General features: G+C 39.5%; 49 protein-coding genes and 1 pseudogene (1 of these 50 running past the window's edge). 11 read left to right on the top strand and 39 right to left on the bottom strand.

The window, feature by feature from the left end; genetic code table 11:
- From GJU39_RS10435 to GJU39_RS10415, 5 genes are all read right to left on the bottom strand, one after another.
- Window positions 1-121, bottom strand: the 5' portion of a protein-coding gene (locus GJU39_RS10435) for a glycosyltransferase (RefSeq protein WP_154280745.1). 929 nt of this gene lie to the left of the window's left edge; the window shows 121 of its 1050 coding nt (coding positions 1-121); it begins with the start codon at window positions 119-121; its stop codon lies beyond the left edge, outside the window.
- A gap of 4 nt (window positions 122-125) precedes the next feature.
- Entirely contained in the window at window positions 126-1451 is a 1326-nt protein-coding gene (locus GJU39_RS10430; RefSeq protein WP_154280743.1) for a bifunctional PIG-L family deacetylase/class I SAM-dependent methyltransferase, read from the bottom strand.
- On the bottom strand, window positions 1441-2586 hold the full coding sequence (locus tag GJU39_RS10425) for an acyl-CoA dehydrogenase family protein (protein ID WP_154280741.1): 1146 nt from the start codon (window positions 2584-2586) through the stop codon (window positions 1441-1443). The genes GJU39_RS10430 and GJU39_RS10425 overlap by 11 nt, the downstream gene beginning before the upstream one ends.
- Window positions 2583-3677: a glycosyltransferase gene (locus GJU39_RS10420; protein WP_154280739.1), complete on the bottom strand. Its 1095-nt coding sequence runs from the start codon at window positions 3675-3677 to the stop codon at window positions 2583-2585. Before GJU39_RS10420 ends, GJU39_RS10425 begins: the two co-directional genes overlap by 4 nt.
- Before the next feature lie 156 nt (window positions 3678-3833).
- Window positions 3834-4733, bottom strand: coding sequence for an SDR family oxidoreductase (locus GJU39_RS10415; protein WP_154280737.1), 900 nt, complete (start codon window positions 4731-4733; stop codon window positions 3834-3836).
- 245 nt (window positions 4734-4978) lie between these two features.
- Here GJU39_RS10415 and GJU39_RS10410 point away from each other — a divergent pair, with 245 nt between their 5' ends.
- The 4 genes from GJU39_RS10410 (at window position 4979) to GJU39_RS10395 (ending at window position 6633) form a co-directional block, all read left to right on the top strand.
- On the top strand, window positions 4979-5167 hold the full coding sequence (locus tag GJU39_RS10410; protein WP_154280735.1) for a DUF3606 domain-containing protein: 189 nt from the start codon (window positions 4979-4981) through the stop codon (window positions 5165-5167).
- A gap of 87 nt (window positions 5168-5254) precedes the next feature.
- Window positions 5255-5707 carry a ferritin-like domain-containing protein gene (locus GJU39_RS10405; protein ID WP_154280733.1) on the top strand — a complete coding sequence of 151 codons (453 nt, stop codon included), beginning with the start codon at window positions 5255-5257 and terminating at the stop codon, window positions 5705-5707.
- Window positions 5708-5865: 158 nt separating this feature from the next.
- Complete coding sequence (locus GJU39_RS10400) at window positions 5866-6126, top strand: hypothetical protein (RefSeq protein ID WP_154280732.1); 261 nt, start codon at window positions 5866-5868, stop codon at window positions 6124-6126.
- Window positions 6127-6633, top strand: coding sequence for a 2'-5' RNA ligase family protein (locus GJU39_RS10395; RefSeq protein ID WP_154280731.1), 507 nt, complete (start codon window positions 6127-6129; stop codon window positions 6631-6633).
- Window positions 6634-6774: 141 nt separating this feature from the next.
- Here GJU39_RS10395 and GJU39_RS10390 read toward each other — a convergent pair whose 3' ends face one another.
- The 5 genes and pseudogenes from GJU39_RS10390 to GJU39_RS10365 form a co-directional block, all read right to left on the bottom strand.
- Entirely contained in the window at window positions 6775-7410 is a 636-nt protein-coding gene (locus GJU39_RS10390) for an NAD(P)H-dependent oxidoreductase (protein WP_154280730.1), read from the bottom strand.
- Between the two features lie 32 nt (window positions 7411-7442).
- Entirely contained in the window at window positions 7443-7865 is a 423-nt protein-coding gene (locus GJU39_RS10385) for an organic hydroperoxide resistance protein (protein ID WP_154280729.1), read from the bottom strand.
- Between the two features lie 37 nt (window positions 7866-7902).
- Window positions 7903-9222: pseudogene (locus tag GJU39_RS10375) on the bottom strand (aldehyde dehydrogenase family protein).
- A gap of 89 nt (window positions 9223-9311) precedes the next feature.
- The gene (locus GJU39_RS10370) at window positions 9312-9731 is read right to left on the bottom strand and encodes a MarR family winged helix-turn-helix transcriptional regulator (RefSeq protein WP_154280726.1); all 420 of its coding nucleotides are present in this window, start codon (window positions 9729-9731) and stop codon (window positions 9312-9314) included.
- 166 nt (window positions 9732-9897) lie between these two features.
- Window positions 9898-14556: a DUF3320 domain-containing protein gene (locus GJU39_RS10365; RefSeq protein ID WP_154280725.1), complete on the bottom strand. Its 4659-nt coding sequence runs from the start codon at window positions 14554-14556 to the stop codon at window positions 9898-9900.
- A gap of 954 nt (window positions 14557-15510) precedes the next feature.
- On the opposite strand from GJU39_RS10365, the gene GJU39_RS10360 reads away from it, so the two are divergent.
- Window positions 15511-15951: an Hsp20/alpha crystallin family protein gene (locus GJU39_RS10360; protein WP_154280724.1), complete on the top strand. Its 441-nt coding sequence runs from the start codon at window positions 15511-15513 to the stop codon at window positions 15949-15951.
- Window positions 15952-16015: 64 nt separating this feature from the next.
- Here the strand turns inward: GJU39_RS10360 and GJU39_RS10355 are convergent, their stop codons facing one another.
- Genes GJU39_RS10355 through spt form a run of 10 tightly spaced genes read right to left on the bottom strand, consistent with a single transcriptional unit; the run spans window position 16016 to window position 26908 of the window.
- Entirely contained in the window at window positions 16016-16954 is a 939-nt protein-coding gene (locus GJU39_RS10355; protein WP_154280723.1) for a phosphatase PAP2 family protein, read from the bottom strand.
- A gap of 1 nt (window position 16955) precedes the next feature.
- Window positions 16956-17576, bottom strand: coding sequence for a sterol desaturase family protein (locus GJU39_RS10350; RefSeq protein ID WP_154280722.1), 621 nt, complete (start codon window positions 17574-17576; stop codon window positions 16956-16958).
- Window positions 17577-17581: 5 nt separating this feature from the next.
- On the bottom strand, window positions 17582-18865 hold the full coding sequence (locus GJU39_RS10345) for a DUF4833 domain-containing protein (protein ID WP_154280721.1): 1284 nt from the start codon (window positions 18863-18865) through the stop codon (window positions 17582-17584).
- An 8-nt stretch (window positions 18866-18873) separates the two neighbouring features.
- Entirely contained in the window at window positions 18874-21426 is a 2553-nt protein-coding gene (locus GJU39_RS10340; protein WP_154280720.1) for a DUF5686 and carboxypeptidase-like regulatory domain-containing protein, read from the bottom strand.
- Entirely contained in the window at window positions 21427-21801 is a 375-nt protein-coding gene (locus tag GJU39_RS10335; protein WP_154280719.1) for a GtrA family protein, read from the bottom strand.
- Window positions 21802-21805: 4 nt separating this feature from the next.
- Window positions 21806-22261, bottom strand: a complete 456-nt coding sequence (locus GJU39_RS10330) for a phosphatidylglycerophosphatase A family protein (protein ID WP_342448195.1) — start codon at window positions 22259-22261, stop codon at window positions 21806-21808.
- Entirely contained in the window at window positions 22261-23586 is a 1326-nt protein-coding gene (locus tag GJU39_RS10325) for an inositol-3-phosphate synthase (RefSeq protein ID WP_154280718.1), read from the bottom strand. Before GJU39_RS10325 ends, GJU39_RS10330 begins: the two co-directional genes overlap by 1 nt.
- Window positions 23587-23610: 24 nt before the next feature.
- A complete protein-coding gene (locus GJU39_RS10320) occupies window positions 23611-24588 on the bottom strand; it encodes an NAD-dependent epimerase/dehydratase family protein (RefSeq protein WP_154280717.1) in 978 nt (325 codons plus the stop codon).
- Window positions 24585-25706, bottom strand: a complete 1122-nt coding sequence (locus GJU39_RS10315; protein WP_154280716.1) for a GNAT family N-acetyltransferase — start codon at window positions 25704-25706, stop codon at window positions 24585-24587. Before GJU39_RS10315 ends, GJU39_RS10320 begins: the two co-directional genes overlap by 4 nt.
- 2 nt (window positions 25707-25708) lie before the next feature.
- On the bottom strand, window positions 25709-26908 hold the full coding sequence (spt, locus tag GJU39_RS10310) for a serine palmitoyltransferase (protein ID WP_154280715.1): 1200 nt from the start codon (window positions 26906-26908) through the stop codon (window positions 25709-25711).
- Between the two features lie 555 nt (window positions 26909-27463).
- Between spt and GJU39_RS10305 the strand changes: the two genes are divergently transcribed.
- From GJU39_RS10305 to GJU39_RS10295, 3 genes are all read left to right on the top strand, one after another.
- The gene (locus tag GJU39_RS10305) at window positions 27464-28372 is read left to right on the top strand and encodes a helix-turn-helix domain-containing protein (protein ID WP_154280714.1); all 909 of its coding nucleotides are present in this window, start codon (window positions 27464-27466) and stop codon (window positions 28370-28372) included.
- A gap of 104 nt (window positions 28373-28476) precedes the next feature.
- Window positions 28477-29226, top strand: coding sequence for a hypothetical protein (locus tag GJU39_RS10300; protein ID WP_154280713.1), 750 nt, complete (start codon window positions 28477-28479; stop codon window positions 29224-29226).
- A gap of 129 nt (window positions 29227-29355) precedes the next feature.
- Window positions 29356-30414, top strand: coding sequence for an alpha/beta fold hydrolase (locus GJU39_RS10295; protein WP_209437626.1), 1059 nt, complete (start codon window positions 29356-29358; stop codon window positions 30412-30414).
- 297 nt (window positions 30415-30711) lie between these two features.
- On the opposite strand, the gene GJU39_RS10290 is transcribed toward GJU39_RS10295, so the two are convergent.
- From GJU39_RS10290 to GJU39_RS10260, 7 genes are all read right to left on the bottom strand, one after another.
- Window positions 30712-31383, bottom strand: coding sequence for a DUF3823 domain-containing protein (locus GJU39_RS10290; protein WP_154280711.1), 672 nt, complete (start codon window positions 31381-31383; stop codon window positions 30712-30714).
- 9 nt (window positions 31384-31392) lie between these two features.
- Window positions 31393-33246 carry a RagB/SusD family nutrient uptake outer membrane protein gene (locus GJU39_RS10285; protein WP_154280710.1) on the bottom strand — a complete coding sequence of 618 codons (1854 nt, stop codon included), beginning with the start codon at window positions 33244-33246 and terminating at the stop codon, window positions 31393-31395.
- Between the two features lie 10 nt (window positions 33247-33256).
- Window positions 33257-36388: a SusC/RagA family TonB-linked outer membrane protein gene (locus GJU39_RS10280; RefSeq protein WP_154280709.1), complete on the bottom strand. Its 3132-nt coding sequence runs from the start codon at window positions 36386-36388 to the stop codon at window positions 33257-33259.
- Between the two features lie 184 nt (window positions 36389-36572).
- Window positions 36573-37580, bottom strand: coding sequence for a glycoside hydrolase family 43 protein (locus GJU39_RS10275; RefSeq protein ID WP_154280708.1), 1008 nt, complete (start codon window positions 37578-37580; stop codon window positions 36573-36575).
- Window positions 37581-37870: 290 nt separating this feature from the next.
- On the bottom strand, window positions 37871-38764 hold the full coding sequence (locus GJU39_RS10270) for a bestrophin family protein (RefSeq protein WP_154280707.1): 894 nt from the start codon (window positions 38762-38764) through the stop codon (window positions 37871-37873).
- 199 nt (window positions 38765-38963) lie between these two features.
- On the bottom strand, window positions 38964-40400 hold the full coding sequence (locus tag GJU39_RS10265; protein ID WP_154280706.1) for a PAS domain-containing sensor histidine kinase: 1437 nt from the start codon (window positions 40398-40400) through the stop codon (window positions 38964-38966).
- Between the two features lie 48 nt (window positions 40401-40448).
- The gene (locus GJU39_RS10260) at window positions 40449-41993 is read right to left on the bottom strand and encodes a PAS domain-containing sensor histidine kinase (RefSeq protein ID WP_154280705.1); all 1545 of its coding nucleotides are present in this window, start codon (window positions 41991-41993) and stop codon (window positions 40449-40451) included.
- A gap of 369 nt (window positions 41994-42362) precedes the next feature.
- On the opposite strand from GJU39_RS10260, the gene GJU39_RS10255 reads away from it, so the two are divergent.
- The gene (locus GJU39_RS10255) at window positions 42363-42548 is read left to right on the top strand and encodes a CsbD family protein (protein WP_154280704.1); all 186 of its coding nucleotides are present in this window, start codon (window positions 42363-42365) and stop codon (window positions 42546-42548) included.
- A 127-nt stretch (window positions 42549-42675) separates the two neighbouring features.
- Here the strand turns inward: GJU39_RS10255 and GJU39_RS10250 are convergent, their stop codons facing one another.
- The 9 genes from GJU39_RS10250 to GJU39_RS10210 form a co-directional block, all read right to left on the bottom strand.
- Window positions 42676-42825: a DUF2256 domain-containing protein gene (locus tag GJU39_RS10250; RefSeq protein WP_154280703.1), complete on the bottom strand. Its 150-nt coding sequence runs from the start codon at window positions 42823-42825 to the stop codon at window positions 42676-42678.
- A gap of 598 nt (window positions 42826-43423) precedes the next feature.
- Window positions 43424-44323, bottom strand: coding sequence for a glycerophosphodiester phosphodiesterase family protein (locus GJU39_RS10245; protein WP_245227781.1), 900 nt, complete (start codon window positions 44321-44323; stop codon window positions 43424-43426).
- 16 nt (window positions 44324-44339) lie between these two features.
- Window positions 44340-45749, bottom strand: a complete 1410-nt coding sequence (locus GJU39_RS10240) for a RagB/SusD family nutrient uptake outer membrane protein (RefSeq protein WP_154280701.1) — start codon at window positions 45747-45749, stop codon at window positions 44340-44342.
- 23 nt (window positions 45750-45772) lie between these two features.
- Window positions 45773-48955: a SusC/RagA family TonB-linked outer membrane protein gene (locus GJU39_RS10235; RefSeq protein WP_154280700.1), complete on the bottom strand. Its 3183-nt coding sequence runs from the start codon at window positions 48953-48955 to the stop codon at window positions 45773-45775.
- 83 nt (window positions 48956-49038) lie between these two features.
- Window positions 49039-50103 (bottom strand): FecR family protein, encoded by a 1065-nt coding sequence (locus tag GJU39_RS10230; RefSeq protein ID WP_154280699.1) that lies wholly within the window; start codon window positions 50101-50103, stop codon window positions 49039-49041.
- 69 nt (window positions 50104-50172) lie between these two features.
- Window positions 50173-50760: an RNA polymerase sigma factor gene (locus GJU39_RS10225; RefSeq protein WP_154280698.1), complete on the bottom strand. Its 588-nt coding sequence runs from the start codon at window positions 50758-50760 to the stop codon at window positions 50173-50175.
- A gap of 998 nt (window positions 50761-51758) precedes the next feature.
- Entirely contained in the window at window positions 51759-52286 is a 528-nt protein-coding gene (locus GJU39_RS10220; RefSeq protein WP_154280697.1) for a hypothetical protein, read from the bottom strand.
- Window positions 52287-52327: 41 nt separating this feature from the next.
- Window positions 52328-52921 carry a hypothetical protein gene (locus GJU39_RS10215; RefSeq protein WP_154280696.1) on the bottom strand — a complete coding sequence of 198 codons (594 nt, stop codon included), beginning with the start codon at window positions 52919-52921 and terminating at the stop codon, window positions 52328-52330.
- A 48-nt stretch (window positions 52922-52969) separates the two neighbouring features.
- Window positions 52970-53479 carry a GNAT family N-acetyltransferase gene (locus GJU39_RS10210; RefSeq protein ID WP_154280695.1) on the bottom strand — a complete coding sequence of 170 codons (510 nt, stop codon included), beginning with the start codon at window positions 53477-53479 and terminating at the stop codon, window positions 52970-52972.
- A gap of 339 nt (window positions 53480-53818) precedes the next feature.
- Between GJU39_RS10210 and GJU39_RS10205 the strand changes: the two genes are divergently transcribed.
- Window positions 53819-54217 carry a response regulator transcription factor gene (locus GJU39_RS10205; protein ID WP_154280694.1) on the top strand — a complete coding sequence of 133 codons (399 nt, stop codon included), beginning with the start codon at window positions 53819-53821 and terminating at the stop codon, window positions 54215-54217.
- 359 nt (window positions 54218-54576) lie between these two features.
- On the opposite strand, the gene GJU39_RS10200 is transcribed toward GJU39_RS10205, so the two are convergent.
- A complete protein-coding gene (locus tag GJU39_RS10200) occupies window positions 54577-55290 on the bottom strand; it encodes a DUF3891 family protein (protein ID WP_154280693.1) in 714 nt (237 codons plus the stop codon).
- 6 nt (window positions 55291-55296) lie between these two features.
- Window positions 55297-56832: a DEAD/DEAH box helicase gene (locus GJU39_RS10195; protein WP_154280692.1), complete on the bottom strand. Its 1536-nt coding sequence runs from the start codon at window positions 56830-56832 to the stop codon at window positions 55297-55299.
- A 213-nt stretch (window positions 56833-57045) separates the two neighbouring features.
- Between GJU39_RS10195 and GJU39_RS10190 the strand changes: the two genes are divergently transcribed.
- Entirely contained in the window at window positions 57046-57390 is a 345-nt protein-coding gene (locus tag GJU39_RS10190) for a hypothetical protein (RefSeq protein ID WP_154280691.1), read from the top strand.
- A gap of 80 nt (window positions 57391-57470) precedes the next feature.
- On the opposite strand, the gene GJU39_RS10185 is transcribed toward GJU39_RS10190, so the two are convergent.
- Window positions 57471-57641 (bottom strand): hypothetical protein, encoded by a 171-nt coding sequence (locus GJU39_RS10185; protein WP_154280690.1) that lies wholly within the window; start codon window positions 57639-57641, stop codon window positions 57471-57473.
- Window positions 57642-57671: the final 30 nt, after the last annotated feature.

Raw genomic sequence — 57671 nt, 5'->3', positions numbered from 1 at the left:
GTTTCAGATTACTACCCAAAAGCGTAATATCAAAACCGGTTAGCTTTTCTACAATTTGTGCTATCCGGGTGATGTGCCCCGAACCATGATGATGGACGTAAAAAGCAATGTTAAATTTCATAGCATCACCTTTGTTTTTGATAAACATCCAGGCGATAATCAGCTGTCCGCGACCCTTTAATATGTGAAAGACCAAGGTTTGCAAAACAATTATGTACCTCATCGCCAGTCAAAGGATAGTCGGCCACGAAATGCGTCCAATGTACCAATGCTAAAATACCATCAACTTCCAGGGTATCAAAAATAAGCTCCCTTGTCCTTAAAAGATCATCTTTAGAAAGATAATAGCCTACTTCACTCATCACTATCAGATTAAAATTTTGCGGGGGATAATCCGTTGGGATTCCTCCATTAATAAAACTTACGCCAGGATCTCCTTCCATCCTATCGCGGGCTTTCTGCAGTGCGGTTTCGCTGATGTCCATCGAAATTAAATGATCGCATTTCTTACTTAACATCTTGGTGAGTACTCCAATAGAGCAACCAATTTCAAGCGCCTGAGCATATCTTCTTTCCGGGATAGCCGCTAAAGTAGCTGCATATTTTGCGCTTTCATATTCACTTGTTTCGAACGACCATGGATCTGAATTTTCGTTATATAGCTTTTCAAAATAATCCTGAGAAAGTGTATTTGTTGGATTTGACTTTTTACGTTCGATAAAATATTCCTTATCCACCAAAAAGTTGCTGATCATCTTTTCAGTAAGGATAAATCCATTAGGATCATCATGAATTAACGGTGTGGTTTGCGTCTGGTGTGCATCAATCGCAGCACGTTTTTGGCCTAAGTGCCTGGTAATATCCAAACATTTGAGTTCGCCACTTTCTAATTGGGGCCAATCATTTTCAACGGCCTTTTCGTACAACCAAATGGGATATTCCCAAATTTTTGGTTTGTAATCTGGTACTTTTTTCAAAGCTGCAAAAAGCAATTGAAAGGTAGCACGGTGGTCGCGATGGGGATCAAGTTCATACGGTACCAGAATTAGTTGTGGAAGAAACGAAGAAAGATCATTGGCTAGCTTTTGAGAAAGTTCATTAAATCCATCTTCGCCCAAGGCAGGCATAGCTGAATCCTTACTTTCATAACAAAAAAGATTATCTGCGCCTAAGCCCAGGTGTTCCAAAGCCACAACCAGTTCAGTCTTACGCAAATCTGCAATTTGTTTTGGCGGATATGCAACAGAACGCGGATGTGACTGGCTGCCATCAGTCGTGAGAATTACCTGTATGGCACAATCCTTTTCAACCAATGTACTGATTAATCCTCCACATCCTAAAGACTCGTCGTCTGGATGTGGGGCTAAAACCAGGCATCGCTTTATGCTATCCATGAAGCCTTCATCAATAGTTGTCGCTGAAGCGCGAAAGGCAGCCTTGTCAAATATCATCGTCAAAAGTAAAATCGTTTTGAATAAAAAATTCGGCAGCCTTTAACCGTGTTGCATCGGGGGCTGGCTGACGTAAATAAAAGGTTAGATCGCGGTGAAGGCGTTCAAGAGCAAAAGGTTCCATCAATCCGCGTGCGCCAACGCAACGGTTGCTCTCATCCATTATTTTTAGACAAATCTCTTCAATTACCGTTCTGGTCATGTTTGAAAAGGCGATTAGTGCCTGATCTTGTGACTCTGCAGCGACCCATTTATCGTAGTATTTTCCTGTACGATTAAGCCAAAGCTGACCGGTAGTGAGTTCGCTCATGATATTGTATATGCGCATTTGTTGAAAAGGATCTTCTGTCCTTCTCAACTCTTTGAGGTAAGAAAGCGTATGTTCTGCAATGGCTTCCGCACCACCGAGGTGTACAGCGGCGAAACGAATTGCTCCGGCATTAAAATATGGTTGCGTCAGGTAAGTTCCTGGCCGGGCCAGTAAATCTTTTTCAGTGATTCGATAACCACTAAAATCAACTTTGTAACTCCCAGAAGCTTTCATTCCAAGCGGTTTCCAGCTTTTCCGGTCAATCCTTCCCTGAGGAAGATCTTCCATATTAATGATCAAAAGTTGCCAGCCTTTTTCGCCATTTCGATCAATATCACCGGAAATTAACGCACGGTTCACGATCGCTGCGCCAGAGCAAAAAGTTTTACTTCCTTTAATGATGAAATCGGAACCATCTGCAAGAAATGAAATGCCATCAGCGGCCTGGGTATTCCAAACGCCAAATAAATAGCCTCTTTCTTCTACCTCTTTATACCATTTTTGCCGCTGTTCTTCTTCAGCATATAGATGAATGAGATAGAGCGTATTAACATGGCCTTCAAAAATTCTTCCTACAGATAGATTTGCCTTTCCAACTGCCTTTAATAAACGCAACAATTCAGGTGTTTTCGGGAGATTAAAGTCTAGAGAGCGGCCTGGCAATACAATGGACAAAGCACCACATTCCCGGAGCCACTTAAATTCTTCAACTGGCCCGTCCGGATGATGTTCAGTAATGGCCGCCCGTTCTGCAATTTTTTTTAAAACAAGGTCAATTGAAGTTTGATCAGTTTCTCTTAACTCATCGGTAATCTCCTGTCTCATATTGCTAAGAAATCCTGTTTAATTTTGCTTTGTGCAACCTCGGTAAGCATTTCTTCATATTTATCCATCATTTTTTCTATACTGAATCTTCCTCTTGCATAATCACTAACGGCTTTTCGATCTAGTTTTAAGCAACCTTTTATAGCTCCTGCCAAATCATGTATATTAGGAAAATCCACCAGGATTCCACTTCCTTCCGCTACTATTTCAGGCAATGCGCCCATTTTAAAACCGGCAACCGGCGTACCACAACTTAAGGCTTCTGCAACCACTAAACCGAAGGGCTCCTGCCAGCATGGACTTACGATACAAACACTGGCACCACAAATCAACGCATTTAATGACTTCTGATCCTGAAGACCTAAAAGTTCTACGTTCTCGTCGATTAGCTCAGCAACCTTATCTTTAAAATACCGCTGATCAGCAATTCCACCCGCTACTTTAAGTGAAATGCCGGCAATTTCTGCGGCCTGAATGGCTAAATGCAGACCTTTGTCCGGGTGAATCCGTCCGAACCAAACAGCGTAAGGTTGCTCACTGGTTTTTGTTTCAGACTTCCACTGATTAAGGTCGATTCCATTTTCAATCACCTCGCAGCCAGAAACAATCTTATCCCAGTTAACCGCGCTCTGTTTCGACACTGTAACGTATCGAATTACCGGATTTTTTCGCTCTGCTTTGATAGCAAGTTTCAACTCGTAAAATGGTGGCGTATGCAAAACCGTGAGCATTGGTGTGCTCAACGTATTCGCCATGGTAATTGGAATGTAGTGTAAGCTGTTGTTGAAAATAATATCTAAATTATAGTCATCAATTTTCGACATCAGGCCAAAATAAGCATGATGTTCGGCAATATATTCTGATGGTAAATCGCGAAGTTTAATGCGCATTCCGGTTTTATTGTCGTAGCCTTCATCCGATAAAATCGGATCAACAGGGAGATTTTCGTCGGAGCTTGAACTGGCAAACAATATTACATCATGGCCCCGGGCAACCAGTCTTCGGGTAATTTCATGGGTAAAAACCTCAAGGCCTCCTGCAAAAGGAGCAGAAATAGGATGCTTCAGGTGGGCGATAATACCTATCCTCATATATATCTTAGCAATTAGTGGTGATTGAATGTCTTTATTTAGACAAATATTTCGATTGATGGTTTTACATTTTTGATCATCATTAAATATAACCCGAAATTAAACACAAAAAAAGCCTCTCCGGTAAGAGAAGCTTTAATAAATTATAATGTCATTTTATGGATGTCCGTTTCCACCGGCAGCACCATAAATCTGACCAGTTGCATAACTTGCGTCGCTATCTGCAAGCTGTACGTAAATTGAAGCCAATTCTGCGGGTTGCCCCGGACGGCCAAGTGGTGTAACCTCGCCAAAATTTACGATCGCATCCTGGGGTTGACCTCCGCTGGTTTGTAAAGGCGTCCAAACCGGGCCCGGGGCCACTCCGTTTACGCGAATTCCTTTTGGACCAAGCTGTTTGGCGAGTGATTTAACAAAGGCTACGTTAGCGGCTTTTGTCTGTGCATAATCGAACAGATTTTCTGATGGATCATAAGCCTGAACGGAACTGGTAGCAATAATTACGGCTCCCTCCGGCAGAATAGGCAATGCGGCTTTGGTGATCCAGAATGGTGCATAAACATTAGTTTTCATTGTCGTATCAAAATCTTCTGCACTGATATCAAGAAGTGAATCAACTGCTTGTTGATGCCCTGCGTTGTTTACCAGGATATCTATTCCTCCCAACTTTTCTGCAGCCTGCTCAACTAAAGATTTACAAAATTCTTCTGTAGTGATGTCGCCGGGAATGCCAAATCCTTTTCTTCCGGCTTCTTCAATAAGCGCAAGCACCTCATCAGCATCCGATTGTTCCTGCGGTAAATAATTAATAACTACATCCGCACCTTCCCTGGCATAAGCAATGGCAGCGGCACGCCCTATTCCTGAATCTCCGCCGGTAATCAAGGCTTTTCGACCTAAAAGTCTTCCTGATCCTTTATAACTTTTTTCTCCATGATCCGGAACCGGATCCATTTTAGATGCTAACCCAGGCACTTCCTGTGGCTGTTTAACGAATGGTGGTTTTGGATATCTATTTAGTGGATTTACTAATGGTTTTTGATCTTGTTCAAGCATGTCTGTGTTTTTTCTTCCGGCCAATTAATTCCCCAAATCAATACCTGGCCAAGTCTATTTATTTGGTAAGCATTTAGCAAAGAAGCCGCATACTTCCTTTTAAAACACCAATAATTTGTTAATTGTTCAGATAATCTGAAAACCAATAGTGCCTGGTTAATTCAGATATCTGGCGATTGAGGTAAATTATTTCTTGGCGATGGATATTTTCTAAACCTTAATACAGGAGATTTTGTTCCTCAATTATGGATAATAAGAAAAAACAAGATGGTCGTGATGATGCTAAAGTAGATCTGAACGATCCAAATGAAGTCTCCTATGCTGCGCAGCAAGCTGGCATCAGTTCTGAGAAATATAAGGAATATGCAAAGGCCGCAGGCACAAACGGCAGACAGGCGATTGCTAAATATATCGAAGACCATGCCGGTGATTAATTAATAGTTCGAACTTAAAGGATCCGAAATATTCAAAACAATTTGCCATGACCTTCCGTTGTTTATGGAAATCTACCTATAAAAAACATGGAAAATAATAACGAGATTATCAGCGACCTTAAAGGTTTAGTATCAATTTTAAATGACGGAAAAGAAGGTTATGAATCGGCTGCCGAAACTACAGAAAGTTTAGATTTAAAAGCAATTTTCTTGAAATATGCTGCTGAACGAAAAGCATATGAATTAGAACTTAAAGCGCATTTAGCTTCACATGGCGGTGAATCTGATAATAGTGAAGGTGGCATTTTAGGTGCAATTCACAGAACATGGATCGACATTAAAGAAGCATTAAGCAGCAAAGAAGATGTAGCCATATTAGGTGCTATTGAAACTGGAGAAAAAGCGGCGATTGAAAAATATGATGCTTTGTTACAGGATACTGCCACTCATGCCGATCATTTAAGTCTTTTAAATAAACAAAGAGATGGCATTCAAAATGCGTTAACAGAGATTACTTCTTTGAAGGCTGCAAAAGCTTAATAAACGGAAGATTTCTGTTTATTTAAACTGTCATATTAAGCCCGTCGAGCGTTTGAACAAATCTTGTTTAAGCCACTATCGATGGGCTTAATTTTATAGTTCTTTTTTGCTTTTAAAAAAGTAACCACTTATCTAAGAACGTCAAAATTCACTTTAACATGGAAAAATATAGTATTAAATATGATGCTGACAATACCACCTATGAGTTTTTAGTTGGCCAGTTTCCTTTTAGAGATGGGGAAACTTGTAAGTACAGCATATTTTATGAAGGTAAAATGGTTGCTTCATTTGAACCTGACCGCAATAATATATTGAACATTTGCAAGAATACAGGAGGATTTGATGAAGGATTACTTGGCCAGCTGGCGGATGAAATAGAGGACCGCCATCCAAATATAATTTCCTGTTCTGACGATTAAATGGAACCCCTTAAAACTTATATTCTAACCCTTAAGCTGGATGCTGAAAATCAGGCTTTTTTTGACGAACAACGTCAGCTTCATTTCCCTCCGGCAATTAATTATCTAAATGCACACCTCACTCTTTTTCATAAATTGCCAGATGAGGATTATGTCATTGAAAGCCTCTCAACATTAGTTCAACAACCTTTTCAACTCGAGGTTACCAAACCAATAAACATTGGCAATGGTGTTGCTTACGCCATAGAGAGCAAAATACTTAGTGAAATGCATCGGCATCTTTCCAATCTTTTCAAGAATGATTTAATTCTACAAGACCGGCAAGGTTACAGACCGCATATTACCATCCAGAACAAAGTAGATTCATCACTGGCCAGGGCGTTGCTGGTAAAAATAAAAGAAAATTTCACCCCGTTTAAGGTTACTGCCACAGGTTTAGACTTGTGGTATTATCTCGGCGGACCATGGGAACATGCTAAAAGCTTTTCTTTCGGTCAGCAGATTTAGATAAAAGTTAAGCCGAGTTGAATTAAAGAAGACGTGCAATAATCAAAGATGTTCTTTTGTAAACGGCTTTGAACGAACTGAAGCTCAGGACGTAGCCGGGTTTAAAGCAAAGGGAGAACTTCCACCCTCCCTTTTAAATAATTAACGATATTCTATCACGAATTCTGATTTCGGATTGCGGACTTTTTTCATTCCAGCCAACCAATCTCCTTCACTATCGCGATATCCAAGATATAATAGCGTAACGCTACGAAGTCCTTTTTCCTTCAAACCAAGTACTTCATCAACCAAGGCACTATCGAAACCTTCAGCAGGTGTACTATCCACCTCTAATTCTGCTGCCATTGCAATAGACATCGCAAAACCAATATAAGACTGGTGCGCTGTGTGTACAAAATTTTTCTCAGCAGCTTCGTTCAAATAAAGGCCCTTGATTTTATCAGTGTAACTGGAGAAGCGTCCTCTAGGCAATTCTCTCTCGTCTGTAGTACGATCATAAATGGCATCTATACGCTCCGCTGTATAATTATCCCATGCGGCAAAAACCAGTACATGAGAGCAGTCTACCATCACCTCCGGATTAAGCGCATTTTCGCTAAGTTTTTTTTTGAGTTCGGGGTTAGACACCACCAAAACCCTGAATTGTTGTAAGCCTGATGAAGTTGGCGCTAATCTCGCAGCCTCTACAATTTTATCTATGTTTTCCTCGCTTACTTTTTTCGACGGATCGTATTTTTTAGCGGCATATCTCCACTGCAATGATTCTAATAATCCCATTTTATTGTTTTTATTTAAACTACTTTTATTAATTAGTGATTGGTAACCGTAATGGTTACCTCAATATTTCCTCGGGTCGCGTTAGAATACGGACAAATCTGGTGTGCCTGATCTGCTAATGCCTGTGCTTCTTCGGCACTTACTTCCGGAATATTTACGGCTAATGCTACTGACAGACCGAAGCCTCCGTTATCAATCTGACCGATGCTTACATTTGCTTTAACACTGGTTTCACCGGTCGATACTTTTCCTTGTTTGATGATTAAATTAAGTGCACTATCGAAACATGCAGCGTAACCCCCTGCAAATAATTGTTCAGGATTTGTATAATTATCATCAGCACCGCCCAATGCTTTTGGCATGCGTACCTCAACATCAAGAATTCCGTTATCGCTTTTAATGTGACCGTTACGGCCACCTGTTGCAGTTGCTTCTGCAGTATATAAAACTTTCATTATGATTTTTATTTATTGGTAATTTGATATTTGTGAATTATTTAAGTTGAAGCACAGCCCTCCGATGGCTGAATGTTTCAAAGCTGAATTTACCGTGATACTTTCCAAAGCCCGAAGCGCCAACACCGCCAAAAGGAAGGAGATGCGTGCCCACATGAATTAAGGTACTGTTGATTTCTGCATCGCCGCTCGAGGTATGATCCAAAACATGATCTGCAAATTCCTGATCTTCAGAAAACACGTATAAGGCCAGTGGTTTTGGTCTGTTATTGATTTCTTTCAAAGCTTCATCAATATCGCTGTAAGTTAGGAAAGGCAGAACCGGACCAAAAATTTCCTGCTGCATCACAGCATCATCCTAGGTTACTTCGTCTAGCAATGTAGCCTCAAAATGGCGGGTTTCTAAATCATAGTTTCCACCGTAAACTAATTTTTCTGGCGCAGCAGCAATATATCCAGCCAGATTTTTAATCTGATTTTGTGATACCACTTTTCCTATTTTTCCCAGCGTTTGATCCTGATAAGTCTCTTTTAAATATTCCTTAAGCTTAACAATTAGCGCATCTTTTACTTCTTCGTGTACATAAACATAATCAGGAGCCACACAGGTTTGTCCGCAATTTGCCCACTTGCCACTAGAGATCCGTTTTGCTGCAAGGTCTAAATTTGCATCATGATGAACAATGCACGGTGACTTCCCGCCCAGCTCCAGTGTTAATGGAATGAGTTGTTTTGCTGCAGCAGCCATCACAATTTTGCCAACATTGGCACTTCCGGTAAAAAAGATATAATCAAATGGAAAAGTAAGAAGCAAAGTATTTTCTTCGATAGCCCCTTGCACTACCGCAACGTATTCCGGCTGGAAGGCTTCAGATATGATTTCAGCAATTACCTTTGCAACTTCAGGTGTATTTTCTGATGGCTTAAGGATTGCTGTATTCCCGGTGATCAGTGCACCAATTAGCGGAATAAACGTTAACTGAACCGGATAATTAAATGGGCCTATAATATAGGTTACGCCAAATGGCTGATGGGTAAGTTTACTTAAAACGGTTTCGCCACCAGGCCGGGGTTTAGATGGAACGCTGACTGGCCGAGCCCATTCTTCAATATTTTCAATGCAGTAATCCAGCTCATCTAAAACAAGCTGAACCTCTGCATATTCTGCTTCTTTTCTATTCTTGCCCAAATCTGCCATTAATGCCTCACAAATCGCATCGGTATGGGCAACGAACACTGATCTGAAATTCTTTAATTGTTCTATTCTGTAGGCAATGGGCTGCGTTTTCCTTGAGGCGAAGAATGCTTTTTGTTTTTTAAATATTTCGGAAATTCGTTGTTCATCTATTAAATTCATCTTATTCTGTTTTCTGAAGACTAAGGAATGTGGTCAATAAAAAACACTCCTCATCTTCTTATTATGGCAGGCTAATTAGCTAGCCTTATTTATCTTAATAGCGCTTTATTCACTATTTTCTTTAACTGTTGCAATTCATCTATAGAGAGCCCCAACGCAGCGACGAGTTGTTCAGGAATGAGTGCCGCCTGTTCCTGCATCTTCTCGCCAATCTCTGTAGTAGCAATCAAAACGACTCTTTCATCTGCTCTGCTGCGGGTTCTCGTTAAAACCCCCTTGTGTTCCATTCTTTTTAAAAGCGGGGTAAGCGTTCCGCTATCCAGATAAAGCTTTTCACCAAGCTGGTTAACCGTTTGCTGTTTCTCTTCCCAGAGAATCAACATCACCAGGTATTGAGGATAGGTTAAATTTAGTTTATCTAAAAATGGCTTATAAAGGTTTGTCACTTCCCTGGAGAAAGCATATACCGGAAAGCAAACTTGATTTTCTAACTTTAAAATGTTGTTCATAATTGATCACTACCATACAAATATAGGTTGTGCACAATATAATTGTGTATAATTTATGTAAAAGCTTTTTTTGAATGGACTTTTCTGGCAGGGTAGATTACTTCACACCACGGCAAGCCTTGCGCTTTAGTTAGAAGCGATGACTTTTGCGTTTAATGGTTGTTATTTAAATTTCTTTCAACACCTCGCCATCTTTTTTTATTTTCCCTAAACTTACGTTCAGATCCAGCAAACGCAATAACTCTTTCTTTATTTCTTCAGTTACCCTACTAAAACCGAACATCTTTACAATTAGGTGCGCTGCTACATCTGGCTGAATGGCAATTGATTCACTTACGATTTTAACAATTGCTAAAGTCATTTCTTCCGGAGCAATATATGCGAGTTTTTTGGATGCGCTACTCAAACCTGATCGATCACGAATAATCGCAAGTTCCATGGCCGGATGCCATAAAAAGTCATCTTTTTTAACAACCAAACCTTCTGTAACGGCAAAATTCACAGCCGCTTCTAGGGTGTAACGGATTCTAGATCCCATTTTAGCAATCCCTACTGCTTCAGCAATCCTTCTAGACATTTCTTCAAAATGCACCGGACTCTCCTCCTCTACTATTGAGGCAATCCAGTTCCCGAGCTTACCAAACGGAATTAGATGCAGTTCATCAACTGGCTGATCTATAATCAAATTTGCCGTTTTATACATAGGAATCCGTAAATCTACTTCTTCCGGTACTTCTCTGATTAGCGCATTGCGTTCTGAATGAATTTCTTCCTCTACCTGATCATCAAGTGAGGTTTGCGCTTTAACTGCCGTGATAAATTCGAGCAACCGCTGAAATTCCCTTTCCGGATCACGGTACCATTCTGTACTCCAAAGATGGAACATTTTCCAGCCGATTCCATGTAAAACCTGTTTACGCAAGCGATCACGATCCCGGGCTGATTTAGATTTTCCATAAGACTCCCCATCACAGTCGATTCCGATTAAATACCTTCCGGGATGATCCGGATCAACAACTGCGAGGTCGATATAAAAACCTTCGGATCCCACTTTGTTTCTTACCGTATATCCTGCTCCAGCTAACCGATCGGCAACCATTTTTTCAAACGGACGTTCAGTCAATACCGGCACATCCTGATCAACATCAAACTTGCCATGTTGAGCAAAATAAAGGAAACTCTTCAGGGCACGAATACCGAATTTGGTAGTGGCGGTGGTGGTAATATCATCCGCAGTAATATTGGCAAAAACCTCACACCTGTATTTTGCCCTGGTAATCAAAACGTTTAACCGTCTTTCTCCGCCTTCATTATTTAAGGGCCCAAAGCTCATCGGCACTTTGCCGTCTTCAATTCGGCCGTAGCCAATGCTGATGAAAATCACATCGCGCTCATCTCCCTGTACATTTTCCAGATTCTTCACAAAGAAAGGCTCATCACTATGGCTTCTGAAGAAGTTTTCAACTTCCGGATTTTTCCGTCGCTTTAACTCCAATGCAGTTTGAATAGCCTGCATTTGCGAAGTGCTAAAGGCAACCACACCAAGACTTTGTTTTGGATTGTGCAGCGCATGCTGAATAACAGCTTCCGCAACCGTCTCCGCTTCTTTTGGATTGCTTCTGGTTTTACCCCGGTCATATACCGCATCCGGCAGGTGATGAAAAGCTAAACCCATTTTATGTTTAGATCCCGGGCTCGGAAATACCACCAGCTTATTTTCGTAAAATTCGTGGTTAGACAAACTGATCAAAGATTCATGCCTGCTTCTATAGTGCCAGCGTAACATCCGTTGCGGTGCACCCTGACTGTCCGTCATGCCCAAAATACTCTGCATATCTGCGGTTACATTGTCTTCATCTTCCGTTTCTGTGTTCAACTTATCGAAGAAACTGGTTGGTGGCAACTGTTTGGTATCGCCCACAACAACTAATTGTTTCCCCCTCAATATTGCACCTAATGCTTCTACCGGGCGCACCTGACTGGCTTCATCGAAAATTACCAGATCAAATTCTATTTCTCCGGGCGGAAGGAAGCTGGCAATTGACATCGGACTCATCATAAACACCGGCTTGATGGCCTGAATGGCCAATCCTGCCTCCTGCATCAATCTTCTAATGGGTAAATGCCTGGCTTTTCGGTTAAACTCCGTTCTTAAAACGCTCATTTGTCCGCCGCCCTCCGGCTTAGGCAATGCTTCATAATGTTTCAATGCAACCCTGGCCCGGTTGTAAACGAGATTGAGCACGTCAAGTGTCTTAAACTTCTCAATACTATCTTCGTGACTCGCACGCTCAAAACCCCGTAAAGGTGGTCTTTCATTCATCACCTGCGTTATTAAATGCTCATACCAGGTTTTCTGTAAAGCCACCTTTAGGTATGAAGCTGCATGCTCCCATATAGTGGCAAATTTAGTTAAGTCGCCAAAACCCTCTGTTTCACTTGTCTCAACTAAATTATTCCATTGAATGGCATGGTGAATCTCTACAAAACGATCAGACCACAATTGCAATAATTCTTGCTGACCCTTAAAATTCAGGAGTAAAAGTTTTTTATTGTCAGTAATCAGGTGATCATCAAAATTAAGTCTTGTTAAAAGCGCATCAAAATCTGCCTGCTGATGGGCTGCAATAGCAGTTAATTTTTCAATCCAATCTGATGCGAGGCCCGGCTGATCGTTTCGGATTAAAACATTTATCAATGTTTCGGGATAAATCCTATTGGAGATGCCTTTTTGAACTTTGGAAACAAAAGATAAAATCTGATTTAGTTCTTGCCAGCGGGTCTTTAATTTTTGCCAGCGGCTTCCAAAAAGTCTTTGTGCAAGCGGCTCATATTCTGCCAGTTCAGCACTTAATCTGTTGGCTTCTAAAATATCATCAATGTATTTTAGTTTTCCATTTAGATCGCCAGGTAAAGCTACTTTAGTAAAAGAGGCCAACTCCTTTACACTTCTTTTATAATCACCAATAATAAACTTATACCATTTTTCTCCGTGTGAAATCAGGTTTTGACGAATTTGAAGCACATTCTGATTCCAGGCTTCCGGCAATAAAATCTCTTCGTAAGATTGCCTTAAATTGGCAAGCCTTTCTCCGGTTTCCAGCATATCACGAATATCTTCATAATTAGTACTCCAGGCCGAATCTGCAACCGCTATTTCTCTTAAATCAGGTCGGGAAGCAACAACTTTTGCTACTTCTACCAGGTTTTTAATTTCTGAGGAAGCACCAGGCTCTGGCATCAACAACCAGGCAGCAGCATCTTTTGCAACCTGATCTATATTTTTTGTCGCAATCAAAGCACTATTAATCAGTGACTGATAAGCTTCTTGTTCATGTGTCAATAAAACTTTAATCTTTGTTCCATAAAATATCAATTCAGCCGGAACGCCGATCTCCTTTAACCTGGCGGAAATTTCTTCAGCTCTTTTTTCTGCACGGCTCATTTGAATCATATCCCAGCCATCCAGATCGGTAATTGGTATGTTTACGATTTTGATATCTTTATAGGCATCGGCAATCTGCAGTAAATAACCAATTACTTTCTGACCCGATAATCCACTTTTACCAATTTCCCGGTTAATTGAATTACAGTAACCATTTAGCTTGCCGCGATAAGCATCCAACTCCACCAGCTCATTTTGAAGATGGGTAAGTGCGGGTTTACCGAGTTCTAAAACCCGTTTTAATTCTGCATGAAGTTCCTTTTTGTTGGATTTGTGACTATGCAGTTCTAAACAAGCTTCGCCCAGGTTAATAGAATCAAGACGACGCTTAACTACCTCTAAAGCAGCCATTTTTTCGGCTACGAAAAGCACTTTTTTCCCCTGGCCTACTGCATTTGCAATAAGATTAGTAATGGTTTGAGATTTTCCCGTTCCCGGAGGCCCCTGAATTACCAAATTCCGGCCTTCATGTACGGCCAGCATTGCCAGTACCTGAGAGCTATCTGCATCTACTACCTGAAAAAGCTCATGAGCATTTGTTTCCTTATCTAAGTTATGGTCATCGTTGGCAGTGGGTTGCGCATCTGTGAAACCGGCACCAAAGAGCGAATTTAAAATAGCATGTGTACCTGGCTTTTCATCTTCCGGCCATTTGTTACTGTCCAGATCGTGGTAGATCATAAATTTACCGAATGAGAAGAATCCTAGTTCAATAGCATCCTGATCTATATTCCATAATGCATGGTGTTTCACTCTCGTTGCTATATCATCCGTATAGGCTTTGAGGTCGAAATCCTCAATATCCCCCAGATCCGGAATGGTGATATTAAAATCTGCCATCATTTTTGCCTGCAGCGATAGATTGGCCCCGATTTCGCCGCCAGTGTACTTTAGCCTGAAACGTTCACTTGCACTTGATCTCTCCAAGGTGACCGGAACTAATAATAATGGTGCCTGGCGTGGCTCTGAAGTGTTCCCCTGCTCATACCAATTGAGCATTCCCAAAGATAAATACAAGATATTTACACCCTGCTCCTCTATGCTGGTACGGGCAAAATAATAAGTATTAAGAATTTTTGTTTGCAGTTTTTGTTCCGTCTCGCTCGTTTGCAGGCGGGTATCCTGATAGGCACTTTCGAGTTCCTCTTTGGTTATCTCGGGCCATTCTATCGCATCGTCGTCATCCTTTCCGGGCCGGCTTAGAAAAGTCATGGCCTTATTTTGGCGGACAATAATTTCAAAGATAGAAACGGCTTTTTCCTGAATGACATGGATGCCTCTTGCTTTTGGCATTTTATAATTCAGGAGCGTGTTACGCATACCTAAATCCAGTAATTCTTTTCTCGAAGCTTCTAATTTTGGAAGGATGGATTCCTGCATGTTTATTTCTTATGTGTAGATCATTCTAATATCTTCAAATATACTGGATATACCAATATATTTTTTGACGTGATAATTAATCAATGCGACCAAGCGGTTTAGGCTTAAAACGTTTCTGACAACAGCTTACCAAGCAAATTTATTCAAACACTCCAGGAATAATTTCCGGTTTTCCGTAACCTATCGTTGGACTTGATAGCGCTTTTTTTATGTCCTTCTAAAATATCATTATTGACAAATATCAATGCATTAATTAACGGAAGGGTAAAAACAGAAACAATCCTGTTCAACATACTGCGGGTTGATTGCCTTTAAAGGTTAAGATACAACACATCCTGTAGAATTTGAATAAATAAATATGCAATTAATTTCAAAATACATATAAATACGCCTAACTATTTTTGTTACACTTACTGTCTTTAAATTAGATTGAGGACACTATCTAATTACAGGCCTGCAGTGGATTTTGCAGGCCTGTGCTATTTACCTTTTAAACATTGTTTTTATATTTGAATATCACTATACTTGTACTAGGCAGTTCAGCCTGAAAGATTAACGATGACGATCTTTCCTCTTTCGGATGAAAGTAAACTAATGAGTATAAACTACAAATCCCTCCTGATCATACCTAGAGGGATTTTGTTTTTCAGACAGGGCTGATCAGCACGCTCGCGACTGGCATGACAAACCAATCAAATCTTCAGATGCAGGCTCTACAAAAACTATTGCTCTGTTTAAATGACAGCGGGTTAAAACCTGAAATATTTGCAGCTTGAAACTGAAAATATTTCACAAAAAATGAAAATTTTTCAGTCGGTTAGCACCAGTTTCACGTAGTAATAGCGGTTGGCATAGGAGTTGATTTAAGCTCACCGTGCTTGCAGAAATGCAGGCAAAATTAAATTAATTAATTTATAGTCCATTTATTAGTAAACCATTAAAAGGAGAAAAACTATGACATTGGTTAAATTCAATCCAGAAAAAAAGAACAATGTATTATTGCCAGGCTTTAATGACATTTTCGAATCGGTTCTTGAAGACACATTCTTTTCAGGCCGACGCACCAGCAACATTCCATCGGTTAACATTTCAGATTCGGCAGAGGCTTACCACATTGAATTGGCTGCGCCCGGACTTAAGAAAGAAGATTTCAAGGTAAGTGTTGAAAGAGATAAGCTAACCATTTCAACTGAGAAAAAAATGGAAAGCAGTGAGCATGAGAAATCTTACACGAGAAGAGAGTTTAGCTATTCTTCTTTTACAAGGGCGTTTACATTGCCAGACAGTGCAGATGTTGACAGAATTGAAGCGAGCTATCAGGAAGGAGTGCTCAAACTTAGTCTTCCGAAAAAGGAAGAAGCGAAAGCAATTTCAAGACAGATTGAAATTCAGTAATAAAAAATGCCGCTTTCGCGGCATTTTTTATTAAATCGGTCAATGAAATTCTATTTTAAAATCTTTAGCTAATTCTGCTAATTAAACGATTCAGGTTGTCTCTGAACCTGGCATTGGTTAAAAAATAATTAAAGCTGGTAACAGCTACCGCTGCACTCCCTATGCCTGCAATTACATCCAATAAATAATGATGGCTGTTATAGATGGCGGCAAACCAGATCCCAAAGGCTAAGGCTGCAAAAAAGATGTTGATTATTCCCAATCTATTTTTCAAACCGTAATACAGTACAATTAAAGGGTAGGATGAATGTAATGATGGCATCGCCGCGAATACATTTGAACCTTTACTATAAATACCTTGAAAAAGGTGAATACCAAAAAAATGATCGAAGCGGGCAAGACCGCCTGTATTTCCAACTGTTCCTGAAATAAACTCAAAACCATGTTCCTGTACATACCATGGTGGTGCCGCAGGGAAAAAGTAATAAATTACAAATCCTAAGAGATTAACCCACAAAAACGTGAGTGAGAAATAAACAAACTGTTTTTTATTTTTAAAGAATAGGTAGCCCGCGAATGCCAAAGGAACAGGTACCCACATCAGGTAAAAGAATCCGGTGATTACATCTAAAAAGTGATTGGTATTCAATTTCCAATATTCGTTAGGTGTAAGCAACTGCCCATTGAAGTTGATACCGAAAAGTGCTTTTTCAGTTCGGTACAAATCCTCAATGTGAACGGTATTATAAAGATAGTTCGGAAAGGCTTTCATGTAATCGAAAATAATCCAATAGATAATAAAAATTGAAAAGCCAATAATAAACTTCCTGGTTCCTGCGGAAATATAAAACAAGGTATTAAAAATAAATATCAGTATGAGCTGATCGGTTTTGAAGCCCACCAGCCAAACTGATAAAAGAAGGTATGCAAGGGAAATAAGTGCTGTTGTGTATACTGTTTTCAGCGCGAAGAAAGGATTTCCTTGAAGGGTGTTTTCTTGCATGTTATTTTTTTTCGAAATTGGATTGGAAAATTTTATCCCAAAAAGTCCAGCTTACGCCATAACCTTTAGTAGAATCTGAGTAATGGTGAAGCATGTGATGTTGTTTCAGGCGTTTCCAAAAAGGACTTTTAAAATTAGCATGGTGTAAGGCATAATGAACCATATCATAAAAAAGATAACCTAATATAAAACCAGAAAAGAATGGATAAACGCTGGTTTCAGGCAGTAACCAATCAAAAAGGAAATAAAAACCTAAGGCCATTGGAATACTTGCCGAAGGTGGCATTACCAAACGGTTCGCATCGTTCGGATAATCGTGATGGACCCCGTGAAAAATGAAGTGGATCTTTTTACCCCATTCGGCATCGGGTTCGAAATGAAATACATAACGGTGTAAAATATATTCTGTAATGGTCCAAATGGCCAAACCACTTAAAAACCATCCAACAAAGCTGGCTGGTGACATTCCTACTTCCCAAAAGGACTTGTAAAACAGGAAGCTAATGACCGGGACGTAAACGATTAATGGTACGTAATATTTAACCTTTGACAGGCTTTCCAGAAAATCGTTCTTAAACATCCTGATGGATGATGATGAATTCGAAACAAAATTCTTTTTCATTTTTTTTAAACTTTTATTCGCTCAATTAAAACTTTTGATGGGTTGCTTGCATCCAGGCCTTTAATTTCTACATATTTAACATTGGGCAACCAAAATGATCCTCCTTCTATTCTTAAAAAAATTCTCTCTATCTGCATTTTTTTGTTGTTGATGGTTGCAAAGACATGGTACTTTTTATCCGCCGCCGACTTGTTCAGATACATGGGAAGATTTTTATGAGCAGTGAAGCGAAGTTCGAATTCGCCTTTCCCCAAACTCTTGGTTAAAATTCCATACGCAAATTTACGTTGAATATAACTCAGGTCTTTTTTTTCGCCCTGATCCCCGTAACGCATCCAAAACACATTAACAGGCTCTTTAACATTCACCTCGCCATTTTTATCTACGTTTAACTGGCAAATAATGGTATTGGTGTTTGGATCGCGTTGCAAATAAAACAGTTGGTTACTGATGTCTTTAGGAACCGGAAAATGAAGTGGCGACGGATCCTGCGCTTGCGCTGAAAAGGCCCCTAAACTCAACAACCCAACTGTAAGACTAAAACCAACAATCAGCGCGGCTTTGTTATTCATTTTCTTCTCTGCCAGTTCTTGTGCTTCTAATCCTTTTTTAGCTTCCTGTAATCTTTTAACTGCAGTGATGTTGGTCAGCAAAGCCATGATGGTTATGGGAATTGTGAAAATAGACATTGTTTCGAAAACGTGGAACGAAATTCCCGGCACATAGATTTTATAATCGCCACCCAAAAACTGGCCTGCTATTCCGCATGCAATTGCAAAAACACCGATGGTAACCACACGCTCCGGACGCTGCATTAAACCACCTTTACATTCCACACCTAAACCCTCTGCCCTGGCCCTGGTATAACTCACCATCATCGAGCCGATTAATGCGATGAAGGCGAACAGCGAACTCAAAAAATAATGGTGGGAAACCAGGTAATAACAGATGCCGAGAAACATAATCATTTCGCTATAACGATCTAATACCGAATCATATAGCGCACCAAACCTTGAGCTCATATTGCCTAAACGGGCAACCTGACCATCCAGCATATCAAAAAGACCAGCGAAGAGTACCAATGCGCCGCCCCAGCCAATGTATGACATATCGCCACGGTTCGTTTTTTCTGCTCCAAGTACGAAAATCACGGCTACGCCAATGTTGAGTATTAAACCAATAGTAGTTACCGCATTTGGTGTTAATCCTATTTTAATCAAGCCTTTAACAAAAGGATTAATTACTTTATATATCCCCAGTTGTAAACTGTCTCTTAAATTTGCTTTCATAATCAATTCTAAAAATCGAATTTTACCCTTGCCCGTATTCCCCACTCCGATACCGATGGGTGGTTTAAATAGTTAAAACGCTTAACCAAATCTACACGAAGCAATTTAAAGATATTTCCGACACCAACACTACCTTCAATGTAAGGATCTTTGCCTAAAGCATAGGTTCGTTTCGAACCATCTTCATAATCTGGCAGGCTATATAGTCCCGGTGTTATTGCCGGATTATTTTCATCACGCAACCCGCCATATAAAGCTTTAAAGGTAACAACTTCCCTAAGCTTTAATTTCTTTAACAAAGGAATTTTATTGAAGAAAAAGCCGTTAAAGTTATGGTCAATATTGATGCTCACATAGTGATCACTCACAAATTCCAAAAAGTTCATCAGGTTATAAGAACTTAGCTGATATGCATAGGTTTGATTCGCCCTGTGGATATCCAATAATGGAAATGGCACCTTCCCGGCAACATATCCACCTTCCAAAGTCACATCACTATAGCCCAATTGAGAAAGGTAGAATCTTTTATCAATGCTTCCCATAATGTTATGGTAGTTATATTCTCCACCTAACACACCTTTCAAGCCAGCGGTATACCTTAGGTTAAATACCGGATAACGGTCTATAATTGGCGAACGGTAGATTTTACCCTGATAAAACTTTTCATTTGGTGCATAACGCAGTTGAAGGGAAACTTCACTGGTGGTTAGCCTGTTCACAAATTGTCCGGCATCATTCTGATAGGATAAACCACCAGCAGGCGTTTGACTCCATTTTTTCAGACCTAATGTATAAGAAAAGTGATTTTCATATTCCTTAACGTAATCAACTTTATAAAAATCGTTATAAAGCAACATGTCGTTTACACCACGTTTGAATGAAAGTAAAAAGTTATCTTCCTGTACAAACTGGAGCTCCTGACCAGGAATTTTGGTATCTCTCTGAAAACTGGCCCTGATGTAATTTTGCGGAAATTCGTAGATCGATTTATTATTAATGGAGTAGGTTCCCGAAAGGAAAAACTTCCATTTTTCATCTTTAAAACCGTAAGCAGCATAGTTTTCAAAATAGAACCGTTTACTTAATTCGGGAGTTGTACGTCCGCCTAAACGAAGGCGAAACCCTTCTACATTGTTAAAGCTATAGAAAGTATTTACAGGTCCGATTTCATAAGGGCCATAATTTTGATAACCAGCGAAAAGCAACGTGACAATTTTCATCGTCCTTTTAAATGAAGGAAGATTTTGCAAAGTATCTATGTTGCCATAAATTTTCAACTGATTGGCAGAAATGGTATCCAATCTGTTTTGCTTCCAATATAAATCATTCCGCTTAGTGGCATCTGCCAGCACCACTTTACTTTTTCCCTCAAAAATGGTATCGGGCAGTTTAGTATCGAACTGATATTTTTTAAAAGTTAGTGTTCGCTCGCCTGTAAACCCAATGCCTTTGGTTTTGCCGATTCCAAAATCTGCCAATAGTTTGCTTTTAGAAAGGCTGTATTTTCCGGCAGCATTTGGCTCGAAATTCAGATCAATTTTCATTGCCCTTACAAAGTTCAGGTTGATTGATTTATTTACGCCGAATGAAGCGCCGGTTACGGCGTATTGACCATCATTGGTTACATAGAGTTTTCCTTCAAACAACATATCACCCGTATTTCTCGGGGTAAATGAAAGTTCGATTACCTCAGGTTTTTGGTTTTTAAGGGTATCGGTGATAAAAAACTTATAAAAAGCCGGTGCTCCATCTGCAATGGGACTCAGAAAATCATTGCTGATAACTGAAATATTATTCTGGTAGATATCGATATCCTGATACATCCTGTCGAAATAAGCTTTCATCCCTTTATTATCGATATAACGGGCATCAAACTCTACCTGTTTCTGTGCAACCACTACTGATTTAGATTTCAGTGGGTCTTTGCTTAAATAGTTATCCGATAAACTTTCCTGAATGTAAACAGGTAACAAATTTTTTCCGCCGATGAGCGTAGAATCCTGTTCCTGAAACAAAAACTGATAGTTCCGGAACATCTTCTTGCCTTTAAATTTCTCAGACACATTGCTTACAGAAAACAGCATTTTTTCGTATTGCTGGTAAGCTACTGTTTGATAGCTTTTAATTCTATTATCATCCTTATGGGCAATTACCTGCCTGATTAACTCTACCGCAGGATTGTCTTTGTTGCGGTACCTGATTTTCTTCCCTCCTACCACAACAACTTCATCCAGCGAATTGGCACTTGGTGCCAGTGATACATCAAGGGTTTGCGTAACTGAAGGCAAAACATTTTTGGTAACTACCTGGTAGCCTACATAATTAAAGGTCAATGCCGTTTGCGGACCCGAAGCACTAATGGTGTATTTTCCATTGATATCGGTTTGCGTGCCGATTTTGGTATCCTTAAAAAATACAGATACATATGGCAAGGTTTCTTTGGTACTGGCATCGCGAACGGTGCCTGAAACCACTGTTGATTGTGCGAAGACATTTCCAATAAACAGCAATATGAATATTGGAATCAGGAGAGTGGAACGGTGACGGGATGGTAGTTTCATTTAACGAGAAAAAATAAACTGTTTTTGCATAATATAATTGTAGCTTATACCTACCGAAATTGATATCAGCACTTTTGAGAGCATGTAATTGAGGTGATAAAAATGTGTTAGCAGGTACACGCCTGCAGTCACGAGCGCTAAATTTCCGAACCATACTAAAATGTATTTCAGAATTTGCCATTTCAATGCTTTGGTATCTGCATTGAAAACCCAGTGTCTATTGATGGAAAAATTAATTATTCCTCCAGCGATTGTTCCTATAATACTTGCCGCCAGGTACCATAAGCCAAATAAATTTACGGCAACAAGGGTTACCAAAAAATCTGCCCCCGAGGCTGTTAATGATGATGCCTGGGCTTTAAGGTACTGAAGCATGGCTTTATAATATCTTGAAAATGATTACCAACTGAAGAATGACATTTGCATACACTCCAGCCAGAACATCATCTGCCATTACCCCTAAACCCCCAGGCAAGTCTTCCATCCTGCGGATATAGAGTGGCTTTAAAATATCAAAAAAACGAAAAAGGATTAAGCCTAAAAGGATATACTCCCACCTTACCGGTACACAGAGCAAGGTGATACACATTCCGGCTACCTCATCTATTACTACTCTTTGGTGATCTTTTCCCCAAATCTCTTCGACTACATCTGCACTCCGAATGCCTTGCAATGTTAACAGGATGGTGATCAGAACAGCATCAAGTCCTGGATAATTATATCCAGTCTGGAAAAAGTACCAGCAAATGCAGGTCGCTATTGCAGCGTAAGTACCTGCTCCTTTACCTATGTAACCAATTCCCAGACTGGTTGATATAATTTTATGAATTAACACTATGCCGTTTCTACCGTTTCCTCTTCATAATCCTGGCCTAAATGCGTGATCAAATCTTCACCCATCATATAGCGCAATGTATTTTGAAGCTTCATTAATTGCTTGAAAATATCATTTTCTGCAGGTACACCCGGAACTGTTTGTGGCGATTTTAAGTAGAATGATAACCATTCCTGAACACCAGACATGTTTGCACGTTTAGCCAAATCGATAAATAAAGCCAGATCCAAAACAATTGGTGCAGCTAAGATCGAATCGCGACATAAGAAGTTAATCTTAATCTGCATTTTGTAACCTAACCAGCCAAAAATATCGATGTTATCCCAACTTTCTTTGTTATCACCGTGAGGCGGGTAATAATTGATTCTGATTTTGTGGTACATATCACCATATAAATCAGGATTAAGCTCTGGCTTGAAAATATCTTCCAATACGCCCAATTTAGAAACTTCTTTGGTTTTGAAGTTATCAGGATCATCCAGAACCAAACCATCACGGTTACCTAAAATGTTATCAGAGAACCAGCCGTTAACACCCAATGAACGGGCTGCTAAACCTGGTGCCAAAATCGTTTTCATTAACGTTTGACCGGTTTTGAAATCTTTACCAGCAATTGGGGTATTGGTTTCTCTTGCCAACTCAATTAACGCCGGGATATCAACTGTTAAATTTGGTGCACCATTAGCGAAAGGAATACCTAATTTTAGAGCTGCGTAAGCATAAATCATACTTGGCGCAATTAGTGGATCGTTGTCTTTTAAGCCTTGCTCGAAAGCAGCAAGTGATCCATGAACGGCAGATGGTTCGAAGTAAATTTCAGTTGAACCACACCATACCAATACGATACGGTCACAATTATTTGTTGCTTTGAAGTTTTTGATATCTTCCATCACTTCAAGCGCTAATTCATGTCTTGTAGCAGCTTCTTTTACGTATGTTCCGGTTAAATTCTTAACATAGTTATGATCAAACGCTGCCCTCATTGGTTTAATGGCCTGAAGTTCTTCACGCACATCACGCAAAAGATTTGCATCTAAAACCCTTGCATTAAGCGCCGCTTCGTATACATTATCTTCATACACATCCCAACCACCGAAAACTAAATTTTCTAAGTTAGCCAAAGGCACAAAGTCTTTAATTTTAGGTTCTTTTTTCTCTGTTCTTTTGCCAATACGAATGGTTCCCATTTGTGTTAATGAGCCAATTGGTTTTGACAGGCCTCTTTTAACTGCAGCTACACCTGCAATCATCGTTGTTGCAACAGCACCAAGTCCGGGCATTAAGATCCCGAGCCTGCCATCGGCCGATTTTACTTCTTCTTTCATTCTATTTTTATTTAAGCTTTTAATTTATAACCATTTATTTTCTTTGTACCAGGCAATGGTTTCATTTAAACCGGTTTCCAGTTGATACTGCGGTACAAAGCCAAGATCTTTTTGTACTTTATCTATATCACAAATCCAGTTTGCGGCAGTGATTTCATTAACTTTATCTATGTTTAGTGCCGGTACCTTGTCAAAAAAACCAAGGGTTTTTTCTAAGGTCCAGGCAAGTCCTCTAATTATCGGCATGGGCACTTCCAGCACAACAGGCTTTTTATTTAGCGCTTTTCTTACATAAGCTGCAAGCGAAAATTTGCTGTAAACATTACCATCAGAGAGGTTATAAGTCTTATTTACCACATCAGATGCGAGCGCCTCAATCATTACTTTTGCCAAATCAGTTACATAGATAAAACTGAGTTGTTGTTCCTGTTTCCCTGCATGCAGTTCAAAGCCCGAATTAATTCCTTTAATCAGGATAAAAATGTCTTTCTCCCGTGGTCCGTACACTGCAGTTGGCCTGAAAACGATTAGCGGCAAATTTAAAATCTGACTCAAATACGTTTCTGCGAGGGCCTTACTCCTGCCATAGTTTGTAACCGGATTCGACAGATTATTGTCGATATTATTTTTCAAAGGTCCACGTGCAGCCAGGCTGCTTAAAAACTCAAACTTTTCAATTTTATGGGTTGATAAAGTTGAGGCTACTGCCAGGTTTCTGGTATAGGTAGCATTGGTATTGAAATATTCTTCCCGGTTTTTCGCTTTTGTTGTTGCGGCTGCGTGAATAATGTAATGATACTTATTTTCTTCTATGTTTTGCTTTAACTGATAAATAGATTCAAAATCCAATTCTACACGAGTCACATCTAAACCCGCCAGGTGTGATACCACACTCGATTTCCGTACATTGATGTAAACTTCCAGATTACTGGTTAAGGCTGCCTGGATCAAATGATATCCAACAAAGCCCGTTGCTCCGGTAATCAAAACCCGCTTTTTCATATCGCTTTTTCAAGAGTTCTGTATTTCCGATACAGCTGTCCGCCTATGTTTTCAATTGGCTTGTTCACCATATCATTGTGATCAAGCGTCCAGCTGGCCTCTGCGTATTTCATGTTTTTAGCGGCGAAACTTTTGATGATATGGCCATATAAGCAGGCTTCGATCCCCATTTTACGGTACCCATCAATCACCCCCAAAAGCAAAATTCTAATTCCGTCTACTTTTTTCTTTCCGGTTAAAAGTTTAATCAACCCCGTTGGAAACAATCGACCGCGTTTAATTTTAATCTGGATCTGGTTAATATCTGGCAGTGCCAGGGCAAAGCCTACAATCCGACCTTTTTGCTCGGCTAAAACGCAGAAATCAGGATCAAGAATTAACTTCATGTCATTCGCCATGTAATCAAACTCCTTATCTGTAAGCGGAACAAAGCCGAGATTTTTATCCCAGGCTTTATTGTATACTGCACGAATGGCTTCACGTTCATTTTTGAAGTCTTTCATGTTGATTTTGCGGATCACGATATCATTACGTTGTAAACGTTCTTCAAGTTTATCAATTAAACCAACAGAGCGATCATTGTAATTACCTGCGGTATAGCGATAAGCACGTAAATCTACATTCTTTACAAAACCGATTTTCTCCAGAAGTGGAAGGTAATACGGCGGGTTATATGGCATCATCAATACCGGCGGACCATCGAAACCTTCAATAAGCAATCCGCAGGTTTCATTGGTAGAGAAATTCACCGGACCTAACACTTTTGTTAATCCTTTCCCGGTTAACCACTCTTCGGCAGCGCTAACTAACAAATTTGCTACTTTCTGGTCTTCGATACAATCAAAGAAGCCAAAAAAACCGTCTTTTGCTTGGTATACTTTATTGTGGTTGGTATTATTAATAGCGGCAATTCGGCCTACAATTTTACCATTTTCATACGCTAAAAAAAGCTGGATCTGCGAATGTTCGTAGAACGGATGTTTGCCTGGTGTGAGCAGATCCCGCTGTGCGATAAAAAGCTCCGGAACATAATTCACATCATTCGCATGTAAATCATGAGGAAAATCTATAAAAGAAGCAAGCTGTTTTTTAGTAGAAACCGTGATTATTTCGCTCATGATTATACGTCAACTAAACTAAGGTCAACAGCCTTGAAAGCGGCTGTAAGCTTTTCGATTGCAATTTCAATCTGTTTAAAACTATGTGTTGCCATCAGGGAAAATCTGATTAACGAAGAATGTGATGGCACGGCAGGAGAAACCACAGGGTTTACAAAAACCCCGTTTTCCTGCAAGATGTTTGTAATCATAAATGTTTTCATATTATCTCTAATGTAAACCGGAATGATTGGGCTATTGCTAGGACCGATATAGAAACCAGATTCGATTAATAATTTTTTTGCATAATTGGTGTTTTCCCATAACTTATCGATACGTTCTGGTTCAGATTCGACAATATCCAGGGCAGCAATTACACTGGCAACAGCTGATGGCGGCATACTTGCACTAAAAATCAGTGATCTGGCGTGGTGCTTAATGTATTCTATGGTCGAGGCATCTCCTGCAATAAAGCCACCCAATGAAGCGAATGATTTACTGAACGTTCCCATAATTAAATCTACGCTATTATTCAGGTTGAAGTGAGAAGCAGTACCAGCGCCGTTAAATCCAATTACTCCTAAACTATGTGCATCATCTATCATTACGTTTGCGCCAAATTCGTCGGCAATCTTTACCAATTCCGGAAGGTTTACCAAATCACCCTCCATACTAAAAATTCCATCCGAAACAATCAGCTTTGCTGCATCTTCGGGTAAACGGCTGAGTTTTTTTCTCAGGTCGTCCATATCGTTATGTGCATACTTGATTATCCTCGAAAAGGATAGTCTGCTACCATCAATAATCGAGGCATGATCGTATTCGTCTAAGATAAGGAAATCATTCCGATCTAACAAACAGGAGATTACACCAAGGTTAGCCTGAAAGCCGGTACTAAATAGCACAGCAGCTTCTTTTGAAACATATTTTGCCAATCTGTTTTCCAGCTGGAGATGAATATCGAGAGATCCGTTAAGGAGCCGGGAGCCTGCGCATCCTGTTCCGTATTTGTCTATGGCTAATTTTGCTGCCTCCTTAATTTTGGGATGATTAGTTAAGCCTAAATAAGAATTGGAGCCGAACATGAGTACTTTCTTTCCACCTATAATTACCTCAGTATCCTGTGCAGACTCTATAGATCTAAAGTATGGATATAGCCCTTTCTTTTTAACCAGGGTAGCATCTTTAAATGCGTCGATTCTATCTATTAATTTTTTGCGCATGCGTGTATTGTAAATGTTTGTCTTCTCAAATTCTGCTAATAAATACGATGTGGGCTATACAGGATTTTTCTTTAAAATGAAATGGTCGAATTCCGTTAATAATTTCGCAACAATTTGATAACGCAATTTTAATTCAGATTACCACCTTAAAAAAGGTTAAAATGTGGGAATTATTGGTCAATAAGTAGGATAGATAGAATTTGACATTCAGATGAATTGACTTTTCGACTTACTGACTTTTATAACAAAAAAGTAAAACGGTTTAAAATTAAATAAAAACCCATAAAACAAGCATTAAAATGCTTTTTATCAGTTATTTACTAATTACATAAGTTAATAAATATTGAAATTTATAATCAGCGAATAGTCATATTTTTCGAAAAAAAATTTAAAAATGTAATGGAATATTAGATTTGCTGAAGTCAATAATGTCAGATATTTAGGGCTAACTTCCATAAATTCAATTAGCACAATTGGGACAAAATCCGGTTGTTTTAAAAATTCGTGAAATAACTTGTTAATGTCTGCAGATGATGTAATGTTAAATTAAGTCTCATGCAAAAACAGTTAAATCTTAATCCTATTAAAAAAAATGGTCTGATACACAGTACACCCGCTAGCGATGGGTTAGAGGTGTCGAGGATTAATCAGATTACCACTAATGTAAACTGCAATCAGCCATTTAGATCAACATTTTACGGATTTGTACTGATGTTGAAGGGCAAGATCAACATAAAGACTAGTGTAAGGAACGAAATTCTCAAAGAGCATGATATCTTTTTCATTTTTCCTGATTCAGTTTATGAGGTTCTTGATCACGCAGATTTTTCATTTATCAAGATTACCATAAGCAAGGACTACCTGTCTAAAGAGGGACTGTTTCTAGGTGCATCACAGCACTACAACCTCTTTCAGGCAAAGGCAATTAATAAGTTTGCATTAACAAAAGATGAATATCATGATATTTATTATAACGTAATCGCTCTTGAAAAGAAGCTGAAAATCGCTAAAGACATGCCTTATCGCAATGATGTGATCAGAAATAGTTTCATTGAGATTTTATATGATTTACTGCTTTCCAATAACAGCCGTAAGGATTTTGAGCCGCCCCGGCGGGATAGCAAGTTTGAGTTAACCACTAAGTTTCTTGATCTGCTTTCTGAATATTTCAGAACCGAAAGACAGGTAATTTTTTATGCTGGCAAGCTGTTTATAACGCCCAGGCACTTGTCTCAAGTGGTTAAAGCAGTAACCGGAAAAACCGCAGGAGAGTTAATAGACGAAATTGTAATTGGTGAAGCGAAGATTTTATTGGCTAACCATTCACTGAATATATCCGGGGTTGCAGAAGCATTAAATTTCTCCAATTCTTCTTTTTTCGGAAAATATTTTAAAAAGAACACCAGTCTGTCTCCTTCTGTTTACCGGATGGCAAACCGACTACCAAAACAAACATTTTTCTAGAAAACATGCAATACCATTTTAGTACAAAAGGACCAATATCGCCTACATACAGACCTTGTTGACACCTGCACTTTTATGGAACTTTAACCCTAAAATTAAACCTAATGATTAGCCAGCTACCCGACGTCTACGCACAACACACCACGCAGCATAAATTTAACTGTGAAACAAAAAATTCTTCCGGCTTAATTGCCATATTCGTAAAATTTATCATTTACGGTTTAGCCATTGTTGCTGTGGCAGAATTTCTTATGCGCCAGGCAGGCAAAGAGCAACAGGAAATGAAATTCTCAGAAGATTCTCCCATAGAAACATTGCAAAGCCTAATGCTTTTATTTTCCGTATTCGCTTTAACCTATGGGATTTTAATTTACAAAAACTGGAGACCTCTACTTTTGTTGATTGCTGAATTTCTATTTGTTTCTGTTGTGCGAGAGCAAGATGCATACCTGGATCTTCATTATTTCGATGGTGCATGGCAAACAATTGTTTTATTGTCGTTACCATTCCCGATCTATTATGCAGTCATAAACCGTAAAATTTTACTGGAAAGCCTGAAGGTTTACACTTCTATGTTTGCCTCTGGATTAATGATGTCTGGCGTTTTTACCACCTACATATTTTCGAGATTATACGGGAGAAGGGTGTTTTGGATGGCGGCAATGGAGAAGGGCTACATGAGAGATGTTAAAAATATTTCTGAAGAATCACTGGAAACTTATGGCTACTTACTCATCTTTATTGCCAGTATAGAAATGATTTTTATGATTCAGCGAATGGAGCGCATGTCTAAGAAATCTTTAAAAACGGTACCTAAAACGAATATTGAAAACCTGCGAATCAGTCAAAAATAATTTTCTGAGAATTTATTTTTCAGGATATACCATTTCCCACACAGAACAACTGCTCAGCCGATTGTAAAAATCAAGCATGGCAGATATTTCGCGATAGACGAGTTGTATTTTTAGAGAATGAACCGAAACATGATTTCTCGCTGTGGAATATTCGTTATTTTTCAATTGCTGTTTTTCAACCTTTGCTGCCTGAGTCAGGAGAAAAAGAATCCGCTTATTAAGCAATATAAGAAGGACAAGGCAACCTATGAAAATTTTGAGCGTCAGCATGGCCATTATGTAAAAACGGACAATGTATTAATGCATTATTTATGTTGGGGTAATCCGAAAGATACACCACTGATTTGGGTTCACGGAAGCTTAATGAATGCTTATGAACTCGCGCCGCTGGCAGACTCCCTAACCAAAGCCGGGTACTATTTAATTGCAGTTGATTATTATGGTCACGGTAAAACGCCTATTCCAAAGCAGGAAGTTTCGCTGTATCATATTGCTGATGACATCATAGTGCTGATGGATTCACTTAAAATTAAAGCAGCAGTTATTGGCGGTTTTTCGAGAGGTGCTTATGTCGCTTCTGCCTTTTACCAGTCATATCCGCAACGAGTTAAAGGTTTGATTTTAGAAGATGGCGGTTCTGTAGCTTTCAATTCTTTCTACCATAGATTGAATGAAGAGGAATTGGATGCAAAGGCGAAAACCATGAATCTATCTGCGGAAATTAACAGATTATATAATTCAAGCTATTCTTCTGAATTTGAAGCTTATTCAGATTTGTATGACCGCGAATTGGGCGGAGATCAGTTTGATCTCTTTGCTTTGATTAAACCCCTGGGTAATAAATGGATTACCTATCAAGGCTTGATGAAAAACTTTTCAATGGCAAATGATAAGCAATTCAGGAATCTGGTTTTGCGTCCCGCTACTGCGCCGTTATATGCGGCTTCTATTACTTATATATCGCCTAAAATTATTTTCAGAAACCTGAGTATTCCAGTGTTGATTTTAGATCCGGTCTCGGATAATGATCCGATGCCATTTACGGCGGATAACATTCAGTTGGCCGCTGCTCACCCTAAATTTATCGCCAGGAAAGAATATGCTGGTGTTGAACATAATATCCACTATGTAAAGCCGCAGCAATTTGTAAATGATCTGACTGATTTTCTCAGCAAGTTGAAAAAATAATTGCTTTTGCCCATGGTTTAGTCCTCATGCGTAACAGCTATAGTCCATTCGATCTGACACACCAAGGCTTATGTTTACTTATATTTTGTAAATATTCTACTATTTAAGGGCATTGAAGACCCGAAGTGATAAAGATTAAAAGTGCCAAACCGTTTCGTTTATAGACTAATGCTTTGTTTTTTAGTTGGTTCAGGGCACTACTTTATAGCTTTATAACAAAAAAAGCTGAGTCGGCGAAAAACCGACTCAGCTTTTGAGTATGGCAACCGGATAGACTATCTCCGAACAGCCAACTTCCTACTTAAATTCTATACGATGTGGTGCAGAGAAGAGCGCTTCACCTACCCCATTTGTTTTAACTGCAACCCTCGCAAACATAAAACTTCTTGAAGCTAATGCTGCCGGAACAGTTACTGAAATAGTTCCAGGCTGCCCGATTACGATATCTGCCGCCACCTTTTCTGCACTGGCATCTTGCCTTGTATTGTCCACAATCATGGTTGTGCCAAGGTAAAGGTTTACACGTTCCAACCCGCTTGCTGCGGTTACTTGCTGAACGGTGAAAGTTGCCGTTATGGTCGTTCCTGATTTGTTAAAGGAAACATTATTCAAATTGAAGTGCGGCACAACCGGAACATCAACCTGAGTATTGCCACTTACTTTAACCGAAATTGAATCGGTATTATCAATCCATGGACCATTTCCGCGCAACCGCACCAACTTGTAATCGCCATCGAAAAGTGTTGCAGAAAACGTTCCATCCTGGGCTACAAAAACCGGGATTTTAGTAAAAAGAGAAAAACCACGTTGCCACAACTCCAGTTGTACACCATCAGAGCGAACTCCAACAGGCTGGTTTTGAAAGATTACCCGACCGGACAGCCGTGATGCTGGTGCTTCGTAATTATCCTTTTTGCAGGAAAAAAGTGCGACCAGGGAAAACAGTATGATATAACTTATATTTTTCATGATGTTTGATTAATGAAATGGATTACGAATGATTTTAGGATTGTTATTGAGAACATTCTGGCTGATCGATGAATAGTAATTCCCGATTTGATAAAAGCGCGGGGCCTTAAATCTAGGGGCCACTTGCTTAATAAAAATATACTTATCATTTCGGGCTGCATCACCAGGACGTACCACGCGATAAGGATATAAGGCATACAGCATTGCGTCAGGACTACTTGTACTTCCATTCCAAACCTTATCAGCAATGCGCCAGCGGGCAAGATCCCAAACGCGGTGATCTTCAAAAGCTAACTCCACCCGGCGTTCGTTTCTTAGCCGATCGATGGTTAATGTATTTAAACTATTGGCACCGAAGCCGGCCCTTTCACGTAAGGTATTGATATACGTTAAGGCACTCGCCGTTTGGCCAAGTTCAAAAGCAGCCTCCGCAGCGTTGAGGTAAATTTCACCCAGTCGAAACCTGATCCAGGCGATATCAGTTCCCCTCGTCCGGGTACTGGCTAAAGGCGTATTATCAATAAACTTACGTAAATAAAAACCCGTATTTGATAAATCAAGCGCAGAACGTTGCGGGCCATCCAAACCGGTTAAAAGTTTTCCATCCGTATATCTTGCACCTAAATCACCTTCAATAATCTGATAGGAACTTCCATTCCATAATGCCACTCCAGCCTGAATATTAACCGGTAAATTTCTGAAACTTGTTCCCGGATAAATCACTGTTCCATATAAACGTGCATCCTTATTTGCAAAAACATCCTGCGTATTTGTGTAATAGATATAATCACTATTATCTGGTGTTCTGGTCTTTAAGGTCCCATCCGTGCCATCAAGATATTCATATTTCTCTACCAGATTTAAGGTTGGCGCAATAGCGGAAGAAGCTAAATTATCTTCCCTCAATGAACGGGCAATGTTATCATAGCTAAAGCCGTGTTTAAAGCCCTTCGACTGTAAGAAATCCTGAATTAAGATAAGCTCCGGATTTCCAGTTTTCTTGGTTAAGGCTTCATAAAAATTCTCACCGAGATTAGAAGAATTTGTTTTATATAGCGAATAAGGACCAGCAATGACCTGCTTTGCCGCATCTAACGCTTTATTATAAAAATCTGGAGCACGTTGCGCCGGAATGCCAACTTCGCCACCTGGTAAAGTGATCGGACTTGCCATTAAGTTGTTGTATTTAGCTAAAGAACCTGCGTACAACATCGCCCTGCATTTTAACGCCAGTACGGTATATTTATTCGCACGGGATGTACTGCCATTGTTGCCAACGGTACTTGCAATCGCATCAAGTTCAGAAGCAATAAAATCGTAAACGTCTACTTCTTTGCTTCTTGGAAGCTGAAGGCTGGTAGCATCACCACTATAATCATAAACAAGTGGCGAGGTAACTAATGGAACCCCACCCATCCGTTTTACCATTTCGAAATAATCGTACGCACGTAAAAAACGGAATTCAGCACTGAACTGGTCTTTCTGCTGGGTTGTTAATTTGGTGCTTTTTTGCACGCCTTCAATTCCCAAATTTACGTCGCGGATAAATCCATAATCCCAAAGACTCCATCGATCTACCGGATAAGAAATGATGTTATTGCGGTATTCATCTCCTGCATTTCCACTTCCAGACCATACTGCATCATCATAAGCCGTGTGTTCCGGCCAGCGGTTAGTTAAAGAAGCATCCGTAGGAATGCGGTTATATAAATTGGCGAGTACGCCTTCTATCAACTTAGGGTCTCCATAAACCTGATCTTCCACCACAATACTTTGCGGCTCGCGTTCCAGGAAATCTTTTTTACAGGCCGAAAACACCGACATGAATGTGATAAGTCCTATATAAATTTTAATATTTTTCATCGTAAAAATCTTAAAGTGTAACGTTAAAACCGAAATTAAACAATCGCTGTTGCGGATATACAATTCCGTTGGTAGAAGAAATTTCCCCGTCAATTTCGAATTTCCTCAAATTGTCAAACGAAATCAGGTTGGTTCCATTGGCATAAACGAATATGTTTTTGAAACCTGCCTTTTCGATCCAGCTTTTTGGAAGTGAATAACCCAGCAACAGATTTTTCAGGCGGAGATAAGTTACATTAGTGATCCAGAAATCGTTGCGGTAAGAGAAATTAGAAAGCCCCGGATTATCTTTACGTAAAGCCGGATAGGTTCCTGGAATCCATTCACTATTCGGATTGAACGGATCTGCACGGTGCCAGCGGTCATTTAACAAATATGCCGGCGAATTTCCGTTATTCTGAAATGGAATCTGCAATTCATATTCACGTTGAAAAGTTTGCATGCTCGCACCTGCAAAGTCAAACTGTAAAGTGATGCCTTTCCAGGTCACACTTCCGTTAATCCCTACGTTTAGATAAGGAAGTCCGCCTTGAGCATATCCAATCGGGCGCTGATCCATCCCGTTAATAATTCCATCACCATTGATATCTTCGAACTTAAGATCGCCCGGCAAAAGGGTACGATTTCCTTGTCCGTCATTATTAACCGGGTAATTATCTATCTCATCCTGTGATTGAAAACGGCCAATAACGTGGTGTCCAAAATTCACATCCGCCCAGCGATCTACACCAGAATTGCGGTATTCCTCCCATGAGTTACCAAAACGGGGTTTGTAGTAATCCAGTGTCCGCAAGCGTGATAATGTAGCATTTACACCAATCGAATAATCAACTTCTCTGATTTTACTGCGATAAGTTACAATCCCTTCCATCCCACGGTTTGCATCAGAGTTGAGGTTATCATTTGGTAATGAGTAACCTACTTCGCTCGGCAGCAAAATGTCATACCTTGGTGCAGGTAATCCGGTTCGTTTACGTTCAAAAAAATCAACTGAACCAGTCAGCTTATTATTAAAGAGCGCGAAGTCGACACCGATATTTTTTGCAATACTGGTAATCCATGATAAATTGGTGATGGGCAAACCCCTCGGTGAAACGCCGGTAACCAATGAACCGTTAAAAACAGCGCCACCGTTCGCATAGTCATAACCTTGCAGGTAGCTGAAAGGAGCAACCAACGGCAAAGTAGTGTCGCCATACGGCTGCCGATCTGTTCCAGTCTGGCCATAAGAAACCCGAAGTTTCAGATTATCTACAAATTTAATGTTGCGAAAGAAGTTTTCCTTTGAAATTATCCAACCCGCCGAAACGCCGGGAAAGAACCCGAACCGGTTTTCTTTTCTAAACAGAAACGAACCATCATAACGGCCTAGCGCCTCTAAAAGATATTTTTGCTTGTAGTTATAGTTTACGCGGCCAATGTAACCTGCTCTTGCAGAAACCCCGTAGGTATTGCCTAAAAAGGTTTGATCTGCAAAATAAATTAACGGTACCGTGTTATTAGGTGGATTACTGATCATCTCAACATAATCATCAGTCGAATCATAACGCTCGTAAGCTGCCACCACATCGAAAGCATGATCACCAAAACTTTTGGCATAATTTAATTGAAACTGGCCGAAGTTTTCTGCAATCTCTCTGCGCTCCTTTCTTCTGAATGGATTCTGGTTTCCGCCATTGATGTTATAGCTATTCGTAGCCGGATCATAATTATAAGCATTATAGGTATACTCAAAGTTCTCCCCTACATAAGTGGTATAATTGTAAGAATAAGTGGCTTTTGCAACTAAGCCAAAAGGTAAACTATATTGAGCATAAAAATTAGATTTCAAAGCCCGCCAGTCATTATCAGAATAGCCGGATATTTCTTCGTCATACGTAGCCGGATTTACATTAATGTTGTGCGTAGCATTGATATAATTCGGGTTATCGTTTGCATACGGACGTTCTGTTGGCCAATTGGTATACAAACTAAGCAGCGGGTTAAAGTAATCATCATACCCTGGTACACCCGATTGGTGGCGACGTTCCAATCTCCCGGCAATCTGGGTTCCGATTTTCAGTCCCTTTGTTAAACCGGCATCTAAATTCGCCTGAATATTGGTACGGTTGAAAGTAAAATCTTTAATTACCGCTTCCTGATTAAGGTGCGTAGCGGAAATAAAGAAGTTCGTATTGTTCGATCCTCCTGATGCGTTTGCAGACAAATACCGCTGTGGAACATTCGGTCTGACAATAAAATCATAATAATCAAAACTTTGAAAGCCCGGCTCTGTTCCAGCCTGCCATTTGTCTAACAATTCCCTCGTCCAGATGGTTGGCCTTTTCAAATTCTGATCAGACTCGGCCAGTGCCCTCACATAATCGCCGGCATTGGCTGGTTTCGGCATCCGGGTAAAGTTTTGAAGGCCATAGTAAGATGAAACGTTAATCGCCGTTGGCTGATTTGCGCGTCCTTTTTTTGTAGTAACCAGCACCACTCCATTTGCCGCACGAAGACCATAAATAGCGGCAGATGCATCTTTCAGTACAGAAATGCTTTCGATATCGTTCTGCCCAAGATTGTTAAATTGTCCTGCGTCAGATGGAATACCGTCAATAACGTAAAGCGGTTCGCCCATATTCCTGATCTGCAAGCCTGTTGCCCCACCGGGGCGGGCATCTGTCTGGCGGGTATTTACGCCTTGAATTTTTCCAACAAGTGCGCCCGAAGTGGTAATGGCTGGGGTGCGCATCAATGCATCAGATTTAATATCACTTACCGCTCCGGTAATGGTTGATCTTTTTTGTGCGCCATAGCCCACTACCACCACCTGTTCCAGTGAATTGTCTTGCGCAGTTAACGAAACATTGATAGCCGTTCGCTGGCCGACCACAATTTCTTGTGTATTAAAGCTGATATAAGAAAACACAAGTGTAGCTTGTGGATTGGGTACGTTGATGGTGTAGTTTCCATTGGGATCGGTTTTCACGCCGCTTTTAGTCCCCTTTACAACGATGTTTACATCTGGCATTCCCAGACCCTTTTCATCCAGTACTTTTCCTTTTACAGAAATCTGGGCGAACGCCACAAACGAAACAAACGTCAGAAAGACGGTCAAAATCGTTTTAAAAAACGTCCTTTCATAGATAAAGACTCTCATAAGATAAGATTTATTGGTTTATATTGGTTAATTCGAAATATGGAACGAAGCATCATCGACCAGTATAAAAATCACTGAATCACCGATGAAGTGACAGCAAGTTAATTACCGGTAATTGCATCTTAATTAATGATGCATCGTTTTTTAAAAAGGCCAAATAGTTAGTTTAGCCAGCAACTTTAAACTATTTTGCCTTTCCCCACAACCCTTCTGAAGTCATTTGAACGCGTTTCATTGTACCATCTTTATTATAGTATAAACGATCTATACAAACCGATCTCTGGTAACTACCGCCCCCGGTTTGTACCCCTCCGTTATGGTAAACAAAATACCAGTCGCCTTTAAACTGTACAATGGCGTGATGATTGGTATTGCTGTTTCCGGAGAGTTCATTCAAAATTCCTTTATACGCCCAGGGTCCGTTAATATTATCGCTCATGGCATAGGCGATTTTCTCTGGAAAACCGGTGGCAAAAGACAAATAATATGATTTACCTTTTTTATGTACCCAGGGTGCTTCTGTAAACTTCAGCAAGTTTACAGGAATGATGTCTCCCTCGGTTTCTATCATATTTTCTTTAAGCTTAATGGAATAACATTGCGTATTGCCCCAAAAAAGATAAGCCTGCCCATCATCATCTATATAAACCGTGGGATCAATATCATCCCAGCTGATGTTTGTCCACCTGGTGGTCATCTCATTGGTAATAAGTGCGGTTCCTTTTGCATCTTTAAACGGACCGACAGGGCTATCTGCCACTGCTACGCCTATTGCTTTTCCTTTTTTGCCATTTTCATTTTTGTGCTCTGTAGATACATAGAAATAGTATTTGCCATTTCGTGCAATTACCTGCGATGCCCAGGAGGTTTGCCCAACAGACCAGCTGAAATCTTTGTTTCGAAGTGGATTAGGATGTTCTGTCCAGTTGGTAAGGTCTTTTGAAGAAAAAACAAGCCAGTTCGGCATTTCATAACCCTTTCCTTCGCCAGTATCCTGACCTGCATAAATATAAAATGTGTCACCAACTACCAAAGCAGCTGGATCAGCAGTATACTTATGTTTAAACAATGGATTTCCGGATGCCTGGAAAGTGCTTGGAGAATTTTCAGCACTTTTGCTTTCAGCAGATTGTGCCAGCGCAAATTTAAAGGCAAAAAACTGAATTGCGATCAAAACGAACGTTAATTTCATAGCGGAATATTTGGTTAACCTTTTCAAAAAGCCAATAAAAATTTAGTTTTGCAACCCGGTTTTTAAATGGCAATCTGCTAAGATGCTATCAAATATAACGATAAAATTTATAAACGTCCAAATAACGTTTTTTATTTTTATGCAGGCTTTTCCAATTTCTGAAGGTGGAAAAACCCAGTCGTTTGGCTTTCAAATTTTTACGCTCAGAAATACCTTTCCCATTCTTCCATTTATTGGAAGATACCCTGCTAGGCAAAAACTGAAGCGATGACCTTGGAGATGTATTTTAGTTAAATAGCATAATAACCTGACGGTGGAAATGGTGCAGGCACCTCGTTTTCATTAAGCAACTGTTTAATATTAATTTCAATATTTGTGGCAATAGTCGTCACCGCTGTATCTGTCGGCTTGTTATTGAAAGGATCCTGTAAGTGTGAAGCAGATTTTTCCAGTAAAAAGAATGCGGATGATATGACCAGTAATAATGGAATTTCGAAAAAGCTGTCTATGTTCCGCAACGCGATAGAAAGTGTAACTACAAAAATATAGATAAAGAAATGAAGAAAGAGGCGGTATGTAGTTGGAAACACAGTGCTTTTAATCCGCTCTGCCATGCCCATCTCATTGGAGAAGTTAACCAACGTGCTATTAATTTGTACATGACTATATAATTCAAGCGCGCCGTGTTCCCGAAGTGCCGCAATTTGAAGGGTATTCAACTGAAGTAAAGCCAGCGGCTTATTGTTGTGGCTGCTAATACTTTTCAAATCTTTTTCGTTAATATAACGCTCCAGGTTTTCGAGCGGATCATTCCCCCTTAAAGTTTGCCCGAGGCTGAAACACCAGGCAATATGCCTGTAAGCGATTTCTTTAATTTCATCGCGTTTTGCATGAGATATAAATGACTGGAGCTGCAAAACAAAACTCCGGCTATCATTTACAATACTGCCCCAAACTTTCCGTGCTTCCCACCATCTATCATAAGATTGATTAATTTTAAAAGATAAAATTACAGAAATTGCCGTACCAATAAATGTTGGGATTGCAATAGGCATCTCGGGAATTAGATTTTTATATTCTCCGGTAAGGTAGTTTACCAAAAGGCCGATAATAAGCACGTAAAGCACTTCAAGTTTTATTTTCTTCAGAATGTAAGTTGCAGGAATTCTCTTATTTAATAGCATCTTTATGTAAGTATTTTAATTTAAAAATATGAGACCAATTTTTTGATCGTTTGTCGTTGGTCGTCGGTCGTTTGTCGTCTATCGTTTTTTGTCTACCGCATTCCATACTCTATTTCCATTCCCCAATTTCCTATTCCCAATTACCTATTTTTCCCTATTTCCCACTTCCCCATTACCTATTTCTCCACTCCTCAGGATTCTATTTAGGAAGAACAAACCAAAATTCGCTTCCTGCTCCGTTATTGTTTGTTAAGCCAATCTTTCCGCCATGCTTTTTGATTATTTCTGCGGAGATGTAAAGGCCCAGCCCCAAGCCAGAATACTGAATACCTTTGGAATCTACCCGATAGTACCGGTCAAAAAGGTGGGCTGCTTTTCCATAGTCAATTCCTGGACCGGAATCAATTACAGAGATTTTGATGGTATCTCCCTGATCGACTGCCTTTATGCGAATGATCTTTTCATCAGGCGCATATTTAATTGCATTGTTAACGAAATTGATGATTACCTGCTGAATCCGGTCGGAATCGCCAAGGATATCTGCCGAAAGATCGCCTTCCACTATAATTTTATAAATCCCCTCGCGATTGATGTGCGCACAACATTCATTTACCGCTTCTACTATATTAAATGGCTTCTTATTTAAATGAAGCTGACCTTCATTCATTTTACTGGCATTTAGTAAATCCTCAATCAAAATGGTAACTTTCTTTAACCCTTTATTTGCCTGATCGATCAGGCCGGATAACTTTGGATCTTCCTTAGGCTTATTCCGTTCCAGCAACTGAAGCGTACCGCTAAGAATGGTAATCGGGGTACGAAGTTCGTGACTTGCAATACTGATAAAATCATCTTTGTACTGATCTGCCTGCTTTTCTTTGCTAATGTCCTGAACAGTGCCCAAAAGTTTGGTTGTATTGCTTTCACCAGGTTCCATACGTGCCTGCAAATGAACCCACTTAAGAACATTTGGCGCTATCTTTACCCTTCCTACAAAATCAATCGAACCATCATCTGGCATATTGTTTAACAATTCAATAATTTCAGCAGCATCATCGTTGATAAAAGCGCCCACCATCGAATCTCTATCCAGCTGTACCTTATTAGCTTTTATACCGAGAATCTCATTGATCCCTTCAGAATGGATGAACTCCCCATTCTTCAGGTTCAATTCAAAAACTGCCATACGCGAATATTGCAATGACATGTTAAGGCGTTTCTCGCTCTCCAGGTAACTTTTCATAAAAGTATAATCATCAAGAACGGTATAGGCAAAACGTTTATTGCCATCACTAAACACTATCGTTGTTACGTGAACCCAAACTATACCACCGCCTTTAGTTTTTAAACAAGCTTCTAACTTAAAAAATGGCTTACCGTGGATCCACATTTCACGCTGAAGATTCTCCCATGATTCTATGTATTGTTTACACGCGAAATCCATAATTTTTCTGCCACAAATTTCTTCTTTCGGGTAGCCTAAAAGATCGGTAAGCGCATCATTAACTTCAACAATCACCAGATTTTCATCGATGATTTTTGTAGCGGCTGATGTAAGTGAAAATATCTTTCTAAACCTGTCTTCGCTCTGTATATATTTCGCTTTGTAATCCTCATCGGGTATGGCTGGCTTCATCTTTTCTTACTTAGTACTATTTAAACAATTACTGTTCATTATGCTGCTCTAATTAGTAGGATTAATGGGTAAAGTGAAACTGAAAGTAGATCCTTTACCTTTTTCACTTTCTACCCAAATGGTGCCGTTATGGTTTTTGATAATTTGTTCGCAGATGTAAAGGCCAATGCCCATCCCCGGAAAACTTTGCTGAATCTCTACTGCCCGAAAAAAACGTTCGAAGATCTTTTTCTGATCTTCAGCACTAATTCCCATTCCCTTATCCGTAACGGATACCTTTACAAATTCACTCACTTTAGAAATATGGACACGCACCTTATCGGCTTTAGGCGCATATTTTATCGCATTGGATAACAGGTTATTCAACACCTGGATAATGTGAGATTCATCAGCCGAAACTAAAATTTCTGAGTTTCCTGTAATTTGAATCTGATGATTACCGGAAGCAGACTGAATTATGTCTACGGTTTCTTTCACCATTTTATCAAAATCGAAAGGCATTTTATGCAACTCGATATTACCAGTCTGGATTCGGGAAACATCCAGTAGCTCGGCAATCAGGTTGTCTAAGCGATCCAGATATTGGGAGGTTTTACCTAACATATTTGCGAACCTTTCGCCTGCATTTTCAGGAATCATGCGCTCCATGGCCTGTACATATCCCTTAATAGTGGTGAGTGGCGTTTTCAATTCGTGGCTGGCGATGGAAAGAAAATCATCTTTTCTACGTTCTATCTCCCTTTTCTCTGTAATGTCTTCTATGGCCAATAAAATCTGATCTTTAAACTGCCCTTCAAGCTCTATCCGATAGGCATTCAGCAGCATCAGTTTCCTGCCGATATGCGGAAAATCATACTCTACCTCAAAATCTTCAACCGGGTTATTGGTAGGAAGAATATCTACAAGCAACTCTCTGAGTTTCGGGATATCCCACTGGTGATTCCCCAATTCATATAATTTGGTTCCTACAGTCTCTTCAGAAGTTACCTTAAAAGTTTTGGTAAAGTGATCATTTGCACTAACCACACAGAAATCCGGATCCAAAACAAGGAGACTTTCGCGAACGGTCTGAATAATACTTGTCAGGAAAACTTCGCTTTCACGCAGGCTGTTGGCACGCTTCACAATCTGCCGCTCCATCACTTCCTGTTGCTGCCATAAATCCTGCTCTACTTTCTTGCGTTGGCTTACATCGTGCTGCACACCGATAAAATGGGTAACATTATTATTTTCATCCACTACAGGCGAAATGAAAAGTTCATTCCAAAACAGATCCCCGTTTTTACGATAATTGCGAATTTCTAAAGTGCAGCTTTTCCCTTGCGAAACCGCTTCACGAATGATTGATCTTTCCTTTTGCGAACGATCTTCCCATTGCAGAAACCTGCAGTTATGCCCGATAATTTCTGACCTGGTATAACCACTAATCTTTTCGAAAGCACTGTTACAATAAATGATTGGATTGTCGGGTTCCCGGTTATCAGTGATGATAATGCCGGAAACGGAAGCATCGATTGCACGAGTGAGCAAGTCAAAATCCTGGCGAATGTTGTTATTGGCGAAATGAAATTTTTCGTTATCAGGTGTACTCATTTGTATCTTAGTCTATCCTATCAATTATGCAGAATGGTTTTTCGTGCTATAACATCGACTAACCATTCTGATTGATTTAAAATGTCATGCCTTTCCAAAAATGAAAGTGCAGACGAGTAGATAGATTAACTAAAAAAGTATTATTTAGTTTTTAAAGAGCGAAAAAACTATGCTAATATTTTAAAAAACGGCTCGCGCTAAACGGATTTTATACAGCTGGCTTAACTTGCATAAATAAGCAAAAGAATCGTCATTATATATGCCAATCAACCAGATAGATTTAGAGCTAAAAGGAGTATGCTTTCCGGTGCTATCAAAAACATTGACCCGGGCAACGTGTTAATTATACTACTACAAAAACTCAAATATATGGACAAGCTGGAATTGAAAGGAGCCTGGAATGAGCTCAAAGGAAAAGTAAAACAAGCATATGGGGATTTTACAGATGATGATTTGAAACATGAGGAAGGTAAAGACGATGAGCTTTACGGAAGAATCCAACAAAAAACCGGTAAAACCCGCGATGAAGTCATCACATGGTTAAAATCATTATAGAAAAATAAAGCGCCACATTTAGTCAAAACTGATTGTGGCGTTTTCTTTTAGTATAAAACGCCGCGTTAAATTATTGCTGGTATTTGCCGTACGAATACAGTTATGAATTAAAAGCTCCAAACAAAATTTACTTATCTTTCCCTTTTGCACCTGCACATTTTTTACTGCAATAAACAACGCTATCCCAATTCCTTTCCCATTTCTTTCTCCAGGTGAACGAAAGTTGACAAACCGGGCAAACCTTATCTGGTAGATTTTCTTTTTTTACGCCTTTCATAACTTTGTCTAATCGATAGTCGTCTGTTTTGGATGATTAAATTACTCATCTAAATACGACGGATTTTGAAGCAATTGTTTTAGAATTTAAACTGGTTTTATTAGTTCGTGCTTCCGGTTAATAGGATTAAAGTTCAGAATATAAAATAAAAAAAACCCTACACTGCTGCAGGGTTTCTCTATCGTTCGATATCCATCCAGATATCTAAATTTAGGAAATGTATTAAACCTAATACATTCCATTGTGAATCTAAATCGTCCCGTTGATTTAATTCTAACGCGATCGAAATATCAATTATGATGCCCGAGACTGCATGCAGGGCAATAAGGGTAATTCTACCCGAAGAAATAGCATAGCACCTACACTCACATTTGTAGATTTAAGACTACAAATATATCCTTATAAGATGTAATGCAATTAAACAACATGATTGAAATTGCTTGTTTTAAGCTATTTGCGCCGGATTTGTGGAATTTTAGCAAAAATTAGATTTTTGTAAGCCTTTCCTTACAAATTTTAGGAATGAAATCTAACAATTACTAAAAATTCCAGTTAACTGCATATTTTACACGACACTACTGGGCATAATTCTATAATTTTACTGGTGAAGTTTTTTATCTTTCAGATAAATGAGCAGTTCCTTTGGCCGATCTGTTTGAATCATATTGGCTTTTTTATTAACTAACCAACCCCAGCTTTCATCTTTCTTATTTTGCTCTACAGCCAGGTCATCATCATGTCCACCATTTTGTTCAGGCCATAAACTATTAATCCAAAGGCCATAATTCAACCTAAATTCTTCAGGATGCTTTAAAATGGCTAAGGTATCGGTATTGAAATTTGCCTGTAACACCGTGCGTTTATGGGGCTTATAGCTGTTAATAATTTCCAGGGCATCTGGTCTTTTCATATCAACAATTGGCATAATGGTAATATCATCATCAATTTTACCCTGCTCCTGTTCAATTGTTGCAAGTGGAGTACTGCCTTTCACATTTACAATGGCTTGCTTTGCCATTCCGGCTTCCCTTAATTCTTTAATTACCTGTGGATAATAATCGTAGCCCTTATCCACATCTATAATGATCTGGTTTTTCGCAACATTCAGAATCTCTTTAAAGGTAGGTATCTGATGTTTAGTGGGATGACCTGTACCAGAGCGGAGAAAAAATGTTTTCAGTTCGGCTAAAGTATAATCGGCCACATCGCCTTTGCCGGTTGTGGTGCGGTCGATGTCTTTATCATGCATAATGATAAGATATCCGTCTTTCGTTTTTTTCAAATCAAGCTCCATGATATCCACGCCCATTGCAATACAGTTTTTAAGTGCCTGCACAGAATTTTCCGGAGTATTTCGCCAGTCGCCACGGTGCGCGGTAACCAATACCATTTTACTATTAGGGTTAAAAACCTGATTTAAACTTACTTCAGGCTTCGGCTGAGCAAGTCCGCTCAAGCAAATTAGCAGCAGGGATAGTTGCAGCATAACGTTTTTCATTTTCATATATTAAAGATTATAGATTTTGTTTGATAGATGGATCTGTATCAATTTGATCTTGTGGAATGGGTTGTAACAAGTCTCGGGTGGTAATTCTTGTTGTGATATTCTGCGAGGCAAACCATCCGTTCATGACCGGAACAGCGGTATTGGTTCGCAACAAGTCAAACCACCTATCCCCTTCCCCTATTAGTTCCAGCCTTCTTTCCGCCAGAATGGCCGCTCTCAGTTCCGTTTGGTTTTGCAGGGCAGCATCGGTCAATCCTGCTCTCCTTCGCACCAGGTTGAGCGATTTTATCGCATTTTCCTGGTTTCCCAATTCGTTCTCCGTTTCGGCCAGCATGAGTAATACATCCGCATAACGCAGCACTACAAAATTGCTTCCTCCATCAACAGGAGTAGTTGCAGATGCTTTTAACTTTGTTGAAAAAGGTGTGCCGGCAGCAGTAATACCAACATAAGCACTTTTGCGTTTATCGCCAGCACTATAAAGCTGATAAAAACTTTTTGTCGGGAGATTATGTCCTTTGGCACCACTGATACTTCCGGAAGGACTAAATTGCTGATAGGCGGAACTGCCTTCACTATTCCCGTTTAAGCCGGAAGCAAATTGAACGGCAAAAATAATTTCACTATTGTTCTTATTGCTTACTGAAAAAATATCTGCCGGATCATTCAGTAACTGATGTTTTCCCGAAGCCACCACATCTGCCAATACCGCTCTGCTTTCGGCAAACTTACCTAAGGTAAGGTATACTTTTCCAAGCAGCGACTGGGCAGCAGTTTTAATAGCCTTACCTGGAGTACCGGTGCTTACCGGCAATTCCTGAACGGCACTGTTTAAATCTGTAATTACCTGGGCATATACTAAATCTTTACTGGTGCGGCCTTGTCCGAAAAACTCATTCGGATTAGTCGTTTCTTTAGTTACCAACGGAACATCGCCAAATACGCGGACCAGATTAAAATAGAGAAGTGCACGAATGAAATGCATTTCACCTTTTCTGGCTTGCTTAATAGCCGGAACGGCATAAGCAATTCCATCTACCCTGTTTAAAACGGTATTGGCTCTTTGAATTCCCTGGTAAGAATTTTTCCAGAAATCTGAAAGCATTCCGTTCGAGGCAACAGTAGTAAACTGATCCAGCTGGCCATACATTCCACCGTCATTTGCCGGCACCTCATCAAATGTATTATCAGACGGGATTTCCCCAATTGCAGGTAAATAAAGGCCATAAAGGCCGTTCGTTTGCAAGGTTCCATAAACGGCATTGATATACTCTTCTACCTCGGTCTCTGTAGTTAAAAAACTGCCCAAAGATTTAGAGGTGATTGGCTCTTGATTGAGTTCCTTGGTACACGAGGCAATGGCTAGCAGACCAAGCAGGCTTCCGGTAAATTTTATTTTACTGATTATTTTTTTCATTTGGTGGTTTTCGAATGGATACATTAAAAAGTTAGGTTAAAGCCAGCAACAAAAGATCTGGCCACCGGATAATTTGAATAAGAATATCCCGAGGTAAGCACGTTATCGCTTGTTGCATCCGGATTAAAGCCACGGAAGCTGGTGATGGTGAGAAGGTTATTACCCGTTATGTAAACGCTTGCCCGGGATACTTTCATCCTGGAGAGCAGACTTGAGGAGAAGTTGTAAGTGAGCTGAACATTACGTAAACGGATATAATCTGCTTTCTGAAAGAAAACGCTGGAAGCATTTGTATTTAACCTATTGGCCGAATAATTGGTATTCGATTGTGCTAAAAATCCGCTTGGATTATTCACAGGATGGTATCTGTTTTCAAAATAATACTGATCGGGCATAGAAAAACCCTCTCCCGATTCCATATTCACTAAACCATTGTCGTAAATTTTTCTTCCTGAAATGCCATTGATAGAGAAACTCAGTTCGAAGCTTTTATAGGCAAAACTGCTATTGAAACCATAGGTAATCTTCGGCGCATAGGTGCCAAATCCCATTCGATCATCAGGCGTTATTTTGCCATCATGATCTACATCCTGTACAATATAATCACCTAATAGAGTACCCGTTACATGTGGACTATTATCTATTTCACCTTGATTTTTATAAACCCCGGTTACATTATAGCCATAAAGTTCTGCAATGGGTCCACCTACTTTTGTTCTGAACGCACTGTTAGATCCGGTTACAATCTGGTTTTGGCCAGGACCTAACTCCAGCACCTTATTTTTATTGGTGGCGATGTTGGCACCAAAGTTCCAGGTTAAAGGACCCAACTTCAGGTTAGCGCCCGATAACTCGAGTTCTACACCCTTATTGCTGGCTCTGCCTACATTTTGCAAAGCGCTATCATAGCCAGACTGCGCTGGCACCGGAACCTGTAATAACAAATCAGAAGTTACCATGGAATAGTAATTAGCAGAAAGGTTTAAGGCTTTAAGAAAACCCAGATCGAAGCCAAAATTGTAAGATGTTTTAGTTTCCCAGGATAAGCCGCTATTGGTAGGATTTACCGCTGCAAAACCAGGCAGTAATGTAGCACCGCTTACGTAGTTTAATGGATTTGCCAAGGCATAAGAGCTGTAATTACCAATCTGGTTATTGCCTGCCTTACCATAAGTTGCCCTCAGTTTAAGCAAATCTATCCAGCTTGCTTGTGGGAAAAAATCTTCCCTGTTAACGATCCATCCCGCTGTAAGTGAAGGAAAATTACCCCATTTGGCATCCTGACCAAATCTGGAAGAACCATCTCTTCTAATCGCCGCAGAGAATAAATATTTATTGGCATAAGCATATTGCAACCTGGCCAGGTAAGACAACTGCGTCCAAACATACGCTACCGGTACAACGGCGAAAGACGAAGCGCCGGCAATATTATCAATATTATTATCGGGGATGCCCGTACCTGAAACAACCGTGCTGTTACCAGATTCTTTTTGAAAGGTTGTTCCCGCTAAAATATTGAAATCGTGCTTACCAATTGTTTTTTCATAGGTAAGCGTATTTTCCCACAGGTAATTGATTACTGATCCTTTGGTTTCACTGGCCCTGGCAGGTTTTGGCGCCGCAGTGCGGTATTCACCAACGGTAGAGGGGGTAAAGAAATCTACAAAATTGCTGCTATAATCTCCTCCTATAAGGGATTTGAAGGTAAGGCCATCTACAGGTTTAAAATTCATATAGGCATTTCCAAAAGTCCGGAACAGGTTCTTATTGAATTTTGTTTTTTCCATAATGGCAACCGGATTCTCTCCCAGGGCACCATCTTCTGCAGTATTGGCGATAATTTGCTGACTAATCGCCAAAGAACCATCAGCATTTTTTGCAGGGAAGAAAGGATACATAATGAGTGCCGCCCCAATAGCATCGCTACTTCGGCTTGCATCATTCTGAAAAAACTTTTGCATGTTGTAACTCGGATTAATGTTGACGCCGATATCGAAAGATTTAGAAATGTTAGTATCAAATTTGAACGACATGCTGTAGCGCTTCAGGCCTGTTTCTACCACAACTCCATCCTGATCAAAATAATTGCCGGAAAAATAATACTTCGACTTATCATTTCCGCCAGAAACCGCAACATTGTAACTGCTGATGGGCGCCGTACGGAAAATTTCATCAAGCCAGTCCGTATTAGTCAATCCAGGCTGGTTATTCAGGTAAGGTTGAATATAATTTAGCCTTAAATCTCTCTTGTTCGCGCCTTTAGCTACCCGGGTTGCATAATCATCTGCTACATTTCTAGTGGATGGATTCCTGGATACATAACCCCAATCGCGGGCTTCGGTGTTAAGTTGTGCAAATTGATAGCCATCTACCAGATCTACACCGTCTGATCTACGTTGTGCCCCCGTATAGAAGTCGAATGAAACGGTATTTTTGCCCGACTTACCGCTTTTGGTTGTAATGAGAATTACACCGTTTGCCGCTCTGGAACCATAAATTGCTGCTGATGCAGGATCTTTTAAAATATCAATCGTTTCAATATCCTGCGGATTAACGGTATTTAGCGAACTTCCTTCCGAGAGAGGAAAACCATCTACTACCACTAAAGGGCTCACACCTGCAGTAAGTGTACCAATGCCGCGGATTACAATCTGCGGATCTGTTCCTGGCTGTGCAGATGCATCATTAATGACCACCCCAGCAGCTTTCCCGGCAAGCTGCTGGGCAAAATTACTTCCGCTGTATTTATTAAGTTCCTCAGATTTGACCTGAGAAATGGCTCCGGTAATTTTCGTCTTTTTTTGACTACCGTAACCCACTACCACTACATCATTTAAACCCGAAGAACTGGATTCCATCCTGATCAGAATAGAATTGTTAGTACCAGGATTTATTAAAAAACCGGGCGAAGTTTTCTTTTCATAACCGATATAAGTGAATGTGAAGTCGTACCTGCTCCCTGCCTTCAGGTTATTGAAAACGAAAATCCCTTTAGCATCCGTAACAGTGTTTTCTGTTTTATCCGTCGCGGCATCCATCATTAATACCGATACGCCGGGCAGGGTTGCACCTTTCTCATCAACCACTGTTCCTTTAATAGAAGCGGTTTGCTGCGCCATTACATTTAAGGCAAAGATGTTCAGCAGTACGAATGTGATAAAGCAATTTAACCTTTTAAGGGTTTTTTTGAGTTTGTTTGTTTGCATGATATAGTTAAAAAATTAGGCAATAGTATTCCCCGCTCCTGTTTTCAGGATAGCTGGTCTGGTTGAAAACCGATCGTTAATATTTATTTTTGTTTGCTGATGACGATGCTGTTTGCGGTTCGTTTATAAGTTAACTCATTCATGTTGCAGATGCTTGGCAACAACACTTCCAGTTTTTCCGAGCCTCCAAATGTGCCGGTGAAGTAGCGTTTTTGCAGCTCTGAACTTTCCATACCTTCATAGCTTATCCGCACCTTGTAACGTTTCGAAAGGCGGTCAAAAACATGATCCAGTGGCGCTTCTTCGAATATCAATGGCTCCGGTAATGGCATTTTTGTAATGGGTTTCAATTCTACCGGTTTTTTCTCCTGATTGAAATTTGTGACCACTTGCGCTTTCCGCCGGATATCTATGGCTAATTGCTGACCCGGAATGAGGTAAACATCTTTTAGATTCAAGCCACTCTTAGCGGTTGATTTAACCACCACTTTCCCTTCCCTTAAATTTACAGTGATCTGGTTATTTTTAGTTGTATTAATGGTAAACGCCGTACCCAGAGCCGTAGTGGTAAAGCCCTTCGCAGTGACAATAAAAGGATGATGTTTATCTTTCGCTACCTTGAAAGTGGCCTCTCCTATCATACTGATGCTTCTGGTTTGACTATTAAAAGGTTCGTAATAGCTTAAAGAACTTCCGGGCTGGAGGGTTACTACAGAACCATCGGTAAGATTGATCTTCATGGCTGTTTTTCCTGAATTGTAAGGCTGACGAAGAATTTCGGTTTTAGCACTTTTAACAGTTACGCTTTGTTTCGGAGAAGTTTGCTGCCAATTGCTGTAAAATACCAGTCCTATAGTTACCACCAATAAGGCGGCTACCAGCTTAAGCCAATTGTAGAGTGGAAAGGTTTTTACCACTGGCTTTAGTTCTTTTTCTTCTATACGGGCATGAAGTTTCTCTAGAAGATCCTGAAAACGTTTTTCTGTACATTCTTCTTTTTGAGCAGATAAATCCTTTTCAAAATCCTTTTGCAATGCCATTTTTAGTTCAGCAGGCGCTTTGCTGATCAACTCAAAGAGTTTGCGTTGTTCGGCCGGATTAATTTCTTTTGTCCAGAATTTATCTATCAGTTCATTTATGTCGTTCATCTGATTATAAATACGCAGCCTGGTAATTTTGGGGGTGCCGGTTTGTGTTATCAAACCATTAAGTTACTGTTAAAGATTAATCAGCAACACCATCAGCAAAATACTAATCATCTCGCCAGATGAATGTTTGGAAAGGATGTATTCTTTAATGAAGTTTTTTGATTGTTTAAGGTAATCCTTTACTGATTCTATGGAAAGACCTAGCAGCTGTGCTGTTTCCTTTTGAGATTTACCTTCAAACCTACAAAGTTTAAATACCTTTTGCCTTTGGGGCGGTAAGGCATTTATCGCTTCTTCCAGCATATTAAGATCAGCTTCAATCAGGCGTTTATCAGGAAAAATTTCTTCAGCCACTGCATGGAAAGGATCATAGCTCTCCACATATTGAATGCCCTGCTTTAATTTTTTCCGGAGGTGGGAAATTGATTGATTATAGCTTACCACAAACAGCCATGAAGAAACAGATTGCTCCGGATCTATCTTCGCCCGATTTTCCCATAGTGCAAAAAATACATCTTGTAAAATATCTTCGGCAAGGGTTGGATCTTTAATCAGTTTGAAAATATTGGCATAAATAACCTGGTGATACTGGCTATAAATCTGATCGAAAACTATCCTGTCTTCTATTGAATTATTTTTAAATCGATACCTTACCATAGGGCTGAAACATGATCACATTTAAAGATAAACTATAGGATAACTATATAACAACGCAAAATTAAGCGCGCCATATTAACCTAATATTAAATTATGCTACTTTATTGTGATGGTGGTGCTTCATATCATATTGTAATTTTTAAAAATCAAAAATAATTGTAGCCTTTTTTGTTGTAACATTTTTCTTGTCTACACAAAAAAAAGCTACAAAAGTGTAACCAAATTAATGTAGACTTTTTTTCGGCTACAATTTTTTCGGCTACAAAATTACTTCAAGCATTATTGCGAAATGGCTTTTAAGCCATTAAAGAAATCTTTATCGACAGGTTGGTAAACAAAATTAATATTGGAAACATTAAGGCATTAAGATCATTTAGATATGTTTCTTGAAGCGTCATCATTGCGAAATGGCTTTTAAGCCATTAAAGAAATTTTTATCGACAGGTTGGTAAACAAAATTAATATTGGAAACATTAAGGCATTAAGATCATTTAGATATGTTTCTTGAAGCGTCATCATTGCAAAGTGGCTTTTATGCCATTAAAGAAATCTTTATCGAAAAGTTGCTAAGCAACATTAATATTGGAAACATTAAGGCATTAAGATCATTTAGATGTGTTTCTTGAAGAATCATCATTGCAAAGTGGCTTTTATGCCATCAAAGAAATCTTTATCGAAAAGTTGCTAAGCAAATTAATATTGTTAACAATAAGGTATTAAGATCATTTAGATGTGTTTCTTGAAGAATCATCATTGCAAAGTGGCTTTTATGCCATCAAAGAAATCTTTATCGAAAAGTTGCTAAGCAAATTAATATTGTTAACAATAAGGTATTAAGATCATTTAGATGTGTTTCTTGAAGAATTATCATTGCGAACTGTTTTTTAAAATTATTCTAAAACTCGCACTAGTAGAAAATATTGAAGAAGAATGCAGTAACTAATATGAAAATTTGAATTTACTGTATTTTGATAAGCACGAACATTTTCGCTTGTGCTTTAATGCATGCAACCCCGCCAGATGTAGGTTCGTTTTGCATAGGCATCAGGATATTTTTTCTTAATTACAGCCAGCTTATTTTTCATATCAACCGATTTTACATCAGTTATTGCAGCCACCACAATATAATAACCCTTGGCAAACCCTTTATAGGCATTGGAATATTCAATGGAAATATAATCATCATTAAATGCATTGCCATCCCCACGTGCAAAGTAACAAGGATAACCCATGTCATCTCCGCCACCATCTCCATAACAGTCTCCTTTACTGAGCGTCAGGCCAATTTTGGTATTTGGCATCAGTTTTCTCAGATCAAGCTTTTTTTGAAGCGCAATTGCAGATTTTTTGGCAACAGCCAATGCTGTTTTATAATCCTTGCTGCTGTTTATTATAATAATATCTTTCGGTACCTCTACATTATAGTCTTCTTGTGCCTTACTGCCAGAAGCAATGAAAAGCAAAATGATACAACAGGCAACCTTTCGCAAAACAGGCAAGAAACATTTTAATTTATTATTCATCATTTTATCAATAAAATTAATTACAAAACAGTTAACCTATATGATTAATTCTCTTTATAGATATCGAATTTTTCAAACGGAACTTTACCAAAATCTTTTACGGTTTGAATCTCCGTTTTTGCCTTATCGGGTTCTGTAGCATAAAAACGCTCACTACCATTTTTATATAAAAACCAGTTTTTTTCTGCAGGGGCGTATTTAAAAGTTACTATCCTTGTCCAGCGTTGTGCACTGCCGCCATAATGTTCAACAGAAAAATAGCCATTTTTAATGGTGATGCCGGTAAATGGATCACCCATCATACCGCCACAGTCTACACAATAAACGCTGTTGTTGCTTTTTGCTGCGAGTTTATAAGATTTATCCGCCTGGCCTAAAAAGATCAGCAAAGGTCTTTTCTCAGGATGGTCGATTACATCTGAAGTTTTTTCCTCTCCCTTCTTTTTAAGTACCAGAATCACATCGCTATAGGCATCGCGGTTCAGGTCTCCCTTAGTTACGTTCAGGGCTTCAAAACCGGCCGGAATGTATTTCTTTAATACAGCCGGAACCTTCACTTCCTCTTCCTGAGGGATGAAATTATAGAAACTGATGGCTGCCAATTGGCTTAAGGTGAAAAGGGTAAGGAGTAATTTCATAGATTAATAGCGTAAGTAAAGGCCTAAAATAAATATAAAAATGAGATGTCAGGTCCTGAAAAGAGAAAAAAGTATTTTTCGCCACCCGTTCCACCTTTGTTTGCGGTTGAAGTTTCTTTTGAGTCGTAAACTCCAAACCGGATACGGTTTTCCGGCACCATCATTTGGAAATTTATCGTATACCCTGAAACCCAGGCTTAGGTAAAAAGACATTGCCTGCCCATTTTGAGCGTTCACATCAACCAGCCTGGCACGATGCTCCTGAACAGCATACTGAATCAGGCGTTTGCCAAAACCCCTGCGAAAAGCATTCGGATGCACAAACAGCAATTGAATTTTATGATCAGACAAGGCGATAAAGCCCTGCATCTGATCTGCTTCGTCAACAGCAAAAAGTTTCAGATTAACCAGACTTTCCGCAATCATTTTCCGGTAATGGCCAATGTCTTTTTCGGTGATAAAATCATGACTAGCCCTTACAGATTCCTCCCAAAGCTGCAAAACACGGGTGTGTTCATTGGGCTTTATTGGACGGATGTTTAAGCTGGTTTCACTCATGTGTGCATATTAAATCTGGTTTTGACGATACGAAAATGCGCAAATAAATGATCAAATTCAATTCGCCGCGTATGGAACAAAAATGCAGCTTCTATGTTTTGAACCCGCTATAGCTATTTCGAATATCCATTGATAAATAGGTAATCTGTAAATAGACAACTGGGAAATTATCGGTAGATTAAATAAATTAATCATCTAAAGCGCTCATGTTACACCTAAAATTTCAATTAAGATCGCTAAATTGCTGTCGAAAATATAATTCAGATTAATAAAACTATCTGACTATGAATCTGTTGATCTACTATACAATAGGGGTAAATTTAAGTTAATAAATGAAGGATGGAGTGTAAAAGGAAGGTTTGCGTGTTAGAGGATAATGATGATATCAGAGAAATCATCGAATTTTTATTAGAGTCTGAACATTATGAAGTTTTCTCTTATGCTACGGTAAAGGCTTTTTTAAAAGATGCATTATTAAATAAGCCAGATATTTTTGTACTGGATGTTATGCTTCCTGATGGAAATGGAATCGAAGTTTGCAAAAAACTCAAATCAGATGTGAACTCCTCTGCTATTCCTGTCATTATGATGAGCGCCAACTACTCCGAAAGCGATGTAAAAGGAAGTTTATCTGCCAACGACTTCATCAAAAAACCATTTGATATTGGAGATTTTGTAGACCGTATAGGGATTCAATTGGGAGACCGGTTTGTTGGTAGCGTAATCACGGCAGATTAATAAAGTTCATTTTATATTCCTGATTAAACTTCATTATTTCCAGGTTCAATAACACTTGTATCTGTCATTTTTTCCAATCATCCTGACTTAAATATTCATTCAATTAATCTGAGCCATTTGATTCATGTGCTTTTTTCTATTGATGATGAGAATAGAAATCCACGCTACAAAAGAAGAAATTGAATCATTAATTGATTTACTAAGCCACAGATGCTAAGTTTAATGAGGTCAGGGAACAAGTAATTAGTTCTAGAGATCAAAGCCAACATCATCAGGTTGATGAAATACCAACGGGAGGCGACGACGTATACACCGAAGGATTTGAATAAGATCTATTCTGATTAATTAAATGATGATATTTAAACTTTAGAAATTCTGATTCGAATAGGTTTCACTGGGGCATTTTTTAAGGCATCGCGAAAGCTTTCATCATTATCGAACTTCAATTCATTAATTTCTCTTCGCTCATAACTCACCTCAAAAGTTTCCACAGCAAAAGGCCATGGTTCTACAATTAACGATTCGCCAGACTGAAAAAGCGTATAGGATTTTCCATCAGGCCCGTTGCTAATCTCCAGTCTTCGCTGCTCTGGTGGAATCTGTTCCTGACAAATTAGTAAGGAAAAGGCATCGCAAAATTCGAGCAGCTCATAAGCCTGACTTAATTCAGCCTTCGTAGTACCAGCCTCTTTAATCCATTTTGATTCACTTTTTTTCAGACCGGCTAAAAAGTTTTTGGCTTTTACATCATCGCCGTGCGTAAATTCAATGTGGCGGGAAATAAGCAGGGTGATAAATCGGCTTTTAGTTAAGGCCATATCCATCAACCTGGTAGCTGCTTCCAGGTCAAACCCGGTCATTTTAAAGTTGATGGGTGCTCCTTTATCATCAATAAGCGGATTGCGCTCAAATTCATTGAACACATCATCATGTTCGGTCGTCGCAATCAAAGTTTCCACCCATTGTTCTGGCTGGTTATCAAGCTTCCACCTTGCACAAATCTGCCCGGCTAAAAGTCCGTGTGATCGTTGAGTGGTCACCTGCCATCCCTTTTCATTGTAGCAAACAATCATAATTTCTTAAACTGCAGTACGCAACAATTCGCGTTTACCCATTATTTTAGATACCATTTTATTCAAGCGACTGCGATAATCTTCGCCCAGCCATTGAATGTAATTTTTAGTCACCTTACCCAGGCATTTCCCATATTGCTTTACGCGAAAATCGATCTCTTTATCCAGCTCAGCACACAATTGCAGGGCTTCAGTAATAGTTGCGCTATTGTCTACACACATCATCACATGCTGACGGATAGAATCCCTGATAATCATTTTTGCTTTCTGTCCGCTGTTTATTGCCGCCTGATAAGCTTCCAACACATCAAAAGAAACCTCCAGGCTGTTTGGAAACTTTGCACGCAATTCAGGAGAAATCTGATGGATAACGCTGGTTAATTTATGCAGACTTTCATGATAGATATCAGGATTCTCGAATACGTGTTGCCAATCGACTGGCGCATGCCATTCTCCAAAACGGTCGGTATTGTTACCCAAATCTATAATATTAAAGGTTTTCTTTCCATTTAACCGTCTTGCACCACGGCCAATCATCTGGTGGTAAAGTGTAAGTGAAGTAGTGGCACGATAAAGTATTACAGACTGGATACCGGGCTCATCAAATCCGGTGGTTAATATGGAAACCGAGGTTAGAATAGCCCCTTTTGTTCTCTTGTACCATTTCAATATTTCTTCCCGCTCGGTGGCCGGTGTTTTATTATCAAGGTGCCGGATGGGATAACCAGCATTGGTAAAGGCTTCCAGAACCCTTCTCGAAGTGAAGATTCCATTATTAAAGATAAGTGTTTTCTTTTTGAGGGAATGAGATTCATAGGCATGAAGCAGCAACTCGAGCATCACCTGAGAACCATAGAGTTCATCTGATGTACTTACTGTAAAATCTCCCGAAATTCCGGTTCTCAGGGTATTCAGCTCTACATCGTAGCCATAAATTTTCGGCTTCGCCAAAAAACCCTGTTCAATTAATGAAGAAATGGGTTCGCCTATAATCAGTTCATCATAAAACTTATTCATCGGCAAATCAATATTCGCAGAGAAAGGCGTCGCCGTTACGCCGATTATGGCAGCGTTTTCAAATCTTCCAAGTAATTTATGGAATGAATTGTGGTGGGCTTCATCTACAATCACTAATCCTACATCACTGGTATTGATCAGGCCATCATCAATTCGGTGTTTCAGCGTTTCTACCATCGCCACGTAACACTCAAAAGTATCCTTTTTAGAAATCTTTTTCACGCCACTGTTCACCACCCTGTTCATTACGCCGCTGGCTTTTAAAGCAGCAGTGGTCTGCTTACTAAGTTCCGTTCTATGGGTAAGCACAATCACTTTTTTACCGAAATTCTGGATAAACCGTTTAGCAATTTCTGAGAAGATAACCGTTTTTCCTCCACCGGTAGAAAGCTGGTACAAAAGCCTTGCCTGTGTGCTTTTCGGCACACTTAGCTTACTGAACAGCAGGTCGATATCTTGTTGTTGATAATAGTAGAGCTTTCGTTTCGTAGCCGGCAGCATGGTGGTATTTTCGGTTAGATTCATATTTATACAACCCCGCCAGAAAGAAGAAAGTTTGAGAATTCATCAATCTAAGCCAACAAATTTACAGCCTTAAATCAAGATTTATAAAAGTTATTGATAGCGAATAGATTATGCATCAGATAATTTATTTCCGATAAATGGTGAGTGAAGCGCCATTATATTTAAAACTATGTATGCCGATTGCTGTTAATGCTTAAACTAATACCCAAAATAATGACAGAAGATAAAAAACAACAGGCAATAAAATTATTAAAACAAGGACTGGAAACTGTAGAAGATCGGGAATATACCGAAATCGCTGAAGTGCCGGTAATTGAAGAGCATAAATTCGAAGTAAAATACAGTTTTGTACATGACGGCATTGAAGGCATTTTTACGGTAGTTGGTCAAAGCCAAACTGTTGAATCGACCACAGGTGAAGAGGAATTGAAAATTACTTTATTAAGTGAATTTGCAGAAGATTCTAATCATTATGAATCGATGACAGCGAAAGAACAGGTTGATAACGACCTGATCAATGTTGAAGAATATATGCACAGGCATATCAACGAAGGATAGTTTAAAAAATTTAATAAACAAATGCCCTCCCGGGAACGAACTTCCGGGAGGGCATTTGTTTAAGGGAGTTTCGCGAAATACTACATTTTTGCAGCAGCAGCTTTTTTTGCTTTGCTTTGGTGCTTTGTATGTGCTTTTTTAACGGTTGTTTTTTCTGTTTTAGCTTTAACAGGTTCTTTAGTTTGTGCACTTACTGCGTTTACAGCAAAAGTTGCTACCAGGGCGATCATTAATACTTTAATTGCTTTCATTTTGATATTTATTTATGGGTTATAAACCTT

It is taken from the genome of Pedobacter petrophilus (assembly GCF_009674725.1).
Lineage (GTDB): Bacteria > Bacteroidota > Bacteroidia > Sphingobacteriales > Sphingobacteriaceae > Pedobacter > Pedobacter petrophilus.
This window is presented reverse-complemented; position numbering and strand designations above follow the sequence as displayed.

Excerpts from the sequence above, each read along its gene's own strand:
- GJU39_RS10430 (WP_154280743.1), bottom strand. The coding sequence starts at position 1,451 with ATGATATTTGACAAGGCTGCCTTTCGCGCTTCAGCGACAACTATTGAT.
- GJU39_RS10425 (WP_154280741.1), bottom strand. The coding sequence starts at position 2,586 with ATGAGACAGGAGATTACCGATGAGTTAAGAGAAACTGATCAAACTTCA.
- GJU39_RS10420 (WP_154280739.1), bottom strand. The coding sequence starts at position 3,677 with ATGAGGATAGGTATTATCGCCCACCTGAAGCATCCTATTTCTGCTCCT.
- GJU39_RS10415 (WP_154280737.1), bottom strand. The coding sequence starts at position 4,733 with ATGCTTGAACAAGATCAAAAACCATTAGTAAATCCACTAAATAGATAT.
- GJU39_RS10410 (WP_154280735.1), top strand. The coding sequence starts at position 4,979 with ATGGATAATAAGAAAAAACAAGATGGTCGTGATGATGCTAAAGTAGAT.
- GJU39_RS10405 (WP_154280733.1), top strand. The coding sequence starts at position 5,255 with ATGGAAAATAATAACGAGATTATCAGCGACCTTAAAGGTTTAGTATCA.
- GJU39_RS10400 (WP_154280732.1), top strand. The coding sequence starts at position 5,866 with ATGGAAAAATATAGTATTAAATATGATGCTGACAATACCACCTATGAG.
- GJU39_RS10395 (WP_154280731.1), top strand. The coding sequence starts at position 6,127 with ATGGAACCCCTTAAAACTTATATTCTAACCCTTAAGCTGGATGCTGAA.
- GJU39_RS10390 (WP_154280730.1), bottom strand. The coding sequence starts at position 7,410 with ATGGGATTATTAGAATCATTGCAGTGGAGATATGCCGCTAAAAAATAC.
- GJU39_RS10385 (WP_154280729.1), bottom strand. The coding sequence starts at position 7,865 with ATGAAAGTTTTATATACTGCAGAAGCAACTGCAACAGGTGGCCGTAAC.
- GJU39_RS10370 (WP_154280726.1), bottom strand. The coding sequence starts at position 9,731 with ATGAACAACATTTTAAAGTTAGAAAATCAAGTTTGCTTTCCGGTATAT.
- GJU39_RS10365 (WP_154280725.1), bottom strand. The coding sequence starts at position 14,556 with ATGCAGGAATCCATCCTTCCAAAATTAGAAGCTTCGAGAAAAGAATTA.
- GJU39_RS10360 (WP_154280724.1), top strand. The coding sequence starts at position 15,511 with ATGACATTGGTTAAATTCAATCCAGAAAAAAAGAACAATGTATTATTG.
- GJU39_RS10355 (WP_154280723.1), bottom strand. The coding sequence starts at position 16,954 with ATGCAAGAAAACACCCTTCAAGGAAATCCTTTCTTCGCGCTGAAAACA.
- GJU39_RS10350 (WP_154280722.1), bottom strand. The coding sequence starts at position 17,576 with ATGAAAAAGAATTTTGTTTCGAATTCATCATCATCCATCAGGATGTTT.
- GJU39_RS10345 (WP_154280721.1), bottom strand. The coding sequence starts at position 18,865 with ATGAAAGCAAATTTAAGAGACAGTTTACAACTGGGGATATATAAAGTA.
- GJU39_RS10340 (WP_154280720.1), bottom strand. The coding sequence starts at position 21,426 with ATGAAACTACCATCCCGTCACCGTTCCACTCTCCTGATTCCAATATTC.
- GJU39_RS10335 (WP_154280719.1), bottom strand. The coding sequence starts at position 21,801 with ATGCTTCAGTACCTTAAAGCCCAGGCATCATCATTAACAGCCTCGGGG.
- GJU39_RS10325 (WP_154280718.1), bottom strand. The coding sequence starts at position 23,586 with ATGAAAGAAGAAGTAAAATCGGCCGATGGCAGGCTCGGGATCTTAATG.
- GJU39_RS10320 (WP_154280717.1), bottom strand. The coding sequence starts at position 24,588 with ATGAAAAAGCGGGTTTTGATTACCGGAGCAACGGGCTTTGTTGGATAT.
- GJU39_RS10315 (WP_154280716.1), bottom strand. The coding sequence starts at position 25,706 with ATGAGCGAAATAATCACGGTTTCTACTAAAAAACAGCTTGCTTCTTTT.
- spt (WP_154280715.1), bottom strand. The coding sequence starts at position 26,908 with ATGCGCAAAAAATTAATAGATAGAATCGACGCATTTAAAGATGCTACC.
- GJU39_RS10305 (WP_154280714.1), top strand. The coding sequence starts at position 27,464 with ATGCAAAAACAGTTAAATCTTAATCCTATTAAAAAAAATGGTCTGATA.
- GJU39_RS10300 (WP_154280713.1), top strand. The coding sequence starts at position 28,477 with ATGATTAGCCAGCTACCCGACGTCTACGCACAACACACCACGCAGCAT.
- GJU39_RS10295 (WP_209437626.1), top strand. The coding sequence starts at position 29,356 with ATGATTTCTCGCTGTGGAATATTCGTTATTTTTCAATTGCTGTTTTTC.
- GJU39_RS10290 (WP_154280711.1), bottom strand. The coding sequence starts at position 31,383 with ATGAAAAATATAAGTTATATCATACTGTTTTCCCTGGTCGCACTTTTT.
- GJU39_RS10285 (WP_154280710.1), bottom strand. The coding sequence starts at position 33,246 with ATGAAAAATATTAAAATTTATATAGGACTTATCACATTCATGTCGGTG.
- GJU39_RS10280 (WP_154280709.1), bottom strand. The coding sequence starts at position 36,388 with ATGAGAGTCTTTATCTATGAAAGGACGTTTTTTAAAACGATTTTGACC.
- GJU39_RS10275 (WP_154280708.1), bottom strand. The coding sequence starts at position 37,580 with ATGAAATTAACGTTCGTTTTGATCGCAATTCAGTTTTTTGCCTTTAAA.
- GJU39_RS10270 (WP_154280707.1), bottom strand. The coding sequence starts at position 38,764 with ATGCTATTAAATAAGAGAATTCCTGCAACTTACATTCTGAAGAAAATA.
- GJU39_RS10265 (WP_154280706.1), bottom strand. The coding sequence starts at position 40,400 with ATGAAGCCAGCCATACCCGATGAGGATTACAAAGCGAAATATATACAG.
- GJU39_RS10260 (WP_154280705.1), bottom strand. The coding sequence starts at position 41,993 with ATGAGTACACCTGATAACGAAAAATTTCATTTCGCCAATAACAACATT.
- GJU39_RS10255 (WP_154280704.1), top strand. The coding sequence starts at position 42,363 with ATGGACAAGCTGGAATTGAAAGGAGCCTGGAATGAGCTCAAAGGAAAA.
- GJU39_RS10250 (WP_154280703.1), bottom strand. The coding sequence starts at position 42,825 with ATGAAAGGCGTAAAAAAAGAAAATCTACCAGATAAGGTTTGCCCGGTT.
- GJU39_RS10245 (WP_245227781.1), bottom strand. The coding sequence starts at position 44,323 with ATGAAAAACGTTATGCTGCAACTATCCCTGCTGCTAATTTGCTTGAGC.
- GJU39_RS10240 (WP_154280701.1), bottom strand. The coding sequence starts at position 45,749 with ATGAAAAAAATAATCAGTAAAATAAAATTTACCGGAAGCCTGCTTGGT.
- GJU39_RS10235 (WP_154280700.1), bottom strand. The coding sequence starts at position 48,955 with ATGCAAACAAACAAACTCAAAAAAACCCTTAAAAGGTTAAATTGCTTT.
- GJU39_RS10230 (WP_154280699.1), bottom strand. The coding sequence starts at position 50,103 with ATGAACGACATAAATGAACTGATAGATAAATTCTGGACAAAAGAAATT.
- GJU39_RS10225 (WP_154280698.1), bottom strand. The coding sequence starts at position 50,760 with ATGGTAAGGTATCGATTTAAAAATAATTCAATAGAAGACAGGATAGTT.
- GJU39_RS10220 (WP_154280697.1), bottom strand. The coding sequence starts at position 52,286 with ATGATGAATAATAAATTAAAATGTTTCTTGCCTGTTTTGCGAAAGGTT.
- GJU39_RS10215 (WP_154280696.1), bottom strand. The coding sequence starts at position 52,921 with ATGAAATTACTCCTTACCCTTTTCACCTTAAGCCAATTGGCAGCCATC.
- GJU39_RS10210 (WP_154280695.1), bottom strand. The coding sequence starts at position 53,479 with ATGAGTGAAACCAGCTTAAACATCCGTCCAATAAAGCCCAATGAACAC.
- GJU39_RS10205 (WP_154280694.1), top strand. The coding sequence starts at position 53,819 with ATGGAGTGTAAAAGGAAGGTTTGCGTGTTAGAGGATAATGATGATATC.
- GJU39_RS10200 (WP_154280693.1), bottom strand. The coding sequence starts at position 55,290 with ATGATTGTTTGCTACAATGAAAAGGGATGGCAGGTGACCACTCAACGA.
- GJU39_RS10195 (WP_154280692.1), bottom strand. The coding sequence starts at position 56,832 with ATGAATCTAACCGAAAATACCACCATGCTGCCGGCTACGAAACGAAAG.
- GJU39_RS10190 (WP_154280691.1), top strand. The coding sequence starts at position 57,046 with ATGACAGAAGATAAAAAACAACAGGCAATAAAATTATTAAAACAAGGA.
- GJU39_RS10185 (WP_154280690.1), bottom strand. The coding sequence starts at position 57,641 with ATGAAAGCAATTAAAGTATTAATGATCGCCCTGGTAGCAACTTTTGCT.